51 protein-coding genes and 1 pseudogene (2 of these 52 running past the window's edge) are annotated in these 57,376 nt (G+C 61.0%); 30 read left to right on the top strand and 22 right to left on the bottom strand.

Translation table 11 applies throughout. The features are described from left to right. Positions 1-1,316 carry the 3' portion of a TerC family protein gene (locus LUU92_RS15985; protein WP_257102280.1) on the top strand. Its footprint begins 247 nt before the window's first position, so the window shows 1,316 of its 1,563 coding nt (coding positions 248-1,563); its start codon lies beyond the left edge, outside the window; the stop codon is at positions 1,314-1,316. A 21-nt stretch (positions 1,317-1,337) separates the two neighbouring features. Here the strand turns inward: LUU92_RS15985 and LUU92_RS15980 are convergent, their stop codons facing one another. The 5 genes and pseudogenes from LUU92_RS15980 to LUU92_RS15960 form a co-directional block, all read right to left on the bottom strand. Next, positions 1,338-2,294 carry a hypothetical protein gene (locus LUU92_RS15980; protein WP_257102279.1) on the bottom strand — a complete coding sequence of 319 codons (957 nt, stop codon included), beginning with the start codon at positions 2,292-2,294 and terminating at the stop codon, positions 1,338-1,340. 10 nt (positions 2,295-2,304) lie between these two features. Further along, complete coding sequence (locus tag LUU92_RS15975) at positions 2,305-3,048, bottom strand: hypothetical protein (RefSeq protein WP_071488009.1); 744 nt, start codon at positions 3,046-3,048, stop codon at positions 2,305-2,307. A gap of 233 nt (positions 3,049-3,281) precedes the next feature. Beyond that, positions 3,282-3,407 (bottom strand): annotated as a pseudogene (locus tag LUU92_RS15970) (GGDEF domain-containing protein); the annotation flags it as partial. A 41-nt stretch (positions 3,408-3,448) separates the two neighbouring features. Continuing rightward, on the bottom strand, positions 3,449-3,802 hold the full coding sequence (locus LUU92_RS15965; RefSeq protein WP_071488007.1) for a thioredoxin family protein: 354 nt from the start codon (positions 3,800-3,802) through the stop codon (positions 3,449-3,451). A gap of 75 nt (positions 3,803-3,877) precedes the next feature. After that, positions 3,878-4,126: a hypothetical protein gene (locus LUU92_RS15960; RefSeq protein WP_071488034.1), complete on the bottom strand. Its 249-nt coding sequence runs from the start codon at positions 4,124-4,126 to the stop codon at positions 3,878-3,880. 338 nt (positions 4,127-4,464) lie between these two features. Here LUU92_RS15960 and LUU92_RS15955 point away from each other — a divergent pair, with 338 nt between their 5' ends. From LUU92_RS15955 to LUU92_RS15920, 8 genes are all read left to right on the top strand, one after another. Then, positions 4,465-5,313, top strand: coding sequence for a transporter substrate-binding protein (locus LUU92_RS15955; protein ID WP_071488006.1), 849 nt, complete (start codon positions 4,465-4,467; stop codon positions 5,311-5,313). Positions 5,314-5,364: 51 nt separating this feature from the next. Beyond that, a complete protein-coding gene (locus LUU92_RS15950) occupies positions 5,365-6,027 on the top strand; it encodes an amino acid ABC transporter permease (protein ID WP_025857547.1) in 663 nt (220 codons plus the stop codon). Between the two features lie 11 nt (positions 6,028-6,038). Continuing rightward, positions 6,039-6,701 (top strand): amino acid ABC transporter permease, encoded by a 663-nt coding sequence (locus LUU92_RS15945; protein WP_016976586.1) that lies wholly within the window; start codon positions 6,039-6,041, stop codon positions 6,699-6,701. Next, on the top strand, positions 6,698-7,480 hold the full coding sequence (locus tag LUU92_RS15940) for an amino acid ABC transporter ATP-binding protein (protein WP_222541638.1): 783 nt from the start codon (positions 6,698-6,700) through the stop codon (positions 7,478-7,480). Before LUU92_RS15945 ends, LUU92_RS15940 begins: the two co-directional genes overlap by 4 nt. Before the next feature lie 16 nt (positions 7,481-7,496). Beyond that, entirely contained in the window at positions 7,497-7,886 is a 390-nt protein-coding gene (locus tag LUU92_RS15935) for a RidA family protein (protein ID WP_010210958.1), read from the top strand. A 167-nt stretch (positions 7,887-8,053) separates the two neighbouring features. Continuing rightward, complete coding sequence (locus LUU92_RS15930) at positions 8,054-8,818, top strand: IclR family transcriptional regulator (protein ID WP_058424172.1); 765 nt, start codon at positions 8,054-8,056, stop codon at positions 8,816-8,818. 9 nt (positions 8,819-8,827) lie between these two features. Further along, positions 8,828-10,036 (top strand): amino acid deaminase, encoded by a 1,209-nt coding sequence (locus LUU92_RS15925; RefSeq protein WP_257102278.1) that lies wholly within the window; start codon positions 8,828-8,830, stop codon positions 10,034-10,036. A 117-nt stretch (positions 10,037-10,153) separates the two neighbouring features. Beyond that, positions 10,154-11,062 (top strand): sugar kinase, encoded by a 909-nt coding sequence (locus tag LUU92_RS15920; protein WP_071488003.1) that lies wholly within the window; start codon positions 10,154-10,156, stop codon positions 11,060-11,062. Between the two features lie 109 nt (positions 11,063-11,171). Here the strand turns inward: LUU92_RS15920 and LUU92_RS15915 are convergent, their stop codons facing one another. From LUU92_RS15915 to LUU92_RS15860, 12 genes are all read right to left on the bottom strand, one after another. Next, positions 11,172-11,447: a peptidylprolyl isomerase gene (locus LUU92_RS15915; RefSeq protein ID WP_003174397.1), complete on the bottom strand. Its 276-nt coding sequence runs from the start codon at positions 11,445-11,447 to the stop codon at positions 11,172-11,174. A 43-nt stretch (positions 11,448-11,490) separates the two neighbouring features. Further along, entirely contained in the window at positions 11,491-13,986 is a 2,496-nt protein-coding gene (locus LUU92_RS15910; protein ID WP_071488002.1) for a PAS domain-containing protein, read from the bottom strand. Positions 13,987-14,121: 135 nt separating this feature from the next. Continuing rightward, complete coding sequence (locus tag LUU92_RS15905; RefSeq protein ID WP_257102277.1) at positions 14,122-16,080, bottom strand: acetoacetate--CoA ligase; 1,959 nt, start codon at positions 16,078-16,080, stop codon at positions 14,122-14,124. A 162-nt stretch (positions 16,081-16,242) separates the two neighbouring features. Continuing rightward, positions 16,243-17,016, bottom strand: coding sequence for a 3-hydroxybutyrate dehydrogenase (hbdH, locus tag LUU92_RS15900; protein ID WP_222541642.1), 774 nt, complete (start codon positions 17,014-17,016; stop codon positions 16,243-16,245). 7 nt (positions 17,017-17,023) lie between these two features. Further along, positions 17,024-18,415: a GntP family permease gene (locus LUU92_RS15895; protein WP_071487999.1), complete on the bottom strand. Its 1,392-nt coding sequence runs from the start codon at positions 18,413-18,415 to the stop codon at positions 17,024-17,026. A 295-nt stretch (positions 18,416-18,710) separates the two neighbouring features. After that, positions 18,711-20,105: a sigma-54 interaction domain-containing protein gene (locus LUU92_RS15890; RefSeq protein WP_071487998.1), complete on the bottom strand. Its 1,395-nt coding sequence runs from the start codon at positions 20,103-20,105 to the stop codon at positions 18,711-18,713. Beyond that, positions 20,102-21,676 (bottom strand): ABC transporter ATP-binding protein, encoded by a 1,575-nt coding sequence (locus LUU92_RS15885; protein WP_222541643.1) that lies wholly within the window; start codon positions 21,674-21,676, stop codon positions 20,102-20,104. Before LUU92_RS15885 ends, LUU92_RS15890 begins: the two co-directional genes overlap by 4 nt. A 10-nt stretch (positions 21,677-21,686) precedes the next feature. Further along, the gene (locus LUU92_RS15880; RefSeq protein ID WP_071487996.1) at positions 21,687-22,709 is read right to left on the bottom strand and encodes an ABC transporter permease; all 1,023 of its coding nucleotides are present in this window, start codon (positions 22,707-22,709) and stop codon (positions 21,687-21,689) included. Then, the gene (locus tag LUU92_RS15875; RefSeq protein ID WP_257102276.1) at positions 22,709-23,770 is read right to left on the bottom strand and encodes a microcin C ABC transporter permease YejB; all 1,062 of its coding nucleotides are present in this window, start codon (positions 23,768-23,770) and stop codon (positions 22,709-22,711) included. Before LUU92_RS15875 ends, LUU92_RS15880 begins: the two co-directional genes overlap by 1 nt. Next, a complete protein-coding gene (locus LUU92_RS15870; protein ID WP_071487994.1) occupies positions 23,770-25,629 on the bottom strand; it encodes an extracellular solute-binding protein in 1,860 nt (619 codons plus the stop codon). Before LUU92_RS15870 ends, LUU92_RS15875 begins: the two co-directional genes overlap by 1 nt. A 130-nt stretch (positions 25,630-25,759) precedes the next feature. Next, positions 25,760-26,041: a peptidylprolyl isomerase gene (locus LUU92_RS15865; RefSeq protein ID WP_003174386.1), complete on the bottom strand. Its 282-nt coding sequence runs from the start codon at positions 26,039-26,041 to the stop codon at positions 25,760-25,762. A gap of 157 nt (positions 26,042-26,198) precedes the next feature. After that, positions 26,199-26,693: a DUF1543 domain-containing protein gene (locus LUU92_RS15860; protein WP_071487993.1), complete on the bottom strand. Its 495-nt coding sequence runs from the start codon at positions 26,691-26,693 to the stop codon at positions 26,199-26,201. 106 nt (positions 26,694-26,799) lie between these two features. Between LUU92_RS15860 and LUU92_RS15855 the strand changes: the two genes are divergently transcribed. Then, positions 26,800-27,621, top strand: coding sequence for an aldo/keto reductase (locus LUU92_RS15855; RefSeq protein ID WP_257102275.1), 822 nt, complete (start codon positions 26,800-26,802; stop codon positions 27,619-27,621). A 52-nt stretch (positions 27,622-27,673) separates the two neighbouring features. Here LUU92_RS15855 and LUU92_RS15850 read toward each other — a convergent pair whose 3' ends face one another. Beyond that, positions 27,674-28,189, bottom strand: coding sequence for an Hcp family type VI secretion system effector (locus tag LUU92_RS15850; RefSeq protein WP_025858362.1), 516 nt, complete (start codon positions 28,187-28,189; stop codon positions 27,674-27,676). A gap of 477 nt (positions 28,190-28,666) precedes the next feature. Between LUU92_RS15850 and tssA the strand changes: the two genes are divergently transcribed. The 16 genes from tssA to LUU92_RS15770 are packed head-to-tail and all read left to right on the top strand — an operon-like array spanning position 28,667 to position 48,389. After that, positions 28,667-30,220, top strand: a complete 1,554-nt coding sequence (gene tssA, locus LUU92_RS15845) for a type VI secretion system protein TssA (protein WP_257102274.1) — start codon at positions 28,667-28,669, stop codon at positions 30,218-30,220. Positions 30,221-30,252: 32 nt separating this feature from the next. Beyond that, the gene (tssB, locus tag LUU92_RS15840; protein WP_092244306.1) at positions 30,253-30,750 is read left to right on the top strand and encodes a type VI secretion system contractile sheath small subunit; all 498 of its coding nucleotides are present in this window, start codon (positions 30,253-30,255) and stop codon (positions 30,748-30,750) included. 28 nt (positions 30,751-30,778) lie between these two features. Beyond that, positions 30,779-32,254: a type VI secretion system contractile sheath large subunit gene (gene tssC / locus LUU92_RS15835; protein ID WP_257102273.1), complete on the top strand. Its 1,476-nt coding sequence runs from the start codon at positions 30,779-30,781 to the stop codon at positions 32,252-32,254. Beyond that, positions 32,251-32,670 carry a type VI secretion system baseplate subunit TssE gene (tssE, locus tag LUU92_RS15830; RefSeq protein WP_371322021.1) on the top strand — a complete coding sequence of 140 codons (420 nt, stop codon included), beginning with the start codon at positions 32,251-32,253 and terminating at the stop codon, positions 32,668-32,670. Before tssC ends, tssE begins: the two co-directional genes overlap by 4 nt. Then, a complete protein-coding gene (tssF, locus tag LUU92_RS15825) occupies positions 32,660-34,447 on the top strand; it encodes a type VI secretion system baseplate subunit TssF (protein WP_257102272.1) in 1,788 nt (595 codons plus the stop codon). The genes tssE and tssF overlap by 11 nt, the downstream gene beginning before the upstream one ends. After that, on the top strand, positions 34,411-35,418 hold the full coding sequence (tssG, locus tag LUU92_RS15820; RefSeq protein WP_257102271.1) for a type VI secretion system baseplate subunit TssG: 1,008 nt from the start codon (positions 34,411-34,413) through the stop codon (positions 35,416-35,418). The genes tssF and tssG overlap by 37 nt, the downstream gene beginning before the upstream one ends. Before the next feature lie 12 nt (positions 35,419-35,430). Beyond that, a complete protein-coding gene (locus tag LUU92_RS15815; protein WP_257102270.1) occupies positions 35,431-37,863 on the top strand; it encodes an AAA family ATPase in 2,433 nt (810 codons plus the stop codon). Next, complete coding sequence (locus LUU92_RS15810; RefSeq protein ID WP_257102269.1) at positions 37,860-39,395, top strand: sigma-54 interaction domain-containing protein; 1,536 nt, start codon at positions 37,860-37,862, stop codon at positions 39,393-39,395. The genes LUU92_RS15815 and LUU92_RS15810 overlap by 4 nt, the downstream gene beginning before the upstream one ends. A gap of 42 nt (positions 39,396-39,437) precedes the next feature. Next, positions 39,438-39,569: a type VI secretion protein gene (locus tag LUU92_RS15805; RefSeq protein WP_081049244.1), complete on the top strand. Its 132-nt coding sequence runs from the start codon at positions 39,438-39,440 to the stop codon at positions 39,567-39,569. A gap of 16 nt (positions 39,570-39,585) precedes the next feature. Further along, a complete protein-coding gene (gene tagH / locus LUU92_RS15800; protein ID WP_257102268.1) occupies positions 39,586-40,758 on the top strand; it encodes a type VI secretion system-associated FHA domain protein TagH in 1,173 nt (390 codons plus the stop codon). Further along, positions 40,755-41,249 (top strand): type VI secretion system lipoprotein TssJ, encoded by a 495-nt coding sequence (gene tssJ, locus LUU92_RS15795; protein WP_071487982.1) that lies wholly within the window; start codon positions 40,755-40,757, stop codon positions 41,247-41,249. Before tagH ends, tssJ begins: the two co-directional genes overlap by 4 nt. Position 41,250: 1 nt before the next feature. Beyond that, positions 41,251-42,579 carry a type VI secretion system baseplate subunit TssK gene (tssK, locus tag LUU92_RS15790; protein ID WP_257102267.1) on the top strand — a complete coding sequence of 443 codons (1,329 nt, stop codon included), beginning with the start codon at positions 41,251-41,253 and terminating at the stop codon, positions 42,577-42,579. 4 nt (positions 42,580-42,583) lie between these two features. After that, a complete protein-coding gene (gene icmH, locus LUU92_RS15785; protein ID WP_257102266.1) occupies positions 42,584-43,447 on the top strand; it encodes a type IVB secretion system protein IcmH/DotU in 864 nt (287 codons plus the stop codon). Between the two features lie 15 nt (positions 43,448-43,462). Next, entirely contained in the window at positions 43,463-46,837 is a 3,375-nt protein-coding gene (tssM, locus tag LUU92_RS15780; RefSeq protein ID WP_257102265.1) for a type VI secretion system membrane subunit TssM, read from the top strand. Further along, positions 46,834-47,547 carry a PP2C family protein-serine/threonine phosphatase gene (locus LUU92_RS15775; RefSeq protein WP_257102264.1) on the top strand — a complete coding sequence of 238 codons (714 nt, stop codon included), beginning with the start codon at positions 46,834-46,836 and terminating at the stop codon, positions 47,545-47,547. Before tssM ends, LUU92_RS15775 begins: the two co-directional genes overlap by 4 nt. Then, positions 47,544-48,389, top strand: coding sequence for a serine/threonine-protein kinase (locus LUU92_RS15770; RefSeq protein ID WP_071487978.1), 846 nt, complete (start codon positions 47,544-47,546; stop codon positions 48,387-48,389). Before LUU92_RS15775 ends, LUU92_RS15770 begins: the two co-directional genes overlap by 4 nt. A gap of 4 nt (positions 48,390-48,393) precedes the next feature. Here LUU92_RS15770 and LUU92_RS15765 read toward each other — a convergent pair whose 3' ends face one another. Then, positions 48,394-48,723: a DUF6388 family protein gene (locus tag LUU92_RS15765; RefSeq protein ID WP_257102263.1), complete on the bottom strand. Its 330-nt coding sequence runs from the start codon at positions 48,721-48,723 to the stop codon at positions 48,394-48,396. Positions 48,724-48,968: 245 nt separating this feature from the next. Between LUU92_RS15765 and LUU92_RS15760 the strand changes: the two genes are divergently transcribed. Next, positions 48,969-51,044 (top strand): EAL domain-containing protein, encoded by a 2,076-nt coding sequence (locus LUU92_RS15760; RefSeq protein ID WP_257102262.1) that lies wholly within the window; start codon positions 48,969-48,971, stop codon positions 51,042-51,044. On the opposite strand, the gene LUU92_RS15755 is transcribed toward LUU92_RS15760, so the two are convergent. Genes LUU92_RS15755 through LUU92_RS15745 form a run of 3 tightly spaced genes read right to left on the bottom strand, consistent with a single transcriptional unit; the run spans position 51,041 to position 54,315 of the window. Then, positions 51,041-51,874: a metal-dependent hydrolase gene (locus LUU92_RS15755; protein ID WP_092244265.1), complete on the bottom strand. Its 834-nt coding sequence runs from the start codon at positions 51,872-51,874 to the stop codon at positions 51,041-51,043. The two genes, LUU92_RS15760 and LUU92_RS15755, sit on opposite strands and share 4 nt — an antisense overlap. Positions 51,875-51,889: 15 nt before the next feature. Continuing rightward, positions 51,890-52,780, bottom strand: coding sequence for an SDR family NAD(P)-dependent oxidoreductase (locus LUU92_RS15750; RefSeq protein WP_257102261.1), 891 nt, complete (start codon positions 52,778-52,780; stop codon positions 51,890-51,892). Continuing rightward, on the bottom strand, positions 52,777-54,315 hold the full coding sequence (locus tag LUU92_RS15745) for a flavin-containing monooxygenase (protein ID WP_257102260.1): 1,539 nt from the start codon (positions 54,313-54,315) through the stop codon (positions 52,777-52,779). The genes LUU92_RS15750 and LUU92_RS15745 overlap by 4 nt, the downstream gene beginning before the upstream one ends. A gap of 266 nt (positions 54,316-54,581) precedes the next feature. On the opposite strand from LUU92_RS15745, the gene LUU92_RS15740 reads away from it, so the two are divergent. The 3 genes from LUU92_RS15740 to praA form a co-directional block, all read left to right on the top strand. Beyond that, the gene (locus LUU92_RS15740; RefSeq protein WP_173668589.1) at positions 54,582-55,580 is read left to right on the top strand and encodes an alpha/beta fold hydrolase; all 999 of its coding nucleotides are present in this window, start codon (positions 54,582-54,584) and stop codon (positions 55,578-55,580) included. A gap of 294 nt (positions 55,581-55,874) precedes the next feature. Next, positions 55,875-57,155: an alkane 1-monooxygenase gene (locus LUU92_RS15735; protein ID WP_071487972.1), complete on the top strand. Its 1,281-nt coding sequence runs from the start codon at positions 55,875-55,877 to the stop codon at positions 57,153-57,155. Between the two features lie 133 nt (positions 57,156-57,288). Next, on the top strand, positions 57,289-57,376 hold the beginning of the coding sequence (praA, locus tag LUU92_RS15730) for an alkane oxidation protein activator PraA (protein ID WP_071487971.1). It continues 407 nt past the right edge of the window; only the first 88 of its 495 coding nucleotides appear in the window; the start codon lies at positions 57,289-57,291; the stop codon falls past the right edge of the window.

Genomic DNA, 57,376 nt, shown 5'->3' with positions numbered 1-57,376 from the left:
TCTCCGGCCGCGACTTGATCATGCTGTTTGGTGGTGTGTTCCTGCTCTTCAAGGCCACCATGGAATTGCATGAACGCCTCGAGGGGCATGTGGCCCAGCGCACCGGCAATGTGGCCTACGCGATGTTCTGGCCGATCGTGGCACAGATCGTGGTGCTCGACGCGGTGTTCTCCCTGGATGCGGTGATTACCGCCGTGGGCATGGTGGACGAACTGGCGGTGATGATGATCGCGGTGATCGTGTCCATCGGCCTGATGATCGTGGCGAGCAAGCCGCTGACACGCTTCGTCAACGCGCACCCGACGGTGATCATGCTGTGCCTGGGCTTCCTGATGATGATCGGTTTCGCCCTGACCGCCGAAGGCCTGGGGTTTCATATTCCCAAGGGTTACCTGTACGCCGCCATCGGCTTCTCGATCCTGATCGAAGTGTTCAACCAGATCGCCCGTTCACGCCGCAAGAAGTCGGCGCAAGGCGTGTTGCCAGTGCGCGAGCGTACCGCTCATGCGGTGATGCGTTTGCTCGGCGGTCGCAGCCTGGCGGTGGAGGAGGTGGGTGAAGAGGTGGCCGACCTGCTCGGCGAGCCGGATGCCACCCAAGGCCCGCTGTTTGATCGACGTGAGCGCGTGATGATCAGCGGCGTGCTGCAACTGGCCGAGCGACCGATCCGCACGCTGATGACGCCGCGGGCCAAGGTCGATTGCATCGATCTGGCGGACGATCCCAACAGTATCCGTCTGAAACTGATGCACTCGTCCTATTCGCGACTGCCGTTGATCCGCAATGGCGCCGTCGATGAGCCGCTGGGCTTCGTGCACAAGAAGGAATTGCTCAAGGAGTATCTGGCCGGCAACGAGCCGAACCTGGAGCACCTGGCGCGTCGGGCGATCAACTTGCTCGACAGCTTTTCGGTCCTCAATGCGCTGGAGCAGATGCGTCAGGAATCCACGCACATTGCGTTCGTGATCAACGAATTCGGTGACTTTATGGGCGTGTTGAGCATGACCGACATTCTCGAGTCCATTGCCGGTGAGTTGCCGGATGCCAGCGAAATCGAGGGGCCGGATATCGTCGAGGAAGGCGATGGCTTTCGCGCCAATGGTGCCTTGAACCTCAACCTGGTCCGCCAGCGTACCGGTTTCAAGGCGACGGCGACCGAGGACTACCAGACCCTGGCCGGTCTGGTCATGAGCCTGCTCGACCGCCTGCCAGTGGTGGGCGATAGCCTGGAACATGAGGGCTGGCGCCTGACGGTGGCGGCGGTGGAGGACCGCCGCGTGACGCAGGTCAGCCTGCTTCGGTGTGTGGGTTCCTGATGGGGGCTTGAGCGTTGCCGCTCAACTTCGATTGATGCCTGGAGGGGCGCCGCCGGGTGTTCTGTCGTCACGCCTGAGCGCGGCTTTTTGCTCTTCGAGTGTCTTTTTCCGGAAGGCGCCGACGATGCCTTTCAAGTGTTCGGCGTTTGCAGTGCCAAAGGCCGAGTGTGTTGGGCGCGACGGCCCTGCGGTCGCGTTGAACAGACCGGCCAATGCAGTCAGCTCCGAGAGGTCGGCTATCGGCCAGAACACCCCGGATGCACTTGCCACCGCCACTTTCATCGGGTGAGCGCGGCCTGCTGCGTCATCGACATGTGTGTTACAGAGCAGTTGAAGGTAGTCCGCCATGTGGGCCAGCGACAGGCCGTGGCGTTTTTCTGCCAGGAGCGTGTGCACGGGGATCGCCGCAGTCGGTTTTAAGTGGGGCTGGGTGATTGCGTCGTAGTAAGTGTAGGCCTCCATTGTGAGCTTGCGCAGGTTTGGGGTAGAGGGTGCGGATGCGTCTGGCCTCTGCGTGACAAAAAAATGCCCCTTTTTTGACCGGCTGATCAATACGTGGTTGTCTTCGGGATCGATCAGCCGCATCAGAATCCCCAGGAATTTGGTGTATTCGGAGCTTCTGGTACTGATGTCTGATTTGAATTCAATCAGGAAGAATCTGTCTTCATGGGCGGTTAGCACATCGCCCGCTGCACTTTCGGCCTTGCCGTCCAATTTCGCGAGGAGTGGCGGTGTTGCGGCCATTTTTTCCACTGCCAGGTTGAGCTTTTCCTTGGCCTCATTACAGGTGTTTTGCTGTTTCTGGTCTGAGGGATCGCACAGCAGCAAGTGATTGTTCAGGATGAGCCGTTCAAGCGCGTCTGAAATCAGTGCCTGCTGTTTTTTGCGGTGAAGGATCCACTGAATATCGCGAAACGCCAAAATCAACGTATCTTCCCAGGGTTGGTCGGCGCTCTCTGTTGCAGTTGCGGTGCTCATATCCATCCCCTCAGTTAATCGCCACGCCACTGAATTTCACCACGTTATCCTCACCCTTGAGGCTGCGAAATCTGATCTTGAGTGCCGGGATGCTCTCGAGTTTCCCGCGCACGGGCTGGAACACCATCGTCACGCGGGTCGGCACATTACGTATCAGCGCAAAGGCGTTCCATTGGTCAGACTTCGACTGGCCGACCTGCAGTTGCTCGACATCCAGGGAGCCGCCGGTTTTTTCAAACAGGGTACTTTGCTTAAGGTCGCGCATTACGCGGTCGACATGGGTGTTGGTCAGTTCCAGCAGGCAGCTCGGTGCCTGGCCAATCTGCTCACATTCCAGCAGTTCGATGCGTACACCGTCGACCAACTCGATACGCTTGCCAAACAGGTTGGCGCCGTCATTTTCAGTCATCAGCTTTTGCGATTGGGCAAATTCGAAAGTGGGTCTGGCGTACTCGCTGCCCAAAATGAAAAAACCACCGGCGAGTAATACGGCCAGGATCACCGAAAGCGTGCCTTTTATCGCATCCGGCAGCCGACGCGCCTGCCAGCCAATAGACAGTGCCGCGAGGAACAAGAACACGCTGATCACCAGAATCAAGTTTTTCCAGTTGAGAAAGCCAAAGCCGAACACGCTGGGATCGGGAAACACATAGGTGATCAGCGCCCACATGGCGCCCAGCGTTGCGCTGATACCGGCCATGACTTTGGTGATTGCAGCATTGAGGCGTTTTTGCGGAAGCAGAGGAGTGTCCATACGCAGAAGAAATCCATCGAGGCGGTAGAGGTGGTGCCGAACATTAACTCAATGAAGGCATTTGGCTATTATCCAGTAAGTGGCCGCCCGGTAAAGCATTTCGATGCGCTGTCTGTCACGCACGGGGCGTGATCGGTTTATGCGCGCGTGTGAAACGCAAGCCCTGTCAGGATCACCCCGCTGGGCTGCAGATCCATCGACAAGCCTTTGATCAGCGGATGAGTAACCAATGGGATGATCGCGATGTAGATCAGCAGGCAGAATGACTTGAGTCGCTCGAAATCATGCTGGGCGAACTCAAGTTGCAGGGCGGGCGAGGGGCGTTGTTTCAGGACTTCGATTTCAATGGTCTTGAACATTGCTGATGTGGTGGCTGAGCCTGCTTTGAGCAGCCTGGACGCTAGGTCGCACTGTGCAAGAGGGGGCACTGGGTGTAGCGGTTGAAAAGCTCTTCCACAGTTTTTTCCTGATCTTCAATGGGGCCGAAACCCTTGAGAATTTCCATCAGTTCGCCCATGAAGTAAACCAACAAGGTAGGCGTGCCCGTGACATGGGGATGTTTCGGGGTGTTTGCGCAGTCCAGTACCAGGCTCACGATATCGGGATACTTGGCAGCAATCAGTTCGAACAATGGGCCGGCGTCCGCGCACGCCGGGCAGTGAGCTGAAACAAACAACAGAAACACGGGGTGGGAGGTACTCAGTACCTTTTCATATTCCTCGGCGTTGGTAATGGTTGCGGTGGCAATTCCCATGATAGTGATCCTCCTGGACAGTGCGAGTGTCTGCCCACGCTAAGTCGAGGAATCACTGTCGTCTACTGTCAACCTTCACAGGTGAGCGTCACGCTCCACGCGTTCCCGCGCCTTGCGCGCCTGGCTCGCGCATTTCTTGTATTCCAGGTTATCCCTAGAGGCCTTTGCCTGGCGGTAGCCGTGGTGGTTCTGGCTGGTGTAATTGGTGCTCAAGGCTTCGTTCAGCTTGCGCAGCTCTGCCTTGCATTCGCGACGGTCGTTGCTGGCCGAGGCGTTGCCGGCCACGAGAAGGGAGAACACTAACAGGGTAACGCCGAATTTGATCAAGGCAGGCTCCTACAGGTGCTGCGTAAAATTTAGATTGATGCTAGCCCAGCATCGCGTTTTTTCCACGGCCCTTACGCACTGCGATAGTGCGCAGTAACACCGTTGCAGGGCGTGCGATTGGGTCTGTCACGCCCTATGGGGTCTTGGGTAGCAAAGCGATTGTAGGCAGTGGCGCAAGGCCTCATCGCCTATTCATATTTATCCAACTGATTTTTAAAGATTTTATTTCCCACATGTTTTTCTGTTACCGCGTGTGGCACACTTTCTGCTGTCTATTCCGTTGTTACATACTAAGTTCCGGTATAGCGGAATACACAACTCCTGGAGTGCTTGTCATGCATCACCGACCTTCCGTATTCAAAGCGTGTGTTTTTCTCTTCGCCGCATCGGCTTCCCTCGTAAGCGTAGTGCAGGCGGCGGACAGCAAGCTCGATGATGTGCTCAAGCGTGGGCATCTGATCGTGGGTACAGGCAGTACCAATGCGCCGTGGCACTTCCAGGGAGCGGATGGCAAGTTGCAGGGTTTTGATATCGACATCGGCCGCATCGTGGCCAAAGGCTTGTTCAACGACCCGAGCAAGGTCGAGTTCGTGGTGCAATCCTCTGATGCGCGGATTCCCAACCTGCTGACCGACAAGGTCGACATGAGTTGCCAGTTCATCACCGTCACCGCCAGCCGCGCCCAGCAGGTGGCCTTCACCCTGCCGTACTACCGCGAAGGCGTGGGCCTGCTGCTGCCCAACAACAGCAAGTACAAAGAGATCGAAGACCTGCAGGCCGCCGGCGACAGCGTCACCGTAGCGGTGCTGCAAAACGTCTACGCCGAAGAACTGGTGCACCAGGCGCTGCCCAAAGCCAAGGTCGACCAGTACGACAGCGTCGACCTGATGTACCAGGCGGTGAACTCCGGTCGCGCCGATGCCGCCGCCACCGACCAGTCCTCGGTCAAGTACCTGATGGTGCAGAACCCAGGTCGTTACCGCAGCCCGGCCTACGCCTGGAGCCCGCAAACCTATGCGTGCGCCGTCAAGCGTGGCGATCAGGACTGGCTGAACTTCGTCAACACCGCGCTGCATGAAGCCATGACCGGCGTGGAGTTCCCCACCTACAAGGCCTCGTTCAAGCAATGGTTCGGCGTGGACCTGCCGGAACCTGCGATCGGCTTCCCGGTTGAGTTCAAGTAAATCGAAAACCTGGGGCGTCGCTGACGGCGCCCCAATCAGGTACTGCTGACCATGAACTATCAGTTGAACTTTGCCGCCGTGTGGCGCGACTTCCCCAGCTTGCTGGCGGGGCTCGGCCTGGGCCTCGAGCTGGCGCTGCTGTCGATCGCGATCGGCTGCGTGATCGGCCTGATGATGGCATTTGCCATGCTGTCGAAACACAAGGCACTGCGCGTGCTGGCCTCGGTGTATGTGACGGTGATCCGCAATACGCCGATCCTCGTGCTGATCCTGCTGATCTACTTCGCCTTGCCCAGCCTGGGCATCCGCCTGGACAAGATCCCGTCGTTCATCATCACCTTGTCGTTGTACGCCGGGGCTTATCTGACCGAAGTATTCCGCGCCGGGCTGCTGAATATTCCCAAGGGCTTGCGTGAAGCCGGGCTGGCCATCGGTCTGGGCGAGTGGCGTATCCGTGCCTACATCACCGTGCCGGTGATGCTGCGCAATGTGTTGCCCGCGCTGTCGAACAACTTCATTTCGCTGTTCAAGGACACCTCGCTCGCCGCCGCCATCGCGGTGCCGGAGCTGACCTATTACGCCCGCAAGATCAACGTCGAGAGCTACCGGGTGATTGAAACCTGGCTGGTCACGACCGCGCTCTACGTGGCCGCCTGTTACCTCATTGCCATGCTGCTCCGTTACCTGGAACAGCGTCTGGCGATCCGTCGTTAAGAGAGGTTTCCATGTACGAATCCCCCAGCTGGCTGCATGAGTTGTGGATCGCCCGGGATACCCTCTGGGCGGGCTTCCAGGCCAGTGTTTATGTGTCCGCATTGGCGATTATCTTTGGCACCCTGATTGGCATCGTCGCCGGGTTGATCCTGACCTACGGCAAATTCTGGATGCGTGCGCCGTTCCGGCTGTACGTCGACCTGATCCGGGGCACGCCGGTGTTTGTGCTGGTATTGGCGTGCTTTTACATGCTGCCGGCGCTCGGTTGGCAGATCACCGCGTTCCAGGCCGGTGCGGTCGGGTTGACGCTGTTCTGCGGTTCCCACGTCTCGGAAATCGTGCGCGGTGCGCTGCAAGCTATTCCTCGTGGGCAACTGGAGGCGGGCAAGGCGATTGGCCTGACGTTCTATCAGTCCCTGGGTTATGTGTTGCTGCCCCAGGCGCTGCGCCAGATCCTGCCGACCTGGGTCAACTCCTCCACGGAAATCGTCAAGGCCTCGACCCTGCTCTCGGTGATCGGCGTGGCCGAGTTGTTGTTGAGCACTCAGCAAGTGATCGCACGCACCTTCATGACCCTGGAGTTTTACCTGTTCGCAGGCTTTATGTTCTTTGTCATCAACTACGCCATCGAGTTATTCGGGCGCTACATTGAAAAGCGGGTGGCCTTGCCATGAACCAACCTCAAACCAACCCACCACTGCTGAACATTAGCGGCCTGCGCAAGCAATACGGCCAGGTGGAAGTGCTCAAGGGCGTCGACCTGTCGATGCAGCGCGGCAACGTGGTGACCCTGATCGGCTCCAGCGGCTCGGGCAAGACCACCCTGTTGCGTTGCGTCAACCTGCTGGAAGAGTTCCAGGGCGGGCAGATCACCCTGGATGGCGAGTCCATCGGCTACAGCGAGGTTGCCGGCAAGCGCGTGCGTCACCCCGAGCGTGTGATTGCCCAGCATCGGGCCATGACCGGCATGGCATTCCAGCAGTTCAACCTGTTCCCGCATTTGACGGCGTTGCAAAACGTCACCCTGGGCTTATTGAAAGTTAAGAAAATGCCTAAGGACGAGGCGGTGGCGCTCGCGGAAAAATGGTTGGATCGTGTAGGACTTCTGGAGCGTCGTAACCACTTTCCCGGCCAGTTGTCCGGCGGCCAGCAACAACGTGTGGCGATTGCCCGCGCGATTGCCATGAACCCCAGCCTGATGCTGTTCGACGAAGTCACCTCGGCCCTCGACCCGGAACTGGTGGGCGAAGTCCTCAGCGTGATCAAGGGCCTGGCGGAAGAGGGTATGACCATGCTGCTGGTCACCCACGAAATGCGCTTTGCCTATGAAGTCTCGGACAAGATCGTGTTTATGAACCAGGGCCGCATTGAAGAGCAGGGCTCCTCGAAGGACATCTTCGAACGCCCGCAATCGCCGCGCCTGGCGGAATTTCTCAAGAACATTCGTTTTTAATCAGGAGCCTGTTGTTATGAGCATTACTCGTTATGGTGCCGGCAGTACTGCCGGCGGCGGCCAACCCCGTCCTTTCGCCCGCGCCGTGGAAGCGGACGGTTGGTTGTACGTCTCGGGCCAGGTGCCTGCGGTGGATGGCGAAATCATCACTGGCGGCATCATTGAGCAAACCCGGCAGACCATGCGCAACGTGGTGGCGATCCTCGAAGAGGCTGGCTACGAATTGAAAGATGTGGTCCGCGTGGGGGTATGGCTGGAGGACCCGCGGGACTTCTGGAGTTTCAATAAAGTCTTCGGCGAATACTTCACCCCGGAACATGCCCCGGCGCGGGCCTGTGTGCAGGCGAACATGATGGTCGACTGCAAGGTGGAGATCGATTGCGTGGCCTACAAGAAAAAGGGCTAAATGCCCCATTCTTGAAACCACGGAAAATCCAATGTGGGAGGGGGCTTGCCCCCGATGAAGGTGTGTCAGCACAAGCACAGGTCACTGGCTCGCCGCTATCGGGGGCAAGCCCCCTCCCACAAGGATCTGCGCAGATCACAGCATTTTTACAGGAATCGAAGGCTGCCATGACCGAAGACACCATCAAACGCCGCGCCAAAGGCCTGGACCGGGCATTCGATATCCTCGATTTTCTCAAGGAAATCGGCCAGCCCCTGCGCCCGAATGATATTGCCAGCGGCATCGGCAGCCCCAAATCCACCGTCTACGAATTGGTCGCGTCACTGCTGGAGCGACGCATCCTGGAAACGGTGGGCAAGGACGGTCACGTCTACCTCGGCCGCCAGCTGTATTTCCTGGGCCAGGCACACCTGCGGCATTTCGACCTGACCCGCGAGGCCGACCACGCCTTGCAGGAGATTGTCAGCCAGACCCACGAAACCGCGCAGATGTGCCTGCTGAACGGGCGCAAGTACACGGTGGCGCTGATGCGCGAGGGCGAGCGGCATTTTCGTATTTCTTCGGACATCGGCGAAAACGCGCCGATCCCCTGGACCGCTTCCGGGCGCCTGTTGCTGGGGCACTTGAGCGACCAGCAGATCGTCGACCTGATCGATCACGATGATTTTATCCTGCCGGATGGCCAGCGCTTGCCGCTGGATACCTTCCTGGCACAAATCCGTCAGGCCACCCTCGATGGTTTCTTTTCCTTCGACAGTGTGGCCGACACCTTTACCCATTGCTTTGCCGCCCCGGTGCGGGACGCGCAAGGCATCAGCATTGCGACCCTGTGCATCGTCGCTCCGCGCGCCGATGCGATCAAAAATTACAACGACTATCGCCGGGTGTTGATCGAAAGTGCCAACAACCTGGCCCGTCGCATCAACGAATAGGAGCATTTCATGTCTGCCATCAATGCCGTTGAAAAAGGCGCCGCCGCCGTCGGTGCCCATCTGGTCCGCGACGTCAGCCTGCCGGCCCTGGTGCTGCACCGCGATGCGCTGGAACACAACATCCGCTGGATGCAGGACTTTGTCAGCAAGAGCGGCGCGCAGCTCGCGCCCCACGGCAAGACCAGCATGATGCCGGCGCTGTTCCAGCGTCAGATCGAGGCAGGCGCCTGGGGCATCACCCTGGCCAACGCCGTGCAGACCCGCGCCGCGTATGCCGGTGGCGTGCGCCGCGTGCTGATGGCCAACCAACTGGTGGGCGCGCCGAACATGGCATTGATCGCTGACCTGCTGGCCGACAAGGACTTCGACTTCCACTGCATGGTCGATCACCCGGACAACGTCGCCGACCTGGGGCTGTTCTTCGCCGCCCGTGGCCTGCGCCTGAACGTGATGATCGAGTACGGCGTGGTCGGCGGCCGTTGCGGTTGCCGCAGCGAGCAGGAAGTACGCGAACTGGCCAAGGCGATCAAGGCCCAGCCGGCCCTGGTCCTTACCGGTATCGAAGGCTATGAGGGCGTGATCCACGGCGAGCACGCCATCAGTGGTATCCGCGATTTCGCCGCGAGCCTGGTGCGCCTGGCGGTGGATTTGCAGAACAACGGCTCTTTCGACCTGCCCAAGCCCATCATCACCGCGTCGGGCTCGGCCTGGTACGACCTGATCGCCGAGTCGTTCGAAGAACAGAACGCCGCCGGCCGCTTCCTCAGTGTGCTGCGTCCCGGCAGCTACGTGGCCCATGACCATGGCATCTACAAAGAAGCGCAATGCTGCGTGCTCGACCGCCGCAGCGATCTCGATGAAGGCCTGCACCCGGCCCTGGAAGTCTGGGCTCATGTGCAGTCGTTGCCCGAGCCGGGCTTTGCCGTGATCGCCCTGGGCAAGCGCGACGTGGCCTATGATGCCGGCCTGCCGGTGCCGCTCAAGCGTTACAAGGCCGGTATCCTGCCAGCCGAAGGCGATGATGTGAGTGCGTGCAAGGTCACCGCGGTGATGGACCAGCATGCGTTCATGACGGTGGCGCCGGGGGTTGAGCTGCGTATTGGTGACATCATTTCCTTTGGCACTTCGCACCCGTGCCTGACCTTTGACAAGTGGCAGGTGGGCTGCCTGGTGGATGAGCAATTGCAGGTGATCGAGTCCCTGCCTACCTGCTTCTAGACCGGGTCGTTTCTATCGAGGGCAAGCCCCCTCCCACAGTTTGATGTGTGAACCCATTCCAATGTGGGAGGGGGCTTGCCCCCGATGAGGCCATCAGTCACTCCCGAGACAATCGCTATGAGCACCCAACCCCGCATCGCCCTGATCGGCGAATGCATGATCGAACTGCAACACCGTGCCGACGGCAGCCTGCACCAGAGCTTCGGCGGCGATACCCTGAACACGGCGGTGTACCTGCGCCGCGAGCTGGGCGATACCGGCAGTGTCGACTACGTCACCGCCCTGGGCGATGACAGTTTCAGCGATGCCATGTGCCGGCAATGGACGGAGGAAGGCCTCGGCCTGGGGAGGGTCCAGCGCCTGGCTGGACGTTTGCCAGGCTTGTATTGCATCCAGACCGACGCCAACGGCGAGCGCAAATTCCTGTATTGGCGCAACGAAGCCGCCGTGCGCGACTGTTTCACCACGCCGGCGGCGGAGCCGATCCTGGCCGCGTTGCCGGACTATGACGTGGTGTATTTCAGCGGTATCACCCTGGCAGTGCTGGGTGAAGTCGGTCGCGAGCGCTTGCTGCAAACCCTGATCGAAACCCGCCGACGCGCAGGCAAGGTGGTGTTCGACAACAACTACCGGCCGCGATTGTGGGCGAGTGTCGAGGCGGCGCGTGCTGCGTATGGGCGTGTCCTGGCCGAAGTGGATATTGCCTTGCTCACAGAGGACGACGAGCGTGCGCTGTTTGGCTATGCCGACAGCGAGCAGGTGTTCGCGGCGTATCCGGAGATTGAAGAGGTGGTGCTCAAGCGTGGCGCGGATGCGTGCCTGATACGCTGCAACGGCGAGCGCTTTTGCGTGCCGGCGATCAAGGTGGAAAAGGTGGTGGACACGACAGCGGCGGGGGATTCGTTCAGTGCGGCGTACCTGGCCGGGCGGCTCAAGGGAAGCTCGCCGAAGCAGGCTGCATTGGCCGGGCATCGGTTGGCCAGTCGGGTTATCCAGGTGCCGGGGGCGCTGATTCCCCGGGGGTGAATGGCCGCCTGCGGCGGATCGGGGGCAAGCCCCCTCCCACAGTTTGATTTGTGAACCTATTCAAATGTGGGAGGGGGCTTGCCCCCGATAGCGGTCTGCAGCCAACCCATCAATCCCGGTAAAACACCTGCACCAGGTGATACCCGAACTTGCTCTTGATCGGCCCGTGAACCACCTTCACCGGTTTCTTGAAGATCACCGCATCAATCGCCCCCACCATTTGCCCGGGCCGCACTTCGCCCAGGTCGCCGCCACGTTTGCCCGAGGGGCAAGTGGAGTACTTCTTGGCCAGTACATCAAACGCCTCGCCCTTGGCGATGCGCTGTTTGAGCTGTTCGGCTTCTTCGCTGGTTTTCACCAGGATATGACGGGCTTGGGCTTTCATTGATCTCTACCAGGTGTGCGACGGCGCGCGATTATGCCTGAACTCATTCGTCGGCGTTGATCATGCTGCGGATTTTTGTCGCCAGCAGGTCGATGGAAAACGGCTTGGCCACCATGTCCATGCCGTCTTCGAGGAAGCCCTGGCGCTCGGCGGCTTTTTCCGCGTAACCGGTCATGAACAGTACCTTCAGCCCCGGCCGGTGCTGGCGGGCGATTTCCGCAAGCTGCCGGCCATTCATGCCCGGCAGGCCAACGTCAGTCACCAGCAGATCCACACGCAGGTCCGACTCCAGCAGTGGCAGTGCAGCCCGGGCGTCGCCTGCCTGGTGCGCCGTGTAGCCCAGTTCGTCGAGCACATTGACCACCAGCATGCGCACTGCCGGGTCATCTTCGACCACGACCACGGCTTCACCGGCCAGGGCTACCGGGGCTTCACCGAGGCTGGCAGGCAGGTCGCTTTCCAGGGAGGTGCCATGCAGGCGCGGCAGATACAGGCGCACGCAGGTGCCCTGGCCCGGCGCGCTCTGGATCGTCACATGCCCGCCGGACTGCTGGGCAAAGCCGTAGATCATCGACAGCCCCAGGCCCGTGCCCTGGCCGATGGGTTTGGTGGTGAAGAACGGGTCGAACGCCTTGGCCAGAATCTTCGGCGCCATGCCGGTGCCGTTGTCGCACACGCCAAGCATCACGTAGTCGCCGGCCTTGACCGGTTCCAGGGTGGTGATGTCGGTGCCGTCCAGGTAACTGTTGGCGGTTTCGATCAGCAGTTCACCGCCGTCGGGCATCGCGTCGCGGGCGTTGATCACCAGGTTGAGCAGGGCGTTTTCCAGTTGGCTGGCGTCGGTGTTCACCGGCCAGATGTCATGGCCGAGCTGCACCTTGAGGCTGATGTGCGCGCCCTTGGTACGGCGGAACAACTCTTCCAGGGACGCCACCAACTGGTTCGGGTCCAGCGGGCGACGGTCCAGGGACTGGCGCCGCGAGAACGCCAGCAAGCGGTGGGTGAGGGCGGCCGCACGGTGGGCGGAGGATACGGCGGCATCGGTAAAACGACCGATCTCGTCACTGCGCCCGGCAGCGATGTAGCGCTGCATCAGGTCCAGGCTGCCGATGATGCCGGTGAGCATATTGTTGAAGTCGTGGGCGATACCGCCGGTGAGCTGGCCCACCGCTTCCATCTTCTGGGCGTGGCGCAGCGCATCTTCGGCGCGTTCGCGTTCGAACATTTCGTTTTGCAGGCGCTGGTTGGCCTCGGCCAGCGCCTGGGTGCGCTGGGCCACGCGTTCCTCGAGGTTTTCATTGAGGTGGCGCAGGGCTTCTTCGGTGAGCTTGCGTTCGGTTTCATCGATCACAAAGATGTAGAAACCCTTCACCGAACCGTCATTGCTGAAGCGTGGCAGGTACTTCATCAGGGCGTGGCGCGGTCGACCGTCCTGGTGTGGCGTGATGGTCATGAAGCTGCAGGCCTTGCCCTTGAGTGCGGCCTCGATCTTGTCTACACGCCCGGCATACACCTCGTCGCCGAGCACTTCGCGGATGGTCTTGCCGTACAGCTCCTGGGGCGTCATGCCGTACCAGTCCAGGTAAGCGCTGTTGTTCAGGCGGAACCGCTGCTCGTGGTCGACATAACCGATCAACACCGGCATGGCGTTGATGATCAGCTGCAGCTCGCTCTGGCTTTGGCGCAAGGCCTGCTCGGTGTGTTTGCGCTCGGTCAGGTCCAGCGCAGCACCCAGGAAACGCGCGGGGCGGCCTTGATGATCCTTGTAGCAGCGCCCGCGGGCGAATACCCAGCGCACTTGGCCATCGGCTTGCAGCAGGCGGTATTCCTCGGCGTACTCGGTGCCGAAGGTGATGCAGTGCTTGATGCTGCGCGCCACCATGCCACGGTCTTCCGGGTGCACGCCTTGCAGGTAGTCGCTGATCGGCAAACGGCTTGCATCGTCGGGATCGACACCATGCAGGTAGGCGAAGTGCGTGTCAGCGATAAAACGGTCTTCGCCGATATCCCAGTCCCAGGTGCCGACCGCGTCGGTGGCCGCCAATGCCAGTTGCAGGCGCTGTTCGGTGTTGTGCTGGGCCTTGCGCCGTTCATTGGTTTCGATGGCGGTGACCAGGATGCCGGCAACGCTGCCGCTTTCATCGCGGACCGGGCTGTAGGTGAGGTCCAGCCAGATTTCAGTATCGCGATTGTGGCGTTGCAGTACGAAGCGCTGCTCGCTGAAGGTACGCACCTGGCCGCTGAGCACGGCGTCGTAGATCGGCCCGGTAAAGCCTTCCAGCTCCGGCCAGGTCTGGTGCGCCGGCTGGCCCATGGCCCCAGGGTGTTTATTGCCCGCGAGTTGGGCGAACCCGTCGTTGTAGAGCTGCGTGAGCTGGTTGCCCCACAGCAGGAGCATCGGCATCGGCGAGTGCACCACGATATCGACCGCCGTGCGCAGGCTTTGCGGCCAATCACCGGCCTCACCGAGAGGGCTTTGCGCCCAGTCCAGCCGCGCAATCAATGCGGCGGCTTCGCTGCCGGTGGATGTTCCAATCATGAAAAAGCCCTGAGCGTAACGCTTTGAAAAATGACAACACCCATTATCCCGTCAGTCGGCAATGAGTGACTACCCCCGAAAAATAGCATGCATTGGGGGTTTGTCTTCAAATGACTGCGTCAGCGCTGAAACCTTTCATCCTTGCGCCAGTTCCGGGCGATCGCGGAACTGATCAAGCGCCTGCGGGTTGGCGAGGGCGTCGGTGTTCTTCACCGGCTCGCCGTGCACCACATTACGCACTGCCAATTCGACGATCTTGCCGCTGATGGTGCGGGGGATATCGGTGACAGCGAGGATCTTGGCCGGCACATGGCGCGGTGTGGTGTTGGCACGGATCACCTGGCGGATCTGCTGTTCCAGGGCCTCGTCCAGTTCGATACCGTCATTGAGGCGCACGAACAGCACCACGCGCACGTCGTCCTGCCAGCGTTGGCCGATGGCCAGGCTTTCCAGCACCTGGGGGATTTTTTCCACCTGGCGATAGATCTCTGCGGTGCCGATCCGCACGCCGCCCGGGTTAAGTACCGCGTCGGAACGCCCGTGGATCAGAAGGCTGCCGTTGGGGCGCTGTTCGGCGTAGTCCCCTTGGGCCCAGACGCCGGGAAACTGGCTGAAATACGAAGCGAGCAGTTTCTTGCGCTCCGGATCCTTCCATAGCCCGATGGGCATGGCCGGGAAATGCCGGGTGCACACCAGCTCGCCTTTTTCACCGACCAGCGGCCGGCCCTGGTCGTCCCACACTTCGATGGCCATCGCCAGGCTCTTGCACTGCATTTCACCGCGCCGCACCGGCAGCACCGGGTTGCCGATCACAAAGCAGGAGACGATATCGGTGCCGCCGGACATGGACGACAGGCACAGCTCGGCCTTGATTTCGCGGTACACGTAGTCATAGCTCTGCGGCGACAGCGGCGAGCCGGTCGAGATCAGCCCTTTGAGGCTGCCCAGGTCATGGCTGAGGCGCGGTTGCAGGCCGGCTTTTTCCAGGGTGGCGAGAAACTTGGGGCTGGTGCCGAACACGCTGATGTGTTCCGCATCGATCAGGTCGATCAAACGCTCGGGGCCGGGGTGAAACGGTGAGCCGTCATACAGCACCGCCGTGGCGCCGATGGCCAGCACCGACACCAGCCAGTTCCACATCATCCAGCCGCAGGTGGTGTAGTAGAACAGGCAGTCCTCGCGGGACAGGTCGGCATGCAGGCCGTGTTCCTTGAGGTGGGTGAGCAATACGCCGCCGGTGCCATGGATGATGCACTTGGGCACGCCGGTGGTGCCGCTGGAGTAGAGGATGTACAGCGGATGGTCGAACGGCACCGCGACGAAGTCAGGCTCGCCGCCGGGTTGGTAGAAGTCCGGCCACAGCCAGACGCTGGCGTGGGTCTGATAGTCCTCGATCCTGGCCTGGGGGCGCGCATACGGCACGATGATCAACTGCTCCAGGGACGGCAGGCGCGCGAGGATTTCATTGAGCTTGGCGGTCTGGTCGATATCCTTGCCGGCATAGCGGTAGCCGGCGCAGGTGATCAGTACCTTGGGCTCGATCTGGCCAAAACGGTCGATCACGCCCTGGGTGCCGAAGTCCGGCGACGAGCAGGACCAGATCGCCCCCAGGCTGGTGGTGGCGAGCATGCCCACCAGGGTTTGCCAGGTGTTGGGCATACACGCCGCGACGCGGTCACCCTGGGTCACGCCGGCAGCGCGCAGGCTGCCTTGCAGGCCGGCGACGTGGGCGGCCAGTTCGGCGTAGGTCAGTTGTTCGCGTTGGCCGTCTTCTGCGACAGCCACGACGGCGGTGTGAGCGTCACGTCGGCGCAGCAGGTGTTCGGCAAAATTCAGCGTCGCACCGGGAAACCAACGGGCGCTGGGCATTTCGGCGTCTTCGATCAGCACCGCGGTGGGCGGGCTGCGAAATTGCACGTCGAAATAGTCCACGATCGCCCGCCAGAAATCCGCGCGCTGGTCGATGCTCCACTGGTGCAGCGCCGGGTAGTCGCCAAGCTGCAGGCTGTAGCGCTGGTTGATGTAGCGCCGGAACTGGTCCATGCGCGTGTTGGCGATGCGTTCCGGGGAGGGTTGCCAGAGGATGTCGGGCATCAGCAAGGTCTCTTGTTCTTATCTAGGTCTTCCACACAATACAGTTCAAATGTGGGAGGGGGCTTGCCCCCGATGAGGGAGTGCCAGTTGATACATGGGGTGACTGACCCACCGCTATCGGGGGCAAGCCCCCTCCCACATTTTGAACGCCAGTGTCCGCTGTTACTGGGCCAGCCAGCCGCCGTCGATATTCCATGCCGCACCGCGCACCTGGGCACCGGCTTCGCTGCACAAAAACAGCACCAGTTCACCCAACTGCGGCGGTGTCACAAACGCCAGCGACGGTTGCTTCTCCGCCAGCAGGTCGTGCTGCGCCTGCTGCGGGTCGATACCACTGGCGGCGCGATCATCGATCTGCTTCTGCACCAGCGGCGTCAGCACCCAGCCGGGGCAGATGGCGTTGCAGGTGACATTGCTGGTGGCGGTCTCCAGGCCGACCACCTTGGTCAACCCGATCACGCCATGCTTGGCCGCCACATACGCGGCCTTGCCCACCGACCCGACCAGGCCATGCACCGAGGCAATATTGACAATACGCCCCCAGCCCTTGGCCTTCATCCCCGGCAGGCTCAAGCGTGTGCTGTGGAACACCGAGGACAGGTTGATCGCGATGATCGAGTCCCAGCGTTCGGCCGGGAAGTCTTCCACCGCCGCCACATGCTGGATGCCGGCGTTGTTGACCAGGATGTCGACGCCGCCGAATTCACGCTCGGCGTAGGCGATCATGTCGGCGATCTGCGCCGGGTCGCTGACGTCGGCCGGATGATGGCCGACCTTGCCGCCGAACGCCCGCACCTGGGCGATCACCGCGCTGGCGTCACCGAAGCCATTGAGGATCAGGTTGGCGCCGGCCTTGGCCAGGCTCAAGGCGATGCCCAGGCCGATACCGCTGGTGGAGCCGGTGACCAGGGCGGTCTTGCCGTTCAATGTCGTCATGGAAACCTCACACAATGCCGGTGGCGTAGAAAGTACCGATCACCACGAACACCGCGAGGGTCTTGATGAGCGTGATGCCGAAAATGTCCTTGTAGGCTTCGCGGTGGGTCAGGCCGGTGACCGCCAGCAGCGTGATCACCGCGCCGTTGTGGGGCAGGGTGTCCATGCCGCCGCTGGCCATGGCCGCGACGCGGTGCAGCACTTCAAGGGGGATATTGGCCGCATGGGCCGCTGAAATAAAGCTCTCGGACATCGCCGCCAGGGCGATGCTCATGCCGCCCGACGCGGAACCGGTGATACCGGCCAGCAGGGTCACGGTGATCGCTTCATTGACCAGCGGGTTGGGAATGCCCTTGAGCCAGTCGGCCAGCACCAGGAAGCCCGGCAGCGAGGCGATCACCGCGCCAAAGCCATATTCAGAGGCGGTGTTCATCGCCGCCAGCAGCGCACCGCTGACCGCGCTTTTGCTACCTTCGGCCAGCTTGCTCTTGATCGCCGAGAAGCCGAACACCAGCACCAAGATGATCCCCACCAGCAACGCCGCCTGTACCGCCCAGATCGCGGTGAGCTTGGCGATTTCGGTGGTCACCGGCGCACTCATGCCGGGCAGGCTGAGGCTGTGGGTCTTGCCGTACCACTGCGGGATCCAGTGGGTGAACAACAGGTTCATCACGCCGACCAGGATCAGTGGCGACAGCGCGATCCAGGGATTGGGCAGGGTCAGGTCCTCGGCGGTTTCCGGCTCGTTGCGCAGCTCCGTGCCATAGCCTTCACCGGCACGCTGCGCCTTGTTGCGCTGGCGTGCCAGGTAGAGCATGCCGGCGCAGAACACGAAGATCGTGCCGATCAAACCCAGCCACGGCGCGGCCCAGGCGGTGGTGTTGAAGAAGGTGCTGGGGATGATGTTCTGGATCTGCGGTGTGCCGGGCAAGGCGTCCATGGTGAACGAAAACGCACCGAGGGCGATGGTGGCCGGGATCAGGCGCTTGGGAATATTGCTTTGGCGGAACATCTCCGCTGCAAACGGATACACCGCAAACACCACCACGAACAGCGATACGCCGCCGTAGGTGAGCAGGGCGCAGACCAGCACGATCACCAGCATCGCCTGGCGCGTGCCGAGCAAACGAATGGCCGCCGCCACAATCGAGCGCGAGAAGCCCGACAGCTCGATCAGCTTGCCGAACACTGCACCGAGCAGGAACACCGGGAAATACAGCTTGATAAAGCCGACCATCTTCTCCATGAACACCCCGGTAAAGGCAGGTGCGACGGCGGACGGGTCGGTGAGCAGGACAGCGCCGAGGGCGGCGATGGGGGCAAACAGGATAACGCTATAGCCACGGTAGGCCGCCAGCATCAGCAGCGCCAGGGCTGCCAGGGCAATGATCACACTCATGGTGTGTCTCCATCGGATTGTTATTGTTGTGGGGTGTTGCTTTAGGAGAGGGCTATAGCGAGATATGTGCCATGTTCTTAACTTGTTGAAATTAAACAGTAATTTTCTGTATTTGGCGTGCTTCTTTGAATGTGGTCTCTAACTTGAGACAAGTGACAAACAAGTGTGGGAGGGGGCTTGCCCCCGATGGCAGTGTGTCAGCCAACCAATAGCCAGCTGAAGCACCACCATCGGGGGCAAGCCCCCTCCCACATTAGCTAGTCTCTGTATTGAAATTCGTGTCTCTGTTTGGAGATCAGTTGATACCCAACGCCACCATCTTCTTGTACAGCGTCGACCGCCCAAGCCCCAACCGCTTGGCCGCTTCCACCACATTTCCCTCGCACGCGCTCAATGCCGCCGCGATGATCTGCCGATCAAACCGCTCCCGCGCCGCACTGAAGCTTTCGCCCTCGACTGTCGCGACGGCACTCCCACGCTCCACGGGGGTAAAGGTGCCAATCGCCGCCCGAATCTCCCCGGCATTCAACACCAGGTCATCACTGAGCAACGCCGCCCGTTCCAGCACATTGCGCAACTCACGGATGTTCCCCGGCCACGCATGCTGCGCCAGCAGTGCCAGGGCCTCGCGGTCCAGTTCATGCTGGCTGCGCAGTTCCTCCAGGATCGCCTCGCTCAACGCCGGAATATCCTCCAGCCGCTCACGCAACGGCGGCACCTGGATTGGCAGCACATTCAGCCGGTAATACAAGTCCGCGCGGAACTCGCCGCGCTTGATCGCCGCCTCCAGGTCCATGGAGGTGGCGGCGATCACCCGCACATCGCTGTGCAGCATCTCATTGGAACCCACCGGCTCGAATTCCTTTTCCTGCAACACGCGCAGCAGTTTGCTTTGCAAGGGCAGGGGCATGTCACCGATTTCGTCGAGGAACAGCGTGCCGCCCTGGGCGATCTGGAACTTGCCGGGGCGGCCCTTGCGGTCGGCGCCGGTAAACGCGCCCGGTGCGGTGCCGAAGAACTCGGCTTCCAGCAGGTCAGCGGGAATCGCCGCGCTGTTGATGCTGACAAAGGCCTTGTGCGCGCGGCTGGACGCGCCATGAATCGCCTGGGCCAGCAGCTCCTTGCCGGTACCGGTTTCGCCCAGCAGCAACACGGGCGATTCGGCGCTGGCACTGCGCCGCGCCCGGCGTTTCACTTCGAGGCTGGCGGCGCTGGTGCCGATAAAATGCGCGAAGTTGTATTTGCTCTGCCGCGAGCGCAGCAAGGAGCGCGTCGACGCCAGTTCTTGCTGCATGCTCAGGTAGCGCTCAATCAGTGGCGACAGGTTGCGCAGTTCATCAAACAAGGCAAAGCCGATCGCACCGATCACCGCACCGGCGTCGTTGTGGATCGGCAAGCGCATCACCACCAACGGGCCCTTGGGCGTGTCCTGGATGTCCAGCAATATGGGCTGGTCATTGCGTACCACCTGGCGCAGCAGGCTGTTGGAGATCACCTGCTCGCACGGCTGGCCGATGGCCTCGTCGGCGCTCTTGAGGCCAAAGCGCTTGGCGTAGCGCTCGTTCATCCACACGATATTGGCGTCGCGGTCGACAATCACCGTGCCTTCGCTGGACTGCTCGATGATCTCGAACAGCGACTGGATAGCCAGGCCGCGAACCTGTTGGTAATCCGTGAGGCTGGTACTCATGACGACAGCCCGCACGCCGCCGCCAGCAGCTCTTGGGTGTAAGGATGCTGCGGTGCATCAAACACCTGGTGGCTCGCGCCGGCCTCCACCACCTTGCCATCCTTGATCACGATCATGTCATGGGCCATGGCACGCACCACGGCCAGGTCGTGGCTGATAAACAGGTAGGTCAGGCCGTATTTCTCCTGCAACTCACGCAGTAGCGCCACCACTTGTTTCTGCACGGTGCGGTCGAGGGCCGAGGTCGGTTCGTCGAGCAACATCAGCGCCGGCTTGAGCACCAGGGCGCGGGCGATGGCGATGCGTTGGCGCTGACCACCGGAGAACTCATGGGGGTAGCGATGGCGGCTGGCGGGATCGAGGCCCACGTCCTTGAGCACCTGCACCACCTGTGCATCGCGGTCGGCCAGGCTGCACGGTGCGTGCACCTCCAGGCCTTCGCTGATGATCTGCTCCACGGTCATGCGCGGGCTGAGGCTGCCGTAGGGGTCCTGGAACACCACCTGCATCTGCTTGCGCCATGGGCGCATCTGCTTATGGTTCAGCGGGTCGAGGGCTTCACCCTGGAAGCGGATGCTGCCCGTGGAATCAAGAAGCCGCAAAATCGCCTGGCCCAGGGTGGACTTGCCCGAGCCGGACTCGCCGACAATCCCCAGGGTCTTGCCGCGCTGCACGCTCAGGCTGATGCCATCCACCGCCCGCAAGTAAGTCTTGCGCCGGAACAAACCACCGCCGAGGGGGAATTGCACGGTCAGGTCATCCACCTGCAATACCGTCTCGCGTGCATCGCTGCACAGCGCATCGCCGGCCGGCTCTGCATCCAGCAGCAGGCGGCTGTAGGGGTGCTGCGGCGCGTTGAACAGTGTCTGGCAGTCGGCTTGCTCGACGATTTCACCGGCACGCATCACACACACGCGCTGGGCAATGCTGCGCACCAGGTTGAGGTCGTGGCTGATCAGCAGCAGGGACATGCCCAGGCGTTGTTGCAGGGACTTGAGCAGCAGCAGGATCTTGCGCTGTACCGTCACGTCCAGGGCGGTGGTGGGTTCGTCGGCGATCAGCAGTTCCGGTTCGCAGGCCAGGGCCATGGCGATCATCACCCGTTGGCGCTGACCTCCGGAGAGCTGATGCGGATAAGCCTTGAGGCGTTCCTGGGGCTTCTGGATGCCCACCAGTTCGAGCAGTTCCAGGATGCGCGCCTGCGCCGCCTTGCCGCCCAGGCCCTTGTGCAGCAGCAGGGTTTCGCCGATCTGCTTTTCGATGCTGTGCAACGGGTTGAGCGAGGTCATCGGCTCCTGGAAGATCATGGCAATGCGGTTGCCACGCAGCTTCTGCAAGGTGGCGGCTGAAGCGCCGACCAGTTCCTGGCCACGGTACTTGATGGAACCGGTGGTTTGAGTACCGGCCTCGGGCAGCAGTTGCAGGATCGAGTGGGCCGTCACCGACTTGCCCGAGCCCGACTCGCCCACCAGTGCCAAACACTCGCCGGGGCGTACGTCCAGGCACAGGTTGCGCACCACGGTCTGGCCACTGAACGCGACGCTGAGGTCGCGGATTTCGATCAGGTTCATAGGCAGTCACTCATGAGCGTGGGTCGAAGGCATCACGCAATGCCTCGCCGATAAAGACCAGCAGCGACAGGATCAGCGCCAGGGTGAAAAACGCTGTCAGGCCCAGCCACGGCGCTTGCAGGTTCTGCTTGCCCTGGGCGATCAGCTCACCCAGGGACGCGCTGCCTGCCGGCATGCCGAAACCGAGGAAGTCCAGCGCGCTCAGCGTCGAAATCGCACCGGTCAGGATGAACGGCAGGTAACTCAAGGTCGCCGTCATGGCGTTGGGCAGGATATGCCGACGGATGATTTTGCCATCGCCCAGGCCCAGCGCCCGTGCGGCCTTGACGTATTCCAGGTTGCGCCCGCGCAGGAACTCGGCGCGCACCACATCCACCAGGGCCAGCCAGGAAAACAGCGCCATGATCCCCAGCAGCCACCAGAAATTCGGCTCCACAAAACCCGACAGGATGATCAGCAGGTACAGCACCGGCAATCCGGACCACACCTCCAGCACGCGCTGGCCGATCAGGTCCACCCAACCGCCGTAATAGCCCTGCAATGCGCCGGCGGCAATGCCGATGGCTGCGCTGATCGCGGTGAGCGCCAGCGCAAACAGGATCGATACCCGGGCGCCAAAGATCACCCGCGCCAGTACATCCCGCGACTGGTCATCGGTGCCCAGCCAGTTCACCGTCGAAGGCGGGCTGGGGGCAGGGCGGGTCAGCTCGTAGTTGGGCGTGTCGTCGCTGAACGGAATCGGCGGGAACAGCATCCAGCCGCCGTCCTGCTCGATCAGCTTTTGCACGTAGTCACTGCGATAGTCAGCCTGGAACGGCAACTGGCCGCCGAACTGTTGCTCGGTGTAGCGCTTGAACACCGGGAAATACAGCTCGTTCTTGAAACTCAGCACCAAGGGTTTGTCATTGGCGATCAACTCGCCGCCCAGGGTCAGGATAAACAGGCCGATAAACAGCCACAGCGACCACCAGCCGCGGCGGTTTTTCTTGAAGCGCTCGAAACGCCGACGGGCCACGGGAGACAGGTTAAGCATCAAGCGTTCCTCGCGGCGAAGTCGATACGCGGGTCCACCAGGGTGTAGCAGAGGTCACCGATGAGTTTTATCAAGAGACCGAACAAGGTGAAGATGAACAGCGAACCGAATACCACAGGGTAGTCCCGGGACACAGCCGCCTCGTAGCTCATGCGGCCCAGGCCATCGAGGGAGAAAATCACCTCGATCAGCAGCGAACCGGCAAAGAACACGGCAATAAAGGCCTGGGGAATTCCGGAGATCACCAGCAACATCGCATTGCGGAAGACATGCCCGTAGAGCACGCGTCGTTCGCTCAAGCCCTTGGCGCGGGCGGTCACCACGTACTGGCGCGTGATTTCATTGAGGAACGAGTTCTTGGTGAGGATGGTCAGCGTGGCAAACCCGCCGATCACCAGCGAGGTGACCGGCAATACCAGATGCCAGAAGTAATCGGCGAGCTTGCCCACGGTGCTCAGCTCTTCGAAGTTTTCCGACACCAGACCGCGCACCGGAAACCAGTTCAACGATGTGCCACCGGCAAACACTACGATCAGGAACATCGCGAACAGGAATGCCGGCATCGCATAGCCGATGACAATCGCGGTGCTGCTCCACACGTCGAAGCTACTGCCGTGGCGCACCGCCTTGCGAATCCCCAGGGGAATCGACACCAGGTAGGTGATCAACGTGGCCCACAGGCCGAGGGAGATGGTCACGGGCATTTTTTCCAGGATCAGCTCGATCACCGTCTTGCCGCGAAAGAAGCTGTTGCCGAAGTCCATCTGGGCATAGCTCTTGAGCATCAGCCACAGGCGTTCCGGCGCGGGTTTGTCGAAGCCATACTGTTTCTCGATGTCAGCGATCAGCTTCGGGTCCAGGCCACGGCTGGCGCGGGAGCCGCTGCTGATGCCTTCACCGGAGGAACCGCCGACGCCGCCGCCGCCGATCCCTTGCAGATGGGCGATGGCTTGTTCCACCGGGCCGCCGGGGGCGGCCTGCACGATCACGAAATTCACCAGCAGGATGATCACCAGCGTCGGGATGATCAGCAGCAGGCGCCGCACGATATAGGCCAACATCAGTGCGCACCTCCGCGTTTTTTCAGCTCGGCATTCATTTGCTCATTCGTCAGGGGCGTGGGGCTGATTTCCCACCAGGTTTCCAGTGCTTCGTCGTTCTTTGCCTCGATGGCCGGGCGGCCGAAACGGTTCCACCATGCTGCGGAGGTGCCGGGCGGGTAGTAATTGGGGATCCACAGGTAGTTCCATTGCAGCACCCGGTCCAGCGCGTGGGCGTAAGTGAGCATCTGCGCCTGGGTGTCGGCCTTGACCAGGCCCTTGATCAGGCTGTCGACGGCGGGGTCCTTGAGTACGGCGTAGTTGTTGGCGCCTGGATCGTAGGCGGCGGCCGAGCCAAAATAGTTGTACAGCTCCATGCCCGGTGACGTGGTGACGGGGAAACCAATGACGATCATGTCGTAATCCCTGGCCATGATCCGATTCACATATTGCGAGGAGTCGATACGGCGGATATTGAGGGTAATACCGATCTGCGCGAGGTTACGTTTGTACGGTAACAACAGACGTTCGAGGCCGTTCTGAGTGTTAAGGAACGTGAATTCCAGCGGTTCGCCTTCGGCGTTTACCAATTTGTCACCCTCTGGCTTCCAGCCTGCTTCTTCCAACAGGCCCAGGGCTTGCAACTGCTTGTCGCGGATCATGCCGCTACCATCGGTGACCGGTGCCTTGAACACTTGGCTGAACACTTCGTCGGGGACCTGGCCACGCAAGGGTTCAAGAATCGCCAGCTCTTCTTTTGTTGGCGGCTGGCTGGCGGCCAGCGGGCTGTTGGAGAAGTAACTCTGCTGGCGGATGTACATATTGCGCATCATCTGCCGGTTGGCCCATTCAAAATCCCACAGCATCGCCAGGGCCTGGCGCACGCGGCGGTCCTTGAATATCGGTTTTTGCACGTTGAACACATAACCCTGGGCCGGTTGCGGCATTTCCTTGGCCAGGTGCGCACGTTGCAGGCGCCCGTCATCCAGGGCCGGGCCGTTGTAGCCGATGGAATACCCGGTGGCAGAAAACTCACGGTTGAAATCGTAGGCGCCGCCGCGCAATACCTGGCGGGCCACTTCGGTGTCGCCGAAATACTCCAGGCTCAGGTGATCGAAGTTGTACAGGCCACGGCTGACAGGCAAGTCCTTGCCCCACCAGTTCGGATCACGGGTAAAGGTGATGGTACTGCCGGAGTCGATCTTGCTGACTTTGTACGGACCGCTGCCCAGGGGGGCTTCATAGCCACCGCCGTTGGCAAAGTCACGGGTCTTCCACCAGTGCTCGGGGAAGACAGGCAGGGTAGCGATGTCCAGGGGCAGGGTACGGTTTTCATTGCTGGAGAAATCGAAACGTACCTGGCGCTCGCCTTCGACTTCGACGTGCTTGACGTCGGCGAACAGGGTGCGAAAGCGCAGGCTGCCCTGGGTCATCAGCAGGTCGAAGCTGTAGCGCACGTCTTCGGCGGTGATCGGCTTGCCATCGGCAAAGCGCGCCTTGGGGTTGAGGAAAAAGCGTAGCGACAGGCCGTCGTCGGCGCGCTCCATTTTTTCGGCGACCAGGCCGTAGACCGTGTAGGGCTCGTCCAGGGAACGCTGGGCCAGGGGCGCGTAGAGCCAGCCGTCAACCTGGGACACGCCGATGCCTTTGTCGATATATGGCAATACATGGTCGAAGCGTCCGATCTCGATGGCCGAGCGGCGCAGGCTGCCACCCTTGGGGGCGTCAGGGTTGGCGTAGTCGAAATGGGTAAAGCCGGCAGGGTACTTGGCCGGTTCGCCATACACCGTCAGGTACGGTTGAGGCGCCGCGATCACGGCAGTGCTGGTCAGCAGCAGTGCCAGGGACGAGCTCAAGAAGTAAGAAAAAGCCAATCGCATTGTCAGCCTTGAACGCCGTATGAAGAAGGAAAGGGATTTGTACGCTAACGGCATGAGCGTCGCCAGTCATCACATGCACAACGGCCCACCAAAAGGCGGGCCGTTGTTTATTGCATCAGCACAGACGGGATCAGTCCTGGCGGCTGGTGACTTCGAGCAGGTGATAGCCGAACTGGGTCTTTACCGGGCCTTGCACGGTGTTGACCGGGGCGCTGAACACGACGGTGTCGAATTCCTTGACCATCTGGCCTGGACCGAACGAACCCAGGTCACCACCTTGGCGGCTGGATGGGCAGCTGGAGTTGGCTTTGGCGACTTCTGCGAAATCGGCGCCGCCTTCGATTTGGGCCTTGAGTTCGTTGCACTTGTCTTCAGTGGAAACGAGGATGTGACGGGCGGTGGCTTTGGCCATGGGAAGTAACTCCTTGAATAAAAAAGGTGAGCCTACCGGATTCAGGCGGTTATTTCCTGGCAAAGTTCCACTCGATTAACCGAGTGGCTCAGGTACAGGCCATGGCGCCGCCACGGGGAGCCATTCGATGAGTTGCGCATGCACTGTCAGGTAGGGTTCAGGTCAGGACGATGTAGTCGTTCTGCTGGATGACCGGTCGGTGCGGTCCCTGCACCAGGTGGATATAACGACCGTCCACCAGGTCGATGGGCAGGCAGTCGTCGATGTCCAGTACCCCATCGGTGTGGGCCTGGGACCAGTGACGCAGCATCTGTTGCTTGCCCTTGTTCGTGGCCTCCTGCTTATTGCGGGCGGCCACCAGGAGGTAGTGGTGGGCCTCGCCAAAGCTGTTGGCTTCGTAACCGCCCAGGTTGATGAAGTACAGGTGATGTGCGCCGGCGGCAGGGGCCAGGGGGCTGAGTTCGACTTTCCAGCCGTCGACGCCATCCACCGCCATCCACGAGTCGATATGCATGCCCTTGGGGCTGCCGAACCAGTCGGCACGCAGTTGCGGGTAGGCTGCTTCCAGCGTGTCCGCCACGGCAAACACCACATCGTGAACTTCAATTTTCGCCCGCGGGTGCTTACCCCCGAGCATGACGACAAACAGCATTGCAGAGACTTCCTGGCGACTTGGCAGAGGCTAACCATACTTCGATTGAACCCTTTTGTCCGACCAATGCCACACTGTTAATCCGCGAACTCATCAGGAGGTTGTCATGCGTACCATTGATCTGGCGGGCGTTCCCGTCCCTGTCATCGGCCAGGGCACCTGGCGCATGGGCGAAAATCCCGACCAGCACCGCGCGGAAGTGGCGGCGTTGCAACTGGGCATCGACGAGGGCATGACCCTCATCGATACCGCCGAAATGTACGGGGAGGGCGGTGCTGAAACGGTCGTCGGCGAGGCCATTCGTGGCCGCCGCGACCAGGTGTTCCTGGTGAGCAAGGTCTACCCGCACAACGCCAGCCACAAGGGCGTGCCCCGTGCCTGTGAGGCCAGCCTACAGCGCCTGGGCACCGACTACATTGATCTGTATCTGCTGCACTGGCGCGGCCAGTACCCGCTGGAAGAAACGGTCGAAGCCTTCGAACGCCTGCGCGAAGCCGGCAAGATCGGACGCTGGGGCGTTTCCAACTTCGACGTGGCCGACTTGCAGGAACTTGCCTCCCCGGCCTGCGCCACCAACCAGGTGTTGTACAACATTGAAGAACGCGGCATCGAATTCGACCTGCTGCCCTGGTGGCAACAGCACCACTTGCCCTTGATGGCGTACTGCCCGATCGCCCAGGGCGGCGAACTGTTGTCTAGCCCCACCCTCAAGCAGATCGCCCGCCGCCACGAGGTCACACCCGCCCAGGTTTCCCTGGCCTGGGTGTTGCGCCAGGACGGTGTGATCGCCATCCCCAAGGCCGTTACACCCGAGCACGTGCGACTCAACGCAGCCGCAGCCAAGCTGGTGTTGGATGAGCACGACCTGGACGCGATCGATCGGGTATTCGGCGCACCGAAACGCAAGCATCCTTTGGCGATAGTGTAGTTGCCGTACAGGCATGGCGCCTTCCCTGGCGCCGTGCCTGTGTCAAGCCGGTTTAACCTGCAACCGGGCTGCGCCAGTCATCCGACCCCGAAGTACCGGACACTTCGTGGGTCCACACGATCTTGCGATAGGTGAAATACACATCTTCCAGGTGAGTGAAATGGGCGTTGTCGGGGTCCTGGCAGTTGGGCATGCGTGACTGGATATCCACGATGGTCGCCCCCTCCAGTTCGATGGTGAAGTAATGCTCCTGGGTGCCGGCCGACGAAGTGCGCAGCCACTCCAGCCGGCACTTGACCTCTTCGCCGCTGGTCAATGCACTGAAGAGCAAGGGCGAGGACTTATCGAACACTTTGCTGATCATCAGGGGTTTATGGACGCGCTGACCTGTTGGCTGGCCTGACTGTGGGTCGCGGGGAATGATCACCTGATGAGAAAAAGCCTGGACCAGAATCTGGTCTTCATGGCCTTCCTGGTAAATGTTACCTACCGAGTCCTGGGTAAACGTGCCTGCCGTGATCAAACCTTGTTTTACACCGGTAATGGAGAGATACGCGGGTGTTGGCATGACGGGGTTCCTTGTCTGATTGATGAGGTCGTTCCAACCGATAAGTTTTTTCGGCTGGGCAAATGCCTATAACAAGAAACGTGCCTGAAAGTGCAGGCGCCAATGAAATCAGGGTGATGCTGTTGTATAAGGTCGAATATCCAGCGCGATAGGCTGCTACTGGGCTTAATTGCGCGTATTCGATTGCGCATGGGTGCGCATTTAGTTGCTCATATTGAACTGTTGATAAATGCTGAAGTTTGACGATTAGCTGATTGGCTATGCAGTGTTAGGTGCGCAAAATCCTGCGCGCACCCTGTGGTAACTGGGTTTGTAGGAAAAGGACTAAGTGCAGTTCCATCGCTTGCTGAATGTTTTGGGCATGACTAAGGTTCGAGGGCTTCGCAGGAAATTGCGAACTAAAGATCGCTGGCTGTCACGCAGTACTTGCGTGGTTAGTTGGTTTTTTTATGGGTTTTTAGTTGTGTGTGGTGGCAAATGGTTTGTTCGGATGATCGGTATGATTATTATCTGGAAGTTGCGCGATCACCCTGTACGCAAACAAGTTTTGCGGGCAGCGATATGCGCTTTTCGAGTGAATATGAAGTGCTGGAGTCCGAGCTGGCCAAGGCACACTCGATTCATGCCGGCAGCCAGCCCGACTGGCACAAGGTGCTGGAAACCAGCGAGAACCTGCTGCGCCATCAGTCCAAGGATCTGCGGGTGGCTGTGTGGCTGACCTGGGCATTGCACCAGCGTGAATCCTACCCGGGGCTGCTGGCGGGGCTCGGGTTGTTGCGCTACCTCTGCGAGCATCAGTGGTCGGTGCTCTACCCGGAAAAACCGCGCACCCGCGGTGCCGCATTCGGATGGCTGGTGTTGCGCCTCGAGCCGCTGTTCACGCAGGGCCTGGCGCTCCAGAACCAGCAGCCTTTGTTCCGCTCCTTGCTGGAGCACCTGGTGCATCTGGATGAGCTTTGGGCCGAGCACCTCGGGGATGATGCGCCGCTGCTGTTGCCTGTTCGCAGGCAATTGGCGCAGCGATTGGAGCGGGCAGCGCAGGACGATACCCCGGTGGCGGGATTGAGCGGAGTTATCGAGCAAGTCAAGCAGGCCGCCAGCCAATTGCGCAAGTCCGAAGCGGCGGTGGAGAGCGAAAAGGACGCCCACAAGGTGCTCCGTACCTTGCAGGAGCAGGCCCGCCCACTCTGTGCCTGGTGGCTGCGCCAGAGCGCCACCGACCTGCGCGCGTTGCGTTTGAGTCGGACACTGGCATGGCTGGCACTTGCCAGCTACCCGAATGCCGATAACGAGCAGGTGACCGCGTTGCGCGGGCCCGCTCCCGACAAGCTCAAACGTTATCAGGAGCGCTTTGCACAAGGCCATCACGCAGACCTGGTGCTTGAACTTGAGGCCAGTCTTGCCGGGGCGATGTTCTGGTTCGATGGTCTGCGCATGCTCTGGGAATGCCTGGAGGTCCTGCAGGCCGACCTGGCCATGACCGAGCTGGAAGTGACCTTCGCGCTGTTACTGCAACGCTTGCCGGACCTGCCGGAGTTTCGCTTTCACGACGGCGTACCCTTTGCCGACGCAGCCACTCGCGACTGGATCTCCCAGCAGGTTGTCCGTCACCTGCACAGGTCCGAATTACCCGCAGCAGTGATCGATGCGAACGCCGAGCCCTGGGCAACCGCGTTGCAGGCGTTGACACCGCGGCTGCGTCAGGACGGACTCAAGTCTGCCATTCGAGAACTCAAGCAAGGCATGCAGGCCGCGCGCAGTGATCGCGCACGTTTTCATTGGCGGCTCGCCCAAGCGCGTCTGTGCATACAGGCGGGCAAGCATGAGCTGGCGAAGATCCAGCTCGAACAGCTTGACCATGAACTGCAACGCATGGGCCTGGAGCGCTGGGAGCCGGAGCTGGCCCTGGAAGTGACGCAGCTCCTGCACCGCTGTTGCGACCTGCTGCCACAAAACCATGCCGTGCGCGAACGCAAGGAAGACACCCATCGCAGGCTGTGCCTCTTCGATCTGGAAGCGGTACTTGAATAGGCTTTCGAGCCACTTGAAAAAGGAGAGACACCATGGCCAAAGAAGGTTCGGTAGCCCCCAAGGAACGTATCAACATCACGTTCAAACCTGCCATCGGCGGGGCGCAGGAAGAAGTCGAGCTGCCATTGAAACTGTTGGTGCTGGGCGATTTCACCCAGCGTGAGGATGTGCGCAAGCTCGAAGATCGCAAGCCCATCGCAATCGACAAGAACACCCTGGATGACGTGTTGGCCAAGCAGGCATTGAGCTTGACGTTGAGCGTGCCCAACCGTTTGCAGGAGGAGGCGGGCGTCGACGAGTTGGCCATTCAGGTACGCATCAACGGCATGAAGGATTTCAACCCTGCGAACCTGGTGGAGCAGGTACCCGAGTTGCACAAGCTGATGGCCCTACGTGAGGCACTCGTGGCGTTGAAGGGGCCATTGGGCAACACCCCGAGCTTTCGCAAGGCTATCGAGCAAGCCCTGGCCGACGACGAGTCCCGGGCACGGGTACTGGCGGAACTAGGGCTGGACAGCCCCGACGCCTGACATTTTCCAGTAAAAGGACACTGACCCCATGACGACACAACCGCATTCGCTGCCGGCACAACCTGCTGATCAGCACAGCATCCTCGATAACATCGTTGCCCAGACATTGCTGAGCGCCGACGACGACGCCTATGACATTGCCAAGCGCGGTGTATCGGCGTTCATCGAAGAGTTGATCAAGCCCCAGAACCGTGGCGAGCCCGTCAAGAAACGCCTCGTCGACCGGATGATCGCCGAGATCGACACCAAGCTCAGCCTGCAGATGGACGAGATACTCCACCATCCCGACTTCCAGGCGCTGGAAGCGTCCTGGAAGGGGTTGCAACTGCTGGTCGATCGCACCAACTTTCGCGAGAACATCAAGATCGAACTGCTGAACGTCTCCCGGCAAGACCTGCTGGAAGATTTCGAAGACTCGCCGGAAGTGACCCAGTCCGGGTTGTACAAGCACATCTACAGTGCGGAATACGGGCAGTTTGGTGGCCAGCCGGTGGGCGCAATTATCGCCAACTACTTCCTGTCCCCCAGCGCCCCTGATGTAAAGCTGATGCAGTACGCCGCCAGTGTGGCCTGCATGGCCCATGCGCCATTTATCGCAGCCGCCGGGCCGGCGTTCTTCGGCTTGGAAAGTTTCACCGGTTTACCCGACCTCAAGGACCTGAAGGATCACTTCGAAGGCCCGCAATTTGCCAAATGGCAGAGCTTTCGCCAAAGCGAAGATGCGCGCTACATCGGCTTGACCGTGCCGCGATTCCTGCTGCGCACGCCCTATGATCCGCTTGAGTGTCCAGTCAAGACCTTTGCCTACCAGGAAAACGTGGTCAACAGCCACGAGCACTACCTGTGGGGCAACACGTCCTACGCCTTCGCCACGCGCCTGGCTGACAGTTTCGCGCGGTTCCGCTGGTGCCCGAACATCATTGGCCCGCAAAGCGGTGGAGCGGTGGAAGACTTGCCGTTGCATCACTTCCAGAGCATGGGGGAAATCGAAACCAAGATCCCCACCGAAGTACTGGTGTCCGACCGTCGTGAATACGAACTGGCGCAAGAAGGCTTCATCGCCTTGACGATGCGCAAGGGCAGTGACAACGCGGCGTTTTTTTCCGCCAGCTCGGTGCAAAAGCCGAAACACTTCGGGCTCAGCCCCGAGGGCAAGGAAGCCGAGCTGAATTACCGCCTGGGCACCCAGTTGCCATACATGATGGTGGTCAATCGCCTGGCCCATTACCTCAAGGTCCTTCAGCGTGAGCAATTGGGCTCATGGAAGGAGCGCACCGACCTGGAGCTCGAACTCAATAAATGGATTCGCCAGTACGTGGCCGACCAGGAAAACCCCAGCGCTGAAGTCCGTGGGCGACGTCCCTTGCGGGCGGCACGCATCGTCGTCAGTGATGTCGAGGGTGAGCCCGGCTGGTACCGCGTCAACCTGAGTGTGCGACCGCATTTCAAGTACATGGGCGCTGATTTCACGCTATCCCTCGTCGGCAAGCTCGACAAAGAATGAGCAAGGACCAGGAAGTGCGCGGTTATCGAAGCCTGTTCGAGCGCCTCGAGCGTCCGGCGGCAACCTCCGCCAGTAGCGTGACATCTGTCGCGAACCACCTGGGGAAAATGCTCAGTATCCGTGCCGGCAGCGTTCAGACATTGCCGGACTACGGTATGCCCGACCTCAATGATATGAATCAGAGCCTGCATGAATCACTGAGTCAGTCACGTCTGTTGATCGAGCGCTTTATCCGAGCGTACGAGCCGCGCTTGAAGCAGGTAAAAGTGATGATGTTGCCACGGGATCATGACCCGCTGGCGCTTGCGTTCGCTATCGAAGCCACCCTGGTGGTCAAGGGTGTCGCTCAACCGGTGGTGTTTACCGCGCGGCTCTCTGATTCCGGCCGGGTAGAGGTCATGCCTGATGACCTTTAACCGTTACTACCAGAGCGAACTCAGTGCACTGCGACAGCTCGGTCGACGTTTCTCCGAGCGCAATCCGGCGCTTGCTCCCTTTCTTGCGGAGGCGGGTCAGGACCCGGACGTAGAGCGGTTACTGGAAGGCTTTGCGTTTCTCACCGGGCGCTTGCGTCAGAAACTGGATGACGAGCTTCCAGAGCTGACGCATTCGCTGATGCAGTTGCTCTGGCCCAACTACATGCGTCCATTGCCGGCGTTCAGCATCCTGCAGTTCGATCCGCTGAAACACTCAGGCCCTGGTGTGTGGGTCGCGCGCGATACACCGGTTGAAAGTGTCGCAGTCAATGACGAACGATGCCGCTTTCGTACCTGCTACGCCACTCAGGTTCTACCGTTGCAACTGAGTGCGCTGGACTACAGCGCCCAGGCTGAGCGGGGCAGTTTGAGCCTGCGCCTGGAGATGAGTGCAGAAGGCAACTTCAGTGAGTGGAACGTCGATCAGCTACGTCTGCATCTGGCGGGGGATCGCTACATCAGCCAGGCGTTGTACCTGAGTCTGTTGCGTCATCTGGAGGGTATCGAGTTGCTGCCTTTCGGTCGGGATGGCTTTCCGGTCAGTGGGGAGGATGGGCAGGCGATATCGCTGCGTCTGGAGGCCGATCAGGTTCAGCCGGTAGGGTTCAGCGAGGAGCAGGCACTGATTCCGTATCCAGCGAATACTTTTGGCGGCTATCGCCATCTGCACGAGTACTTTGCCTTTCCCGACAAGTACCTGTTTGTCGACGTGGGAGGGTTGGGAGTACTGCACCGATTACCTGGCGAACTGCTCAAGCAGGTGTGCGGCGTAGTGATGCGCTTCCGATTGGGCAGGCCATGGCGAGAACCCGGGCAGCCCACTCTGGATAACGTGAAGCTGTACTGCACCCCCATCGTCAACCTGTTCAAGCATGACGCGGTACCTATCCGCCTGGACGGAAAACAGGACGAATACCTGCTGATCCCTGGTGAGTACTCACGTGGTAACGCCAGTGTATTTTCCGTAGACAGCGTCACGGGTTGGCACCCCGGGGGGCTGGGGTATCAGGCCTACGTGCCCTTTGAATCCTTCGAGCATGAGGGTGATAGCGCGCGTTCCCAGGGACCGGCGAGTTACAGCATTCGCCAGCGGCCATCGGCGCAGCACACCGGGCTGGATACCTGGCTCGGGTTGGGCAGCGGTCTGGAGCTGGATCAGCAGACGCTGTCGATCGAGCTGACGTGCACCAATCACAACCTGCCTCGACAGTTGCAGATCGGCGACATCAACCAGCCTTGCGAGCAGACGCCGCAAGGGCTGTCGTTTCGGAATATCTGCGCACCGACAGCCAGTTTTACTCCGCCTCTGGACCAGGACTTTCTCTGGCGGCTGATCAGCAACATGTCGCTCAACTACCTGTCGCTGACCGACATCCATGCCTTGAAAGTGATCTTCGAAACCTACGATTTGCCGCGCTATCACGATCGCCAGGCGCAGAAGGTCAGCGAGCGGCGATTGGGCGCGATGCGCTCGGTCAGCCACACAGCAGTCGACCAATTGCTCCACGGCTTGCCGATTCGAGGGTTACGCATCGACTTGACCATCGATCCCCAGGGCTTCCTGGGGGAGGGCGAGGTGTTTGTGTTCGCCTCGGTGCTCAACGAATTCTTCGCGCTGTACGCCAGCCTCAACGCTTACCACGAACTTAGAGTCATCAGCACACAAGGAGACGTGTACCTATGGTCACCACGGATGGGCCAGCAGCCCCCGCTTTGACACAACTGACCCGGGTCATCCGTGAGTACTCGCTGTTTCAGGCGGTCCTGCGGGTCATCAAGCGTCTGCGCGATGCCCATCCGTTGCTGGATGACGACACGCTGTACGACTTGCTTGAGTTCCAGGCCAACCCGGGCCTGGGTTTTCCCGGTCACGATATCGACCGGGTGGCGTTTTTTATCGAGCACGGCCAGTTGCGTGCGCGTTTGCGTCTTAACGTACTGGGCCTGTGTGGTGCGGGTTCGCCATTGCCAGCGTTTTACGCTGAGCAGGCGTGCGCCGATGAATTGGGTGCCCATGCAACCCGGGACTTCCTCGACGTGTTCCATCACCGTCTGCAACGGCTGATGCTGCCGATCTGGCGCAAATATCGCTATCGGGCGTGTTTCCAGGCAGGCGCCCGTGATGCCTTCTCCGAGCAGATGTTTGCGTTGATCGGGTTAAGAGGGCCGCAGGTCCGCAGCGCCACGCAACTGAACGGCAAGCGACTGTTGCCCTACCTGGGGTTGCTCAGCCTGCGGGTGCATTCTGCGGCCTTGATCGAGACGGTGCTGCGTTACTACTTCAAACACCGCCGTTTGTTCGTCGAGCAATGGGTCCTGCGCAGCGTGATCATCGCCGAATCACAGCGAAATCGGCTTGGCGCCGCCAACAGTACCCTTGGCCATGACCAGGTGCTGGGCAGCCAGGTGGCTGATCGCAACGGCAAGTTCAGGGTGCATCTGCAGGGGGTGGGGTGGGACCGATTCCATGGTTTTTTGCCGACCGGCGCGGACTACCCGCTGCTGTGTTCGTTGGTGCGCCTGACGGCGCGGGACCCTTTGGACTATGACGTGCGTCTGGTCATGGCCAAGGAAGAGATCCGGCCGCTGCACATCGGCGAACACAACGTCTGCCGCCTCGGCTGGACCAGTTGGCTGGCGCATGAAAGCGCCGACGGTGTGGTCATTGTGCCAGGCAACGCTTATTAGGGATGAATCAGGATGATGACTGTGGACCTGCAACAACTTATCCAGGCATTGACCCCCCAGGCCCGCAGAGACCTGGAGCGTTCCGCCGAGCGCTGCGTCATGCGCGGCGGCAGGGAAGTGCTGGTGGAAGACCTGCTGTTGACCCTGCTCGAGCATCGCGATGGCCTGCTGGTGCGGGCGCTGAAGGATGCCGGTATTGAAACCGCAGAACTGCAAGCCACGCTGCAACCCAAGGGGGAGGCCAGTGCGTCACGCAATCCGGTGTTTGCCCAGGCACTGGTGCAATGGCTGCAACAGGCTTCGATGGTTGCTCATTTGGAATTGCGACACATTGAAATCGATCACGGCGCCCTGTTGCTGGCGCTCTTGCGCCATCCGCGGCAGCACGCGGGCAGCGCCTATCAGGTTTTTCTGAGCCGGCTGGATGCACAGCGTGTGCAGGCGTTCGTGTCGGATCAGGCGCCTCGTACAGACCCTGCGCCGCAGGGCGAATCAATGCTGGAGCGCTTCACTCACGACCTGACACGCCAGGCCCATGAAGGGCGTATTGACCCGGTGTTATGTCGTGACGTTGAGATCGGCCAGTTGATCGACATACTCATGCGTCGACGCAAGAACAACCCAATCCTGGTCGGTGAAGCCGGAGTGGGCAAGACAGCCGTTGTCGAAGGCCTCGCGTTGCGTGTGGCCACTGCACAGGTGCACGAGTCTCTCAGGGAGGTGCGGCTACTGACCTTGGACATGGGCCTGCTCCAGGCCGGTGCCAGTATCAAAGGCGAGTTCGAGCGACGCCTGAAGGGTGTGATCGATGAGGTCAACGCCGCGGTGAAACCGGTGATCCTGTTTATCGATGAAGCGCACACGCTGGTGGGGGCGGGTGGGCAGGCGGGTGCGTCCGATGCCGCCAATCTGCTCAAGCCGGTGCTGGCTCGCGGCAAGTTGCGCACCATCGCTGCAACGACCTGGACGGAATACAAGAAATACTTTGAAAAAGACCCGGCATTGGCGCGGCGTTTCCAGCCTGTTCGGGTCGGAGAACCCAGCGTCGAGCAAGCGATCTCGATCCTGCGCGGATTAGTCCCGGTGTATGAGCGCAGTCATGGTGTTTACGTGCGCGACGATGCGGTGGTCGCGGCGGCGCAGATGAGCGCCCGTTACTTGGCCGGGCGTCAGTTGCCCGACAAGGCGGTAGATGTGCTGGATACCGCTTGCGCTCGTTTGAGCACTCGCCGGGAGACCGCGCCTGAGGCGTTGCAACACCTTTATGCAGAACAGGCGGCGGGGGCGCGGCAGCGTCAGGCATTGAGCCGAGACCGGGACGAAGGCTTTCCCGTGGACGAACAGACCTTGCACGCGCTGAACCTGCGGATGGAGGCGCTGGACGGCGAGCGCCTGGACCTCGAGCAACGCTGGCTTGCACAGCAGCAAACCACGCAGCAGGTGTGCCCCCGCCTGGTGGCTCAGGTCATCAGTGCATGGACGGGGATCCCGGTTGAACAACTGGCACTTGAGCACAGTGAACAGGTACTGGGTTTTGCCGATGCGCTGCGCCTGCGCATTCTCGGCCAGGAGCAAGCGGTGCAGGCCCTGGACCGCAACCTGCGTGCCGTTGCTGCGGGGCTCAACAAGGCTGATGCGCCGGTCGGCGTATTCCTGCTGGTCGGCCCCAGTGGCGTGGGCAAGACTGAGACGGCGCTGGCCATTGGCGACCTGCTGTATGGCGGTGAGCGCTTCGTCACCACCCTCAACATGTCGGAGTTCCAGGAAAAACATTCCCTGTCTCGGTTGATTGGCGCACCGCCCGGTTATGTCGGTTTTGGCGAGGGCGGCGTGTTGACGGAAGCTGTGCGCCAACGCCCGTATTCGGTAGTGCTGCTCGATGAGGTCGAGAAGGCCGACCCAGAAGTGTTCAACCTGTTCTACCAGATTTTCGACAAGGGCCTGGCCAATGATGGAGAAGGGCGGGAAATCGACTTTCGCAACACGCTGATCCTGATGACGTCCAACCTGGGCAGTGAGCGCATCGGGCAATTGTGCGCAGGTGGCGGACGACCTGACGTGCGAACGCTGCATGAGGCGATCCTGCCGCAATTGCGGGACCACTTCAAAGCCGCGTTATTGGCCAGGATGCGTGTCGTGCCGTATTACCCGGTCACGGGTGACGTCCTGCATGACCTGGCAAGGCTCAAGCTCGAACGCCTGGGGCAACGCTTGAGTCTGCGCAGTCTGGCATTCAGTTACACGTCGGAGCTGGTTGAACACATGGCCGAGCGGTGCGCCCACGATGACAGTGGCGCGCGTTACGTCGATCAATGGATCGAGCTGCATTTGTTGCCACAGGTGGTCGATCGGCGGTTGCAAGCCATGGCCCGAGGTGAGCCTGTGTCACAGGTCCATGCCCGGCTGGCGGCTAACGGCGTTCCAACCTGTGAGTTCAGCCAATGAGGGAGGATCGGCTGCTCACCCTGCTGCCCCGTTCGGCGGTCTGTGCCGATGCGCTGCTTGACGGGTTCATCCGCCTGGGCAGCGCGGACGACGCAGCCACTCTCCCCGGTTTGTGTGTCGCCGCAGCGGCGCGACTGAGCGAGTGTGACCTCAGCCAATGGTACTGGCGCAACGAATCCACTGGCCGGCTTGAGCTGATCGCCCAGCATTTGCAAGGCATGCCTTGCCCTGGCGATCCGGCCTGTACCAAGGATTTCCAGCATGAACAGGTGCTGCACTACGTGCTCAACCAGCAAACTGCCCTTAGCCTGGAAGAACACTCAGGCAGCATGTACGAGTACGGTTTCCTGCCGGTCATGGAGGCCCCCTGGCAAGCGTTGTCATGTGTGCCGTTGTTTGACCGAGGCAAGGGCATCAAGGGGGTACTGCTGTGTGCCAGCCAGCATCGGAAAAATCTGCAGGGCTACACCGCCGCCTTGAGCCAGTTGGGCAGCCTTGCCTTGATGCAGCGCGCTTTACTGCAGTGTCAGTGTGCCACTGGATGTGTTGCCCAGCCCCAGGCTTACATGCCGGCGCCACGTTCAGCGTACGGGTTGATCGGCAGCAGCCTGGCTATGGACGAGACGTATCGTTTGATCGGCAAGGTCCTGCATACCCCCTACACCGTGTTACTGCGTGGCGAGACCGGTACAGGCAAGGAGGTCGTGGCGCGGGCGATCCATTCTGCGGGGCCGCGCAGGAGCAAAGCATTTGTGGTGCAAAACTGTGCGGCGTTTCCCGAAGGGCTGCTGGAGAGTGAGCTGTTCGGTTACCGCAAAGGTGCTTTCACAGGGGCCGAGCGTAACCACGCCGGGCTGTTTGACAGCGCGGACGGCGGCACGCTGCTCCTCGACGAAATCGGTGATATGCCGCTGTCGCTGCAGGCTAAATTGCTGCGGGTCTTGCAGGAGGGCGAAGTGCGTCCGTTGGGCGCCAGTACGGCCCACAAGGTGGATGTACGCATCATCGCCGCCACCCACCGTGACCTCGCCACCATGGTCGCCCAAGGCAGTTTTCGCGAGGACCTTTACTACCGGCTTGCGCAGTTTCCCATCGAACTGCCGCCCCTGCGTGAGCGTGACGGCGATGTGTTGCTGTTGGCGCGGGAGTTCGCGCATCAAGCCTCTGCTGACCTCGGGCGTGTGCCGGTGGAATGGTCGAGTGCAGCCCTTGATCAACTCTCGGGTCACGCCTTCCCCGGCAATGTCCGCGAACTCAAGTGCCTGGTGGAACGTGCGGTGCTGCTCTGTGACGACGGTGTGATCCTGCCGGCACACCTGTCCTTGCCGGTGCCGGCTGCCACCGGGGCAGTCGATGCGACGCTGCGCCAACGCCTGGAGCGGGTAGAGCGGGTATTCCTGATCGATTGCCTGCACAAGAACCGTGGCAATCGCACCCGTACCGCTCGTGAGTTGGGCGTTGCGCGGCGCACGCTGCTTTACCGCCTGGCGCGCTTGAAAATCCCCGTGGGGGACGCCCGCGAGGAGTGTTGAGCAGGGAACGTGCGGGCCGCTTATTTTCATGGGAGATACCTGATGCCTTTTCATCCGTGGCAAGCCCTGGTGCTTGCGCTGTGTTTGTTGAGTGGCTGTAACGCCAATTATGTCTTTGATGACGCCGACTACCGTCCGTTGGGTGACCCCCACGCGACTCGTCGTGGGCACTGAACAGGGGGCTGCTGTCATGCAATTGACGTTTGAACTCTGTAGCACCGCAAACGGGGAGCCGCCTGAGCGCAAGACATTTGACGGTGTCGGTGGCGTGATCGGACGTGGGTCGGGTTGTGACTGGGTGCTCCCGGATGCCAACCGTCTGATTTCCAGTCACCACGCTCTGGTCAGTTTTAGAGAGGCCCGCTATTTCCTGACGGATATCAGCAGCAACGGTATCGGTGTGTCGGGCAGTATGGAGCGCCTGTGCAAAGGACAGGCACGGCTCATCAGTGACGGCGATGTGTACCAACTGGGGTTGCTGGATATCCGTGCCCGCCTGGTGTTGCAGGCAGGGCAGGGTTTTGCTCGGCAAGACACGATTCCAGACGACGCGTTCCTGGGGCTGGATCCTGTCGACGCATTGGATCGCGAGGTACGGCTCGGCAATTCCTCGGCAGAGCTGGACGCGTTGGGCACAACGCCACAGGCACCTTTCGAAACCTTGCGTCAGGGCACGGTGGAGCACGATCACCTGGTCGTGCCGCAATGGGCTGAGCCGGCCAGAGACGTCGTGTCACCTGGCCCTGTCACACCACCACCTGCAACCTCGGAAGCATTCTGGGCGCAGTTCGCCCACGCATTGGGCATGCAGGTGGACGCGCTTGATACGCCGGGGCGCGAAGCCCTGGCGATCAAGGTGGCGGGCCTGTTCAGGCAAACCCTCGCAGGGTTGCAGCAAAGCGTGCGAACCCGCGATGAACTCAACAGTGAGGTCCACGGCTTACTGGCGGTTCCGCTGCTCAATACCCGCAACCCGTTGAAAGACTGTGCCGACAACCATGCCGCCCTGGCGTTTTTGCTCGGCGCCGATGAATCCTGTCAGTTCTCTGCCGAGCAAGCGGTCGATCAGGCGTACCGAGACTTGCAGGTTCATCAACTGGCTCTGGTCGTGGCCTGTCGGGCTGCCATACGCGGTGCATTGGCGGCCTTTGCGCCTGGGCACTTGCTGCTGCGCTTCGAACGTGACGGCAAGTCACCCAGGTTCTTCAGCGATGGCGCCCATTGGCGGGCCTACCAACGTCATTATCGGCGACTGACTGAGGACGAGCCCCTGGATGAGCAGGTGCTGCGTCATGATTTTTGCAAAGCCTACGAGGAGCAGGTACGCCTGGTCTCCACCCTTCACGCGGGGTACGCAGGATGATTGGCCGGTCTCGGATCGCGGTTTCATTCACGCTGCTACTGCTGGGGTTGCTGGCGGGATGTAGCACCCTTTCACCTTTTTCCACCCTGACCAAGCTGGACCTGACTCTGACGGCCAGCGACGAGGTCAATCCCGACCTTCACGGCCGCCCCTCGCCCGTAGTGGTGCAATTGCTGGAGCTGCGGCATCCGGTGGCCTTTGAAAACGCCGATTTCTTCAGCCTCTACGGCCGGGCCGAGCAGGCACTGCCCAAGGATTGGGTCAGCGGCGAGGAACTGGAACTGCGTCCCGGCGAACGGCTGGCGCTCAAGCTGAGTGTCGAGCCGCGCAGTCGCTATGTCGGCGTGCTGGCGGCCTATCGTGACTTGCCCCATGTGCAATGGCGATGGGTGCTGCCTTTGGCTCCCGGACAGTTGACCCGTGCCGACATCGTGCTGGACCAGACGGGTATCCGGATGGCGGCACCTCAACCTGACAGGACGGAGGACTGAGATGCAGATCCACAACGTTATCTGGCAAGAGGGCATGCTGCTGAGGCCCCAACACTTGCAGCACAGCGACCGCTATTACCATCGGCAACTCAACCACACCCGGCTGCTGAGCAGTGATGCCTGGGGTTTCCTGAGCCTGGAAGTCGATGTGCAGTACCTGAACCTGGGCAAGATTGTGGTGAACCAGGCCACCGGAGTGCTACCGGACGGCAGCCTGTTCGAGCTGAGCGGCACCCTGGAACCGCTGATGTTGCAGGTGCCTACCAATGCAGGCAGACAGGCTGTGTACCTGGCGCTGCCGTTGGCGACCGACAATCAGGTTGAGGTGCGCTCGAAGGAGCAACGCGATGTCCTGGCGCGCTATGTTGCCTGTGATACAGAAATCGGTGACTCCACTGCCGGGGTCGACTCTCGTTGCCAGATCAAATGCGCGCGCCCGGACTTGCGCCTGATGCTGGGTGAGCCGCCCGGTGACGCGTTCTACGTGAAACTCCAGGTTGCCCGGGTGGTGGATTCGACCCAGGACGGCGGCGTGAGGCTGGATGCGGATTTTGTACCAACGTTTATCTACCTTCAGGGCTCGGGGTATGTGGCGTCTTGCATCAACGAAGTCACCAGCCTGCTGGCGACCCGTGGCGATGCGATTGCAGCGCGCATCCAGGGAAACGGCGCTAGCGCCAGCGCACAGGTCGGCGACTTTTTGATGCTGCAGTTGATCAATCGTGCGGAATTGAGATTGCGTCACTACCTGAGCCAGACCCAGGTGCGGCCGGAGGTGGTATATCGGGAGTTGCTGTCGATTTTCGGTGAGCTGTGCACCTTTTCCAACGACAGCAAACGGGCGCAATTTCCGGCGCAATACCGGCATGGCGATCAGGGCGCGAGCTTTCGTGGATTGATGGAAGGCCTTCGTGCGGCGCTGTCGCTGGTGTTGGAACAGCAGGCGGTCGAGTTGACGCTGCAACCACGGCAGTACGGGGTGCTGGTATGCCCGGTGAGCGACCTCAAGTTACTCGGTACGGCCACCTTCATCCTGGCGGCCACTGCCCAGTGCGATACGGAGGAACTACGTCATCGACTGCCGGCCCATCTCAAGATCGGACCGGTGGAGCGTATCCGCGAACTGGTCAACCTGCAGCTGGCCGGGATCAAGGTCAAGGCGTTGCCGGTAGCGCCGCGGCAGATCCCGTTTCACGCCGGCAAGACCTATTTCATGCTCGAACTCAGCCCCCGTGACATTGCGCAGTTGGAGCAATCAGGTGGTTTCGCCTTCCACGCCAGCGGCGAGTTTGCCGAGCTGGAACTCAACTTCTGGGCTATCAGGAACTGACGTCATGACTATGGACAGTGAATACCCGCAAGACGAAAGAACCGTGTTGCTTGACCGTGAGGGTCTCGGACCGGCGCACGCAGCCGTTACGGACTTCCCGTCGCCGCCACGCTTCGAGCAACTGGAAGACCGCATGATCTATTGCGCCCAGATGCAAGGCATACGGCACTTCAAGAGTGGCCCCAACGTGCTGTTGACCGCGGCCTGGGAACTCTTGCTGCAAGTGGTCCAACTCAAGGCCAGCCCCGGCCGGGAAAGCCTGCCGGCACTCAATGAGGAGTTTTCCTCGGGCATCAACGCGTTCGAGGCCTATGCCTTGTATCTGGGGGCCGAGAACAGTCAGGTGATGTCGGCGCGTTACGTACTGTGCAGTGTCATTGATGAAGCCGTGGTCACTACGCCGTGGGGCGGCCGTAGCGACTGGTCGAAGACCAGCCTGCTCAGCCGTTTCCACAACGAAACTTTTGGCGGTGAAAAATTTTTCCAGTTGCTTGAGCGTTTGTCCCGTGACCCCGTCAAGCATGTGGCCCTGCTGGAATTGATGTACCTGTGCCTGTCCCTGGGGTTCGAAGGCCAATACCGTGTCATGGAACGGGGAAGGGCGCAGCTCGAAACTGTACACGACGCGGTGTATCGCCAGATCAGGCATGTGCGCGGTGATCAGCCGCCGTTAACCCTTGTATCCCGCGCCGGCGTGACCTCTCAGGCACGGATACGCATTGTCTCGGCTGCCTGGGCCGCAGCCTGCGTGCTGGCGTGTCTGCTGGTGGTGCATTCGGGGTTCGCCTGGATGCTGGGCCAGGAGCGCAGGGCGACGTTGCACGCTTTCCAATCTTCGCTGGCAGAGCCGTCTCGGACGCCCTTGTAACGCTGGGAGCAATGAATGAACGCATTCTTCAGACGCGTGGGCAAGGTGCTGCGCGAGAGTTGGGTATGGAGCCTGTTGTTGGTGCTGGCCGGTGCGCTGCTGGTGTGGTTTGTCGGGCCGTTGCTGGCGGTAGACGACTACCGTTTCTGGCAGGGTTCGACGGCCCGTTTGTTGACCATCAGCGCAATGCTGCTGTCATGGGGGTTGGCGATGGTGGTTGTGGGGGCACGTCGCTCCGCGCGTTTGGATCAGCCTGGGCAGATGGAACATCTTCAGCAGCAGGGGTTGATCAATGACGAAGTGGTGCAGGTGCGCAGGCGCTTCAAGGAAGCGCTGCAGACGTTGAAAACCTCACACCGCTACGGCGAGCGCAGTGAGCGTTCGCGCCAGGAACTGCCCTGGTTCCTGTTGATTGGCGAGCAGGGCAGCGGCAAGACCGACTTGCTGGCCGCTGCCGGGTTGCCGGCGGCGCTCGACCGGACGCACGCGATGCCGCCAGGCGCCACCTCTTACTGTGACTGGTGTTTTGCCGACGACGCGGTGGTGGTCGAGATGGCAGGTCGATACCTGAGCCAGCCCGACCACAGTGTCGATGCAGCAGGATGGTCGACAATGCTGGACATGCTCAAGTCATGGCGCAGGGCACGGCCGCTCGATGGCGTGGTGGTGACGCTGTCAGTCGATACGCTGTTGCGCAGCAACGAACACGACCTGGAGCTTCACGCGCGCCATGTGCGTAACCGCTTGCAGGACATCCAGCAGTCACTGCAGGTAGATGTGCCGGTTTATCTGGTGCTGACGCAGCTTGATCGGCTGGCCGGGTTTGCCGAGTTCTTTGATGCGCGGCAGGGCGATGCCGCAGAAGGCTGGCTGGGTGAGCGCCTGGTGTCAGGCATGACAGGCACTGATACCGCCGAGGTGCGCGAAACATTCGACGCCTTGTTGCAACGTGTGGGTGCCGAGCTGATCCCGCGCTTGCATCAGGAGCGCAACCTTGAGCGCCGAGGCCGCATGCTGGGCTTTCCTCAGCATCTCGCTCGCCTGGGCGAGTTCGTCTGCCTGTTTATCGAGAGTGCGTTTGCCGCCCATTGCTACCAGCGAATCAACGGCTTGCGCGGGTTCTACCTGACCTGTGCGAAGACAGGTGATGTGCGTGCCCATTTTGCCCAGGGCCTGTTCAATCGGGTGATTTTTGCCGAGGCCGGTCTTGCCGGGCTGCGTACCCCGGAGCGACAGCGCATACGTCGACGCCACGGGTTGATGGCGCTGGCCGCCTCATTGGTTGTGGGTACGGCCGGGGCGCTGTGGGCGCACAGTTACGCATTCAACTATCAGCGGCTGGTGCAACTGCGGGAGCTGATCAACCCCAAGCCTGTAGGCCAACCCGAAGCGGACGCCAGCCTGGCGTTGCTCGCGCTGTTGGACAGTCGCCTGGCGGCCACGGAGGTGTTTCCACCGGCGGCGCAGGTACCTTGGGTTGAGCGGGGCGGCTTGTATCAGGGCGAGTTGAGTCGGCCATCATTGAACAGCGCCTACGAACAAGCCCTGCATCAGCAATTGCTCCCCTACGTGACCCTGCGGCTCGAACAACAGGTACGTGACAGCCTGGGTGATCGCGAGCAGTTGCTGGACAGCCTTCGCGCTTACTTGATGCTCAACCTGCCCGAGCGACGTGATAAGGCCTGGTTGGCCGAGCAAGTGGCGGGGCTGCGGACTGTTGGGTACATCGAGGATGCATCGACACACAAACGCCTGAACGAACACGTTGCACGGCTCGTTGAACAGGGTTTTTCGGCCCCGCTGAATGATGAGTTGGTCGCCCAGGCCCGTCTGGTGCTGCGCGGCGAGCCAATGGTAGAGGTGGTCTACCGGACACTGCGCGAGCAAGCGCGGCACCTGGAGCCCTTGCGCCTCGCTGAAAGCCCGGCGTTTTCGAGGGTTGAGCCCCCCATCCCGGGTTTCTATACCCGTAAATACCTGCAGTTTTTCGAGAGCCAGGGGCCACAGTTGGTCAATGCCATCGCCCAGGATAATTGGGTGCTTGGGGAGGCCGCAGACCTCAGTGTCGTGGACTTGCGCAAGCTGATGCTGGCGCTGGAACAGCGTTACTTCAGCGAGTACGCCGACATCTGGAGTGATGCGCTGGGTCGAGTCAGTCTGCTGGAAAGCGACGACCTGAGGCACGATGCGCAGCAGCTCGCGAACTTGACTTCCGCCCAGTCGGCGCTGGTGTTGCTGTTGCGGCAAGTGCGTGAACACACGCGACTGCTGCCGACCCATGAGCGGTTTGGAGCGGTGAACCAGCAGGTCGCTGAGTTGGGCACGCCGGTGTCCGGCTTGCTCACCCGAGCCTTGCCGCGCCAAACACTGCCGGATACTGCCCGGCGCGCATTGCTGCGTCGTTTCGAGCCCTTGCACCAATTGCTGGATGAAGAGCAGAACCCGACGGCCGAGCTGACCCAGGCCTTGCACCTGTTGGATGAGTTGCACTTGCAAGTCTCGACACTGAACCGTGACAGTTCGCCCGAGCACGCGGCATTCAAGATGGCCCGGCAACGCATGGATGGACAGCAGCCGCTGTTGGGTAACCTGCGTGACGCTGCTGCTCGCTTGCCGCAGCCGCTCAAGGGCTGGTTGGACGGGATTGCCGAGCAAACCTGGCGCCATCTGCTTGATGACGCCTATGGGTATGTGAACCAGCGTTATCAGAGTGAGGTGTATGGCTTTTATGTGAAGGCGATCCGGCACCGCTACCCCTTCAATGCCGACGCCGGCAGCGATGTTGCCCTGGGTGATTTCCAGTCGTTCTTCAAACCACGGGGGGTGATGGAGCACTTCTATGACAGCTACCTGCGGCCGTTCGTCAGTGTCGAGGGGAGCCGCTATCGTTTGCGTGGCCTTGAGGGCCGCAGCTTGCCTGTTTCACGTTCGTTGCTCGACCAGCTGACACGCGCGCAGGTCATTCGCCAGGGGTTCTTCAGCGCAGACCAGGGGAATTGGGCCGTTCTGTTCACGCTGGCGCCCTACAGCCTGGACCAGGCCGTCAACCGCGCGACGCTGCGGGTGGGCGATCAGCAATTGGAATACCGTCACGGTCCCATCGTGCCGATGGCGTTCCATTGGCCGAGTGATGCGGACAATGGGCGCAGCAGCCTGGTACTGGAGCGCGGTACCGAGCGACCGCTGGGCATTGAAAAAGACCGGGGAGCCTGGTCGTTGTTCCGGCTTTTCGAACTGATGCAAAACGAGCCGGCCAGCGGCAGGGATGCACAGATACTCAAGGCCGACCTGGCCGGCCTGCGTGCCAACTACCTGCTCACCAGCCAACGCAGCCCCAGCCCGTTCCAGATGGCCACATGGCGCGGCTTCCGCCTGCCGGAGCAGTTGTGAACCGCGCGCCCCCTTGGCGAAGTGCTGGCCGCACGGCGCAAGGCAAGCGTCGTGCGCGTAACGAGGATGGGTTCCTCGATTGCCCGCAACGCGGTTGCTGGGCGGTCGCCGATGGAATGGGAGGGCACCATGCTGGGAATGTGGCCAGTCAACGGGTGGTCAGCAGCCTCGCGGCGCTGCCAGGCCAAGGCAGCTTCGACCAGCGGGTCGAGGCCGTCCAACGCTGCCTGCGGGGGCTCGACAGCCAGTTGCAGGCGGCCGATGGCCTGGCACGCGTCATGGGCAGTACGGTGGTTGTCCTGTTGCTTGAGCGCGACCGCGCGGCGTGCGTCTGGGCAGGGGACAGCCGATGTTATCTCTGGCGAGGGCAGCGTTTGTATCAGCTGTCCAGGGACCACTCCCTGCAACAGCAACTGATGGACAAACAGCATGTGAGCCTGGAACTGGCCCGCGCTCATCCAGACGCCCGCGCCTTGACTCGTGCCATTGGCGCCGGAAAACCGCTGAGTCTGGAGATACTGGAACTGCGTCCCCATCCAGGCGATGTGTTCTTGCTGTGCAGTGATGGCTTGTACCAGGGGCTCAGCCACCGGCAACTGGGGCGTGCGATGAATGCCGGCACGCCCGGGCAGGTAGTGGAGCGGTTGTTCAGCGACGTGTTGCGTGGACCTGCGCTGGATGACCTCACTGCGGTGGTGGTGCAGCCATGAACGCCGCAGCCGGTCCGCCGAACCTGCTTGCGGGACGCTACCAGCTGGAGCGAATTCTCGGTTCAGGGGGCATGGGGGTGGTCTATCGTGCCCGGGATCTGCTGCATGAGGCGTTTGGCGAACCGGACGCGCGCGTGGCGCTGAAGTTGTTGGGTGAGACGCTCTGTGCGTCCACCGACGCCCACGTGTTGCTGTACAGCGAGTTCGCCCTGACCCGGAGCCTGCGACATGAACATGTGGTCCGGGCCTTTTCTTTCGAGGTCGACACGGCGCACCAGCTGGCATTCTTCACCATGGAAGTAATGCCCGGCCTGACCCTGGACCGCCTGCTCCCGGAATGCCCGCAAGGGATGGCGTGGCAGGCGCTGCAACCCATCGCCCTGCAACTGCTGGATGCGCTGGCCTACACCCATCGACAAGGAGTGCTGCATGGCGATGTGAAACCGGCGAACATCATGGTGGGGGAGCAGGGGATACGGCTGTTCGATTTTGGCCTGGGGCATGCTGAAGCGCAGGCAAGGGCCGGATTGCCCGGCTTGAGCCGCAGTCGCCTGAATGCCTGGACTCCTGCGTATGCGGCGCCGGAGCTGATGGCCGGAGGGCTTCCCTCACCCCGTGCCGATCTGTACGGGGTTGCCAGTGTGCTCTATGAGTTGGCCGAAGGACGGCGCCCCGGCGAACGTCAGCAGCATCAGCCGCTGCCGAGGCCGAGGCAGTTGCCCAGGCATTGCTGGCCTGCAGTGTCTTCGGCTCTGGCGATGGATCCTGAACAACGCACGGTGTCGGTCGCCGAGTTGCGCGAAGTGCTGGGCTGCGGGCGCCGTGTCTGGTTCCTGGGGTAGTGCGTTAGCCGGGCAGGTCGTGCAGTTGGCAGTACTCGACCCAGCTCAGGCCCGCCATCTGTGCCACCTCCTTGTGTACCTCACGGCGCTGGGCTTCAAAGGCCTCACAGGAATCGGCGGTCAGTTTGAGGGTCAGCTCCCAGGCAAACAGGCCCTGGCGTTCAGCTTGTGCTTCAAAGGCTTCATGCAAGCGTTCGGCGCGGTACTGGGCCAGGGTTTCGCCCCTGGCCTGGGCAGCCAGCGGATTCAGGGTATCCAGTTCGGCGGCGACATCGGGGTGTTCATCGAGGAATCTGTCCAGCGCGCGCTGGTGGTTATCACCGGGGTGTGACAAAGGCTTACTCCAAACACAGGTCAGGGGGAGGGCGGATAGGCGTCATTGAAGCAGATTGAGCGATTGGCCTGGATCATAAAACTCAACTGTTTGGAAAAAACAGGGCCTGGCCTGTTATCCGATTCGGAAATTCCCCCAGATGAATGGCAAAAGGCTTTCGCTCATTGGGCCAGGACGTGTAGCGTTAGCCGGTGCTTCCAGCCCTGCCTTGCAGGGACAGTGGGCGATGGGCAGAGGGATGGGTCATGGCGCAAACGCTGTTCAAGCTTTTCTTCACCCAACGCCTGGCTGCGTTGGCCAGCACTGAATCGCTGCGGGCGATCCGCGAAGGGCTGTTGTGGATCCTGCCTTGCCTGCTGGTCTCGGCGGGCTTTCTGATTCTGTCGGAATGTGCTCGCGTCCTTGGCTTCCACCCGCAGGTGGTGGCGTTCCTCGCCGGCCTGCACAACCAGATCAGTTCCGTGATCCCGCTGCTGGTGGCCGCGTCCATCGGTTACATGCTGGCGATCCAGCATCGCCTGCCCCAATTGCCCGTGGCATTCCTGTGCCTGGCCCATGTGGTGGTGGCGACATTCATCCTGCGGGACTACCCCAGGGCCTCGGCCACCTTTGTGCTGTTTATCGCCATTGCCTCGCCGCTGTTGAACGTTCCCGCAATTGCCTGGCTGCACCGCTACCGCTGGACCCGTCTGGTCAACGAAGACCTGGTGGGGCACAACCTGCGGGGCACGATCAATATGGTGCTGCCAGGCGCTATCACCGCCCTGGCATTGGTGGTGGTGCTGTCCTTGTTGCTGCAGATTCCGTATGTGGCGCAGTTGCAAGGCCCCCAGGTGCTGGACGCGCTGGAGTCACCCTACGGCAGCGGCCTGTTCGTGACCCTGATGAATTCGCTGCTGTGGTTTTTCGGCATCCACGGCGTGTACGCCATGCAACCGCTGTTCGATGTACTGGATCAGGTCGTGGTGCTGAACAGCACGGCCCTGGCGGCGGGCGAGCCGGTCAAATATGTGTTGAACAGTGGCCTGTTGGGCAGCTTTGCGTTTATCGGTGGCTCGGGCGGTGCATTGTGCCTGTTGCTGGCCATCCTGCTGTTCTCCAGGAGCCAGTCCATGCGCTTGTTGGCGGTGGCGAGCCTGCCGCTGTCACTGTTCAACGTCAGCGAGGTGCTGCTGTTCGGCTTGCCGATCATCCTCAACCCGCGTTTGTTCATACCGTTTCTGATCGTCCCGGCGTTGAATGCCATGCTGGCGTTGACGGTGGTGCAGATGGGCTGGGTGTCGCCGGCGGTGGTCAGCGTGCCGTTCACCGCGCCGGTGCTGCTCAATGCCTATCTGAGTACCCACGGCGACCTGGCGGCGGTGGCGCTGCAAGTGGCGCTGCTGGGCCTGGGCACCCTGGTGTACGCGCCGTATGTGCGGGCGATCCATCGCCAGGCCAGTGAAGGGGGCACGGTGTACCTCAAGTCCCTGGACATGACCTTCCGTGGCCTTGAAGAAAAGGGCCGTCTGCGCGAGCTGGACCCGGTACTCGCCTCCCACAAGACCCTGGCGCGCCAGGCCGTGGAACTGAGCCGCATCCAGCAGATCAGCGACTATGAGTTCTACCTTGAATTCCAGCCGCAGGTCTCGACCCGCACAGGCCTGTGCACCGGGTGTGAAGCGCTGATGCGGGCCCGCGACGCCCAGGGCACGGTGCATTCGCCGTGGGAATTCCTGCAATGGCTGGCCCAGGCGCGGTTGATGCCGGATGTGGATGTGTGGGTAGCATCCCAGGCGGTTCGCCAGTACCAGAAGTGGCAGAAACTCGGTTTTTCCCTGCCGATGACCATCAATATTTCCAGCGCGACCCTGACCGACGCCGCCTTCGGCGAACGCCTGGTGGAGATCCTGGCCCAGGCCCATGGGCACGTATCGGTCGAGATCACTGAGGATGCCCTGGTCAGTGATATCCAGGTCACGCGCCAGACTATCCAGAAGCTGCAGGCCATCGGTGCCAAGGTGTATATCGACGACTTCGGCACCGGCTTTTCGGCCCTGAGTTACCTGCACCAGTTCCCGGTGGACTTCATCAAGATCGACCGCAGCTTCGTGGTGGCCCAGCACGACCCCAAGGGCGCCCAGGTGATGACCGGCATGCTGCGCTTCTGTGAGGCGCTGAACCTGGGCGTGGTGGTGGAAGGAGTGGAGACTGCCGAGCAGTTGGCCTTCCTGAATACCGGCGCCGAATTGATTATCCAGGGCTGGTATTTCAGCAAGGCACTGCCGGGCGATCAGTTGGAAGGGTTCGTACGCGAACGCGCCGCCTTGGCGCAGGCTTAATACCCGCGCTGGGTCTGCTCGATCTCCTCGACCAGGCCATCGATCCCGGCCAGGCGCGCGCGATTGTCGTGGTCCCAGGGGTGAAAGCCGGGTTTGAAGTAGTGCAGCCACGGCACCAGCATTCGTGGGAAAACACCCTTCGGCCCATACAGAAACTTCAACATGCGCCAGAAACCCTTGAGGTGCCCACCCGACTTGCGGTCGGCAATCAGCAGGCGCAGGTGAAAGTCGAACACCACCAGCCAGAAGAACACCGTGGTGGTCAGCATGGTGCCGGTGCGCAGCAGATAGCGCTTGGGGCCGGGCTTGATCACGCGGTTCCATACATCGAACGCCACGGCCTTGTGTTCGGTTTCTTCCAGGGCATGCCAATACCACATCTGCTGATAGCCCTTGAGCGAATTGCCGAAGCGCGACGGGTCGCTCAACAGGATTTCGGCCAGCATCGCCGTGTAGTGTTCAAGGGCAATGGTCACCGCCAGGTTGAAGGACGCAGGCAGGTGTTTTTTCTGCCAGTCGAGGATGAACTTCAAGCGCCGGTCCAGCGTATGTGCCGGCAACCCGGCGGCTTGCAGCAAGTCGTTGTAGGCCACGTGTTCGCGGCTGTGCATGGCCTCCTGGCCGATGAACCCCTGGATCTCTTTTTTAAGCGCAGGGTCGTCGATGTCCTGGCGATAGTGGCGCACGCTGTCCATGAAAAACAGCTCGCCCTGGGGAAACAGCAGCGACAGGGCATTGAAGAAATGGGTGATGAACGGGCCCTGTTCATGCCAGTCCTTGATGCGCTCGGCGGGCAGGGCGAAATGGATGTCACGGCGGATCGGCAACATAGTGCGTGCTCCTGTTCAGAGGTGGGGCTCGTCGTTGGTTTCAAATACCGGCGTGCGCGGTTTGGGCGCCATGCGCTTGCTGGCGAACACCACCAGGGCTTGATAGGCCGAGGGCAGGCAACGGGCGAGCAGGTCGAGGAAATACGCGTCGCGGCCGATCAGCACGCGGCGCTTGTTTTTGCGCACGCCGTGCAGGATCACCTTGGCGGCCTGGTCGGCGTCGGTGATGAACAGCTTTTCGAAATCGGCGCGGGCCTGCTGTTCGCTGTGGATCAGGAAGCCCGTCATGTTCGCGTCGATACGGCTGCTGCGGCAGATATCGGTGCGGATGCCACCGGGGTGCACGCAGGTGGCCGACACGCCGCAGCGTTGCAGGTCCAGTTCCTGGCGCAGGGATTCGGTGAAACCGCGCACCGCAAACTTGGTGGCGTTATAGCCGCTCATGCCGGGCTGGGCGAACAGACCGAATACGCTGGACGTATTGATCACATGGCCTTCGCCCGAGGCTTTCAGGTATGGCAGAAATGCTTTGGTGCCATGCACCACGCCCCAGAAGTTGATATCGACGATCCATTCCAGGTCGGCATAATCCACGCCTTCCACCGTGCTCGACAGAGCCACCCCGGCATTGTTGAACACCAGGTTGACCTGGCCGTGATCGGCCACGCAGCGTGCGGCCCACTCCTCCATGGCCTGGCGATCGGACACATCCAGTACCTGGGTGGTGACCGACACGGGGGCCAGGGTCGAGGTCTTGATCAGCGCCAGGGTCTGCTCCAGCCCCTGGCTGTTTTTATCTGCCAGCGCCAGGTGGCAACCTTCACGCGCCAGGGCCAATGCCAGGGCGCGGCCCATGCCGGATGCGGCGCCGGTAATTGCCGCTACGCGGCCATTGAATGACTTCATGACAGGCTGCCTTCCGGGGTGGAGTGGGGGGCCGGCACGGGGCGGCTGGGCAGGTTGACCGGAAACTGGTCGACCACGTAATCCTTGAGCGCAAACTGGCGGGTCACCTGCTTGAAGCGCCAGGTCGAGCCGGGCCACAAGGTGGTGTTCCTGCCGGTGCGCGGGTCGAGGTACCAGCTCTGGCAACCACCGGTGTTCCAGATGGTGCGCTTGAGCTTGGCTTGCAACTGTTGGTTGTAGGCGCTTTCCACGGCCGCCTTGACGTCCACCGTGGCGATGCGGTGCCGCTGCATGTGCTGGAGGGCATCCATGATGTAAGTCACCTGGGCTTCGATCATCAGGATCATCGAGTTATGCCCCAAGCCAGTGTTGGGCCCGACGATCAGGAACAGGTTGGGATAACCAGGCACCGTGGTGCCCTTGTAGGCATGGGCGCCGTCTTGCCAGGTGTCCATCAGGTCCACACCGCCGCGCCCGATGATGCAGTCGCGGGGCAGGGGATCGCTGGCCTGGAAACCGGTGCCGAAGATCAGGCAATCGGCGGGGTGCTTGATGCCGTCGGCGGTGATCACGCCGTCGGCTTCGATGCGCAGCACGCGATCGGTGACCACCTCGACATTGCTGCGCGACAAGGCGGGGTAGTAGTCGTTGGAAATCAACACGCGTTTGCAGCCGATGGTGTAGTCCGGGGTCAGGGTCTTGCGCAGGGATGGGCGGGCTACTTGTTTGTGCAGGTGACGCAGGGCGATTTTCTGCACCATTTTCATCAGCCTTGGGTGCAGGGCAAAGCCCACCACGCGGCCTTCCAGCGCCCAGTAGAAAGCCCCGCGCACCAAGCGCTGAGTGAAGGGCAGGTGCTTGAACAGCCAGCGCTCGACAGGCGTAATCGCCCGGTCGGGCTTGGGCATGATCCACGGTGGCGTGCGCTGGAACAGGTCCAGGTGGGCCACTTGCGGCGCGATCTGCGGTACGAACTGAATGGCACTGGCGCCGGTGCCGATCACCGCGACGCGTTTGCCTTTCAAGGAGTATTCATGGTCCCACTGCTGGGAGTGGAAGCGCTTGCCCTTGAAATGATCGAGCCCCGGAATATCCGGTAACGCCGGACGCGACAGGCCGCCCATGCCCGACACCAGCACCCGCGCACTGACCTGGCGGCCACCGCTGAAACTCAATTGCCAGCGTTGCAGGTGCTCGTCGAACACCGCCCGCTCCAGGCCCATGCCGAAGCGCAGATAGGGCGCCAATCCAAAGCGCGTGGCGCATTGCTCCAGGTACGCACGGATCTCCGCCTGCGGCGCGAACTGCCGCGTCCAGGCCGGGTTGGGCGCAAAGGAAAACGAATACACATGGGACTGCACATCACAGGCGCAGCCCGGGTAATGATTGTCCCGCCAGGTGCCGCCGAGGGTGTCGGCCTGTTCGGCGATAAAGAAGTCGGTGAACCCGGCCTCCTTGAGCTTGATCGCCATGCACAGGCCGGCAAAGCCGGAACCGATGATGGCGATGTCGATTGAATCACTCTGGGCATTCATAAGCAGTCCCTCGTGGGCATCGGATGTGCTCCTTTCTTGTTTTGTCTTTTAGATAGAACACCATTGCAAAGAAAAATTGAATTACTTATTTTAAAAAAGATTTTAAATAATCTACCTGAAAATATCGCCTACGCTAGTCCCAGGTTCCTCATGTGCCATTTGTCCGACGGACAGGCACGCCGTTCGGGTCCAGGGTGTGGACGATGGCCGAGGCCTTGATCAATTCCGGTCAGGTCGCCGGCAGCAGGGATGCAGAGGACCGAGCTATGGCTGTTGAATGGGTTATCGCTGCGGCTGTGTTGGTAGGCGCGAGCGCCGTGTTGTGGGGATTCAGTACGTGGATGACGCGGCGTATCGAAGCCGCCGTTCCGATCAACGGACGCTTTCTGGAGGTAAACGGCGAGCGCTTTCATTATTACGAGGAAGGCAAGGGACCGCCGCTGGTGATGATTCACGGCCTGATGGGCAGCAGTCGCAACCTGACCTATGCCTTGTCCGGTCAGTTGCGCGAGCACTTTCGCGTGATCAGCCTCGACCGACCGGGGTCGGGCTATTCCACGCGCCATAAACGCACTGCTGCAGACTTGCCGGCCCAGGCGCGTCAGGTGGCGGCTTTTATCAATACGTTGGGCCTGGATAAACCGCTGGTGCTGGGGCATTCCCTCGGTGGGGCGATTTCACTGGCGCTGGCCCTCGACCATCCCCATGCGGTGTCGGGACTGATACTGGTGGCGCCCCTGACGCACCCTCAACCGACCTTGCCACTGGTGTTCTGGTCACTGGCCGTGCGGCCTGCCTGGCTCAGGCGCTGGGTGTCGCGCACCCTGACGGTTCCCATGGGCCTGTTGACAAGACGCTCGGTGGTCAAGGGCGTGTTCGCACCGGACAGTGCCCCGGAGGACTTCGCTACCCGTGGCGGCGGCCTGTTGGGCATGCGTCCTGACAACTTCTATGCGGCCTCCAGCGAGATCGCCCTGGTCAACGACCACCTGCCGGACATGGTCAAGCGCTACCCGCAGCTGACGCTGCCCATCAGCCTGATCTACGGCGCACGGGACAAGGTGCTGGACTTTCGCAAACACGGCCAGGCCCTGGCCGACAAGGTGCCCGGCCTGAAGCTGCAAGTGGTGGAGGGGCGCGGGCATATGCTGCCGATCACCGCCACCGAACGGGTGGCGGAAGCGGTGCAGCAGTTGGCCAAGCGTGCGCGGCCAGCACAAACCGCCGCGATCCTGCACCCGCCGTTTGCCTTGGCGAACAAATAATCGTGGCCCTCGTTGCGGGTTGGACCGTCCGAAATGCTTGCCCTAGAGACCTGACCAAACAGCTGAAAAAGAGACTGCCCGGTCACGTAAAAAAGGCTTCGAAAAAGTAGTTGACGACCTAACGATTCCGCGCTATTTCTTTAAAAAAATATTTCAATGTTTATTTTGAAATGATTTTTGAAATGCCTAAGAGCGAATAAAAATGAAAAAAACGTCTTTTATCGCATGGTTGATTTCCTGGAGCACTCAGCGCTCCCTGAACCTGTTTCCTGCCCCCATGACACGGAGGCTGCCATGAATCAGACCCTGGCAGCCCCAAGCATCTGGACCGACGGCAAGCGTCACCTGTGGTGGCTGGGCATCCTGCCCCTGGCCACTCCGTTGCTCTCCGGCGCACTGGCCATCAGCACCGGTACCCAGCAACTCTGGTGGGTCGGTGTACTGGTCATCTTCGGCCTGATCCCATTGATCGATGGCTTGCTCGGTGAAGACGTGAGCAACCCGCCCGAATCCGCTGTCGGCCACCTCGAATCCCAACGCTACTATCGCTGGATCGTCTACACCGGCGTTGTGTTTGTCATCTCCTCGGTGGTGATCACCGGCTGGCTCGCCGCGGGCGGAATCGACTGGATCATCCAGGGTGGCCTGTTGCAGGCTGCCGCGAACCTGGAGCCGTCCAGCTGGCTGTCCCACGCCGCCAGTTACATCACCGCACGTACTCAACTGCATGGCGAACCGAGCTGGTTCACCTACCTGGGCATGGCCATGTCGACCGGCGCCGCCACTGGCATCGCGATCAACACGGCCCATGAACTGGGGCACAAGCCCAACCCACTGGAAGTGTTCCTGGCCAAGGTCACCCTGGCACCGACCTTCTACGGGCACTTCTACACCGAGCACAACCGTGGCCATCACGTGCGTGTCGCGACGCCGGAAGATCCGGCCAGCTCGCGGTTGGGCGAGAGCTTCTGGGCCTTCCTGCCACGCTCGGTGTGGTTCAGCGCCCGCTCGGCGTGGAACCTGGAGCGCGAACGCCTGCGCAAGCTTGGTCTGCCGGCATGGCACTGGCAGAACGGCGTACTCAGCGCCTGGATGTACAGCGTGGTGTTGTGGGGCGCGATGATCGCCTGGTTGGGCGCGACGGTGATTCCGTTCCTGATCATCCAGGGTATCTACGGCTTCTCGCTGCTGGAAGTAGTGAACTATGTAGAGCACTACGGCCTCAAGCGCCAGAAGTTGCCCAATGGTCGTTATGAACGTTGCTCGCCACGGCATTCATGGAACAGTAACCGTATTGTCACCAATATCTTTCTGTTCCAACTTCAACGGCACTCTGATCACCATGCCAACCCGACCCGTAGTTATCAATCGTTGCGCCACTTTGATGAGTCACCTCAACTCCCTTATGGCTACGCGAGCATGATTGTCTGGGCCTATGTACCGTACTTGTGGCGGCGGCGCATGGATCATCGCGTACTCAATCATTACGCCGGGGATATCACCCTGACCAACCTTCAGCCCTCACAGCGGTTGAAGTACCTGGAGAAGTACAGTAACAGCGCCAAACCGTTCTAAGTTCAAGTAACCGGTTGTTGGCGTACTCGGGACCTGCGTGCCGCGCAGGCTGCTTTTGCCCAAGGTTTACAAAATGAGTTGCAATACAGTGGTTTGACCCGAACAAAAATAATTAAAGGGAAGGACGTACACCATGCAATCACCTGCCAAGTTCACCACCCACATCGTATTGGCCGCGCTGGGCCTGATTGCCTATCACCAGGCCCAGGCTGCGCGCATCG

It is taken from the genome of Pseudomonas extremorientalis, from assembly GCF_024584605.1.
GTDB classification, from domain to species: Bacteria; Pseudomonadota; Gammaproteobacteria; order Pseudomonadales; family Pseudomonadaceae; genus Aquipseudomonas; species Aquipseudomonas extremorientalis.
Note: the sequence above shows the minus strand (reverse complement) of the source record. Positions and strands in the feature narration are given on the sequence as shown.

What these genes read in the sequence shown, in the direction of transcription:
- LUU92_RS15885 (WP_222541643.1), bottom strand. Translation starts at nt 21,676, where the DNA reads ATGAACCTGATCGAAATCCGCGACCTCAGCGTCGCGTTCAGTGGCCAG.
- LUU92_RS15735 (WP_071487972.1), top strand. Translation starts at nt 55,875, where the DNA reads ATGAATCAGACCCTGGCAGCCCCAAGCATCTGGACCGACGGCAAGCGT.
- LUU92_RS15975 (WP_071488009.1), bottom strand. Translation starts at nt 3,048, where the DNA reads ATGGACACTCCTCTGCTTCCGCAAAAACGCCTCAATGCTGCAATCACC.
- LUU92_RS15935 (WP_010210958.1), top strand. Translation starts at nt 7,497, where the DNA reads ATGAGCATTACTCGTTATGGTGCCGGCAGTACTGCCGGCGGCGGCCAA.
- LUU92_RS15745 (WP_257102260.1), bottom strand. Translation starts at nt 54,315, where the DNA reads ATGAATGCCCAGAGTGATTCAATCGACATCGCCATCATCGGTTCCGGC.
- LUU92_RS15940 (WP_222541638.1), top strand. Translation starts at nt 6,698, where the DNA reads ATGAACCAACCTCAAACCAACCCACCACTGCTGAACATTAGCGGCCTG.
- LUU92_RS15910 (WP_071488002.1), bottom strand. Translation starts at nt 13,986, where the DNA reads ATGATTGGAACATCCACCGGCAGCGAAGCCGCCGCATTGATTGCGCGG.
- LUU92_RS15965 (WP_071488007.1), bottom strand. Translation starts at nt 3,802, where the DNA reads ATGGGAATTGCCACCGCAACCATTACCAACGCCGAGGAATATGAAAAG.
- tssE (WP_371322021.1), top strand. Translation starts at nt 32,251, where the DNA reads ATGAGCAAGGACCAGGAAGTGCGCGGTTATCGAAGCCTGTTCGAGCGC.
- LUU92_RS15750 (WP_257102261.1), bottom strand. Translation starts at nt 52,780, where the DNA reads ATGAAGTCATTCAATGGCCGCGTAGCGGCAATTACCGGCGCCGCATCC.
- tssG (WP_257102271.1), top strand. Translation starts at nt 34,411, where the DNA reads ATGGTCACCACGGATGGGCCAGCAGCCCCCGCTTTGACACAACTGACC.
- LUU92_RS15880 (WP_071487996.1), bottom strand. Translation starts at nt 22,709, where the DNA reads ATGCTTAACCTGTCTCCCGTGGCCCGTCGGCGTTTCGAGCGCTTCAAG.
- LUU92_RS15915 (WP_003174397.1), bottom strand. Translation starts at nt 11,447, where the DNA reads ATGAAAGCCCAAGCCCGTCATATCCTGGTGAAAACCAGCGAAGAAGCC.
- LUU92_RS15955 (WP_071488006.1), top strand. Translation starts at nt 4,465, where the DNA reads ATGCATCACCGACCTTCCGTATTCAAAGCGTGTGTTTTTCTCTTCGCC.
- LUU92_RS15860 (WP_071487993.1), bottom strand. Translation starts at nt 26,693, where the DNA reads ATGCTGTTTGTCGTCATGCTCGGGGGTAAGCACCCGCGGGCGAAAATT.
- LUU92_RS15870 (WP_071487994.1), bottom strand. Translation starts at nt 25,629, where the DNA reads ATGCGATTGGCTTTTTCTTACTTCTTGAGCTCGTCCCTGGCACTGCTG.
- tssM (WP_257102265.1), top strand. Translation starts at nt 43,463, where the DNA reads ATGAACGCATTCTTCAGACGCGTGGGCAAGGTGCTGCGCGAGAGTTGG.
- LUU92_RS15755 (WP_092244265.1), bottom strand. Translation starts at nt 51,874, where the DNA reads ATGTTGCCGATCCGCCGTGACATCCATTTCGCCCTGCCCGCCGAGCGC.
- LUU92_RS15865 (WP_003174386.1), bottom strand. Translation starts at nt 26,041, where the DNA reads ATGGCCAAAGCCACCGCCCGTCACATCCTCGTTTCCACTGAAGACAAG.
- LUU92_RS15930 (WP_058424172.1), top strand. Translation starts at nt 8,054, where the DNA reads ATGACCGAAGACACCATCAAACGCCGCGCCAAAGGCCTGGACCGGGCA.
- tagH (WP_257102268.1), top strand. Translation starts at nt 39,586, where the DNA reads ATGCAATTGACGTTTGAACTCTGTAGCACCGCAAACGGGGAGCCGCCT.
- LUU92_RS15740 (WP_173668589.1), top strand. Translation starts at nt 54,582, where the DNA reads ATGGCTGTTGAATGGGTTATCGCTGCGGCTGTGTTGGTAGGCGCGAGC.
- tssC (WP_257102273.1), top strand. Translation starts at nt 30,779, where the DNA reads ATGACGACACAACCGCATTCGCTGCCGGCACAACCTGCTGATCAGCAC.
- LUU92_RS15805 (WP_081049244.1), top strand. Translation starts at nt 39,438, where the DNA reads ATGCCTTTTCATCCGTGGCAAGCCCTGGTGCTTGCGCTGTGTTTGTTG.
- icmH (WP_257102266.1), top strand. Translation starts at nt 42,584, where the DNA reads ATGACTATGGACAGTGAATACCCGCAAGACGAAAGAACCGTGTTGCTT.
- tssA (WP_257102274.1), top strand. Translation starts at nt 28,667, where the DNA reads ATGGTTTGTTCGGATGATCGGTATGATTATTATCTGGAAGTTGCGCGA.
- LUU92_RS15925 (WP_257102278.1), top strand. Translation starts at nt 8,828, where the DNA reads ATGTCTGCCATCAATGCCGTTGAAAAAGGCGCCGCCGCCGTCGGTGCC.
- LUU92_RS15810 (WP_257102269.1), top strand. Translation starts at nt 37,860, where the DNA reads ATGAGGGAGGATCGGCTGCTCACCCTGCTGCCCCGTTCGGCGGTCTGT.
- tssB (WP_092244306.1), top strand. Translation starts at nt 30,253, where the DNA reads ATGGCCAAAGAAGGTTCGGTAGCCCCCAAGGAACGTATCAACATCACG.
- LUU92_RS15920 (WP_071488003.1), top strand. Translation starts at nt 10,154, where the DNA reads ATGAGCACCCAACCCCGCATCGCCCTGATCGGCGAATGCATGATCGAA.
- LUU92_RS15905 (WP_257102277.1), bottom strand. Translation starts at nt 16,080, where the DNA reads ATGCCCGACATCCTCTGGCAACCCTCCCCGGAACGCATCGCCAACACG.
- LUU92_RS15815 (WP_257102270.1), top strand. Translation starts at nt 35,431, where the DNA reads ATGATGACTGTGGACCTGCAACAACTTATCCAGGCATTGACCCCCCAG.
- LUU92_RS15890 (WP_071487998.1), bottom strand. Translation starts at nt 20,105, where the DNA reads ATGAGTACCAGCCTCACGGATTACCAACAGGTTCGCGGCCTGGCTATC.
- hbdH (WP_222541642.1), bottom strand. Translation starts at nt 17,016, where the DNA reads ATGACGACATTGAACGGCAAGACCGCCCTGGTCACCGGCTCCACCAGC.
- tssF (WP_257102272.1), top strand. Translation starts at nt 32,660, where the DNA reads ATGACCTTTAACCGTTACTACCAGAGCGAACTCAGTGCACTGCGACAG.
- LUU92_RS15945 (WP_016976586.1), top strand. Translation starts at nt 6,039, where the DNA reads ATGTACGAATCCCCCAGCTGGCTGCATGAGTTGTGGATCGCCCGGGAT.
- LUU92_RS15850 (WP_025858362.1), bottom strand. Translation starts at nt 28,189, where the DNA reads ATGCCAACACCCGCGTATCTCTCCATTACCGGTGTAAAACAAGGTTTG.
- LUU92_RS15770 (WP_071487978.1), top strand. Translation starts at nt 47,544, where the DNA reads ATGAACGCCGCAGCCGGTCCGCCGAACCTGCTTGCGGGACGCTACCAG.
- LUU92_RS15855 (WP_257102275.1), top strand. Translation starts at nt 26,800, where the DNA reads ATGCGTACCATTGATCTGGCGGGCGTTCCCGTCCCTGTCATCGGCCAG.
- tssJ (WP_071487982.1), top strand. Translation starts at nt 40,755, where the DNA reads ATGATTGGCCGGTCTCGGATCGCGGTTTCATTCACGCTGCTACTGCTG.
- LUU92_RS15875 (WP_257102276.1), bottom strand. Translation starts at nt 23,770, where the DNA reads ATGTTGGCCTATATCGTGCGGCGCCTGCTGCTGATCATCCCGACGCTG.
- LUU92_RS15895 (WP_071487999.1), bottom strand. Translation starts at nt 18,415, where the DNA reads ATGAGTGTGATCATTGCCCTGGCAGCCCTGGCGCTGCTGATGCTGGCG.
- LUU92_RS15980 (WP_257102279.1), bottom strand. Translation starts at nt 2,294, where the DNA reads ATGAGCACCGCAACTGCAACAGAGAGCGCCGACCAACCCTGGGAAGAT.
- LUU92_RS15950 (WP_025857547.1), top strand. Translation starts at nt 5,365, where the DNA reads ATGAACTATCAGTTGAACTTTGCCGCCGTGTGGCGCGACTTCCCCAGC.
- tssK (WP_257102267.1), top strand. Translation starts at nt 41,251, where the DNA reads ATGCAGATCCACAACGTTATCTGGCAAGAGGGCATGCTGCTGAGGCCC.
- LUU92_RS15760 (WP_257102262.1), top strand. Translation starts at nt 48,969, where the DNA reads ATGGCGCAAACGCTGTTCAAGCTTTTCTTCACCCAACGCCTGGCTGCG.